General features: G+C 63.4%; 53 protein-coding genes and 1 pseudogene (1 of these 54 only partly in view). 33 read left to right on the top strand and 21 right to left on the bottom strand.

Annotation, left to right across the window (positions count from 1 at the left end; all coding sequences use genetic code 11):
* From NKH19_RS24115 to NKH19_RS24105, 3 genes are all read right to left on the bottom strand, one after another.
* Positions 1 to 128, bottom strand: partial view of a MarR family winged helix-turn-helix transcriptional regulator gene (locus tag NKH19_RS24115; RefSeq protein ID WP_352872063.1) — the 5' portion only. Its footprint begins 355 nt before the window's first position; only the first 128 of its 483 coding nucleotides appear in the window; the start codon lies at positions 126 to 128; its stop codon lies beyond the left edge, outside the window.
* Positions 128 to 1,699, bottom strand: coding sequence for a phytoene desaturase family protein (locus tag NKH19_RS24110; protein ID WP_352872062.1), 1,572 nt, complete (start codon positions 1,697 to 1,699; stop codon positions 128 to 130). The genes NKH19_RS24115 and NKH19_RS24110 overlap by 1 nt, the downstream gene beginning before the upstream one ends.
* 150 nt (positions 1,700 to 1,849) lie before the next feature.
* Positions 1,850 to 2,641: a cyclase family protein gene (locus tag NKH19_RS24105; RefSeq protein WP_352872061.1), complete on the bottom strand. Its 792-nt coding sequence runs from the start codon at positions 2,639 to 2,641 to the stop codon at positions 1,850 to 1,852.
* 120 nt (positions 2,642 to 2,761) lie between these two features.
* On the opposite strand from NKH19_RS24105, the gene NKH19_RS24100 reads away from it, so the two are divergent.
* The 13 genes and pseudogenes from NKH19_RS24100 (at position 2,762) to NKH19_RS24040 (ending at position 16,411) form a co-directional block, all read left to right on the top strand.
* Positions 2,762 to 4,336 carry a phytoene desaturase family protein gene (locus tag NKH19_RS24100; protein ID WP_352982910.1) on the top strand — a complete coding sequence of 525 codons (1,575 nt, stop codon included), beginning with the start codon at positions 2,762 to 2,764 and terminating at the stop codon, positions 4,334 to 4,336.
* A gap of 108 nt (positions 4,337 to 4,444) precedes the next feature.
* Entirely contained in the window at positions 4,445 to 5,974 is a 1,530-nt protein-coding gene (locus NKH19_RS24095) for an ABC transporter substrate-binding protein (RefSeq protein ID WP_352872060.1), read from the top strand.
* 183 nt (positions 5,975 to 6,157) lie between these two features.
* Entirely contained in the window at positions 6,158 to 7,165 is a 1,008-nt protein-coding gene (locus NKH19_RS24090) for an ABC transporter permease (RefSeq protein ID WP_352872059.1), read from the top strand.
* On the top strand, positions 7,158 to 8,006 hold the full coding sequence (locus tag NKH19_RS24085; RefSeq protein WP_352872058.1) for an ABC transporter permease: 849 nt from the start codon (positions 7,158 to 7,160) through the stop codon (positions 8,004 to 8,006). Before NKH19_RS24090 ends, NKH19_RS24085 begins: the two co-directional genes overlap by 8 nt.
* Positions 8,003 to 8,881 carry an ABC transporter ATP-binding protein gene (locus NKH19_RS24080; RefSeq protein ID WP_352872056.1) on the top strand — a complete coding sequence of 293 codons (879 nt, stop codon included), beginning with the start codon at positions 8,003 to 8,005 and terminating at the stop codon, positions 8,879 to 8,881. The genes NKH19_RS24085 and NKH19_RS24080 overlap by 4 nt, the downstream gene beginning before the upstream one ends.
* Positions 8,874 to 9,710 carry an ATP-binding cassette domain-containing protein gene (locus NKH19_RS24075; protein ID WP_352982907.1) on the top strand — a complete coding sequence of 279 codons (837 nt, stop codon included), beginning with the start codon at positions 8,874 to 8,876 and terminating at the stop codon, positions 9,708 to 9,710. Before NKH19_RS24080 ends, NKH19_RS24075 begins: the two co-directional genes overlap by 8 nt.
* 43 nt (positions 9,711 to 9,753) lie before the next feature.
* Positions 9,754 to 9,985: pseudogene (locus NKH19_RS24070) on the top strand (VOC family protein); the annotation flags it as partial.
* Between the two features lie 96 nt (positions 9,986 to 10,081).
* Positions 10,082 to 12,370: a bifunctional salicylyl-CoA 5-hydroxylase/oxidoreductase gene (locus NKH19_RS24065; protein ID WP_352872054.1), complete on the top strand. Its 2,289-nt coding sequence runs from the start codon at positions 10,082 to 10,084 to the stop codon at positions 12,368 to 12,370.
* Positions 12,371 to 12,563: 193 nt separating this feature from the next.
* The gene (locus NKH19_RS24060; RefSeq protein ID WP_352872052.1) at positions 12,564 to 13,322 is read left to right on the top strand and encodes an SDR family NAD(P)-dependent oxidoreductase; all 759 of its coding nucleotides are present in this window, start codon (positions 12,564 to 12,566) and stop codon (positions 13,320 to 13,322) included.
* Positions 13,316 to 13,786: a MarR family winged helix-turn-helix transcriptional regulator gene (locus tag NKH19_RS24055; protein WP_352661046.1), complete on the top strand. Its 471-nt coding sequence runs from the start codon at positions 13,316 to 13,318 to the stop codon at positions 13,784 to 13,786. The genes NKH19_RS24060 and NKH19_RS24055 overlap by 7 nt, the downstream gene beginning before the upstream one ends.
* Entirely contained in the window at positions 13,783 to 14,595 is an 813-nt protein-coding gene (locus tag NKH19_RS24050) for an enoyl-CoA hydratase family protein (protein ID WP_352872051.1), read from the top strand. Before NKH19_RS24055 ends, NKH19_RS24050 begins: the two co-directional genes overlap by 4 nt.
* A gap of 213 nt (positions 14,596 to 14,808) precedes the next feature.
* Positions 14,809 to 15,957: an acyl-CoA dehydrogenase family protein gene (locus NKH19_RS24045; protein ID WP_352872050.1), complete on the top strand. Its 1,149-nt coding sequence runs from the start codon at positions 14,809 to 14,811 to the stop codon at positions 15,955 to 15,957.
* Positions 15,958 to 16,015: 58 nt separating this feature from the next.
* On the top strand, positions 16,016 to 16,411 hold the full coding sequence (locus tag NKH19_RS24040) for a RidA family protein (RefSeq protein ID WP_352872049.1): 396 nt from the start codon (positions 16,016 to 16,018) through the stop codon (positions 16,409 to 16,411).
* Between the two features lie 163 nt (positions 16,412 to 16,574).
* Here NKH19_RS24040 and NKH19_RS24035 read toward each other — a convergent pair whose 3' ends face one another.
* Both NKH19_RS24035 and NKH19_RS24030 read right to left on the bottom strand, forming a co-directional pair.
* On the bottom strand, positions 16,575 to 17,666 hold the full coding sequence (locus tag NKH19_RS24035; protein ID WP_352872048.1) for an LLM class flavin-dependent oxidoreductase: 1,092 nt from the start codon (positions 17,664 to 17,666) through the stop codon (positions 16,575 to 16,577).
* A 49-nt stretch (positions 17,667 to 17,715) separates the two neighbouring features.
* Positions 17,716 to 17,997: a hypothetical protein gene (locus tag NKH19_RS24030; protein WP_352872047.1), complete on the bottom strand. Its 282-nt coding sequence runs from the start codon at positions 17,995 to 17,997 to the stop codon at positions 17,716 to 17,718.
* 23 nt (positions 17,998 to 18,020) lie between these two features.
* Between NKH19_RS24030 and NKH19_RS24025 the strand changes: the two genes are divergently transcribed.
* The 4 genes from NKH19_RS24025 to NKH19_RS24010 all read left to right on the top strand — a co-directional run bounded on the left by NKH19_RS24025 (position 18,021) and on the right by NKH19_RS24010 (position 21,215).
* The gene (locus tag NKH19_RS24025; RefSeq protein ID WP_352872046.1) at positions 18,021 to 18,200 is read left to right on the top strand and encodes a hypothetical protein; all 180 of its coding nucleotides are present in this window, start codon (positions 18,021 to 18,023) and stop codon (positions 18,198 to 18,200) included.
* A gap of 73 nt (positions 18,201 to 18,273) precedes the next feature.
* Positions 18,274 to 19,071 carry an ABC transporter substrate-binding protein gene (locus tag NKH19_RS24020; protein ID WP_352982905.1) on the top strand — a complete coding sequence of 266 codons (798 nt, stop codon included), beginning with the start codon at positions 18,274 to 18,276 and terminating at the stop codon, positions 19,069 to 19,071.
* 151 nt (positions 19,072 to 19,222) lie between these two features.
* Positions 19,223 to 19,897 carry an amino acid ABC transporter permease gene (locus tag NKH19_RS24015; RefSeq protein ID WP_126067529.1) on the top strand — a complete coding sequence of 225 codons (675 nt, stop codon included), beginning with the start codon at positions 19,223 to 19,225 and terminating at the stop codon, positions 19,895 to 19,897.
* Positions 19,898 to 19,940: 43 nt separating this feature from the next.
* Positions 19,941 to 21,215, top strand: coding sequence for a cysteine desulfurase-like protein (locus tag NKH19_RS24010; RefSeq protein WP_352872044.1), 1,275 nt, complete (start codon positions 19,941 to 19,943; stop codon positions 21,213 to 21,215).
* A gap of 70 nt (positions 21,216 to 21,285) precedes the next feature.
* Here NKH19_RS24010 and NKH19_RS24005 read toward each other — a convergent pair whose 3' ends face one another.
* From NKH19_RS24005 to NKH19_RS23985, 5 genes are all read right to left on the bottom strand, one after another.
* Positions 21,286 to 22,116, bottom strand: a complete 831-nt coding sequence (locus tag NKH19_RS24005; RefSeq protein WP_352872043.1) for a dipeptide ABC transporter ATP-binding protein — start codon at positions 22,114 to 22,116, stop codon at positions 21,286 to 21,288.
* Positions 22,113 to 22,970, bottom strand: coding sequence for an ABC transporter ATP-binding protein (locus NKH19_RS24000; RefSeq protein ID WP_352872075.1), 858 nt, complete (start codon positions 22,968 to 22,970; stop codon positions 22,113 to 22,115). Before NKH19_RS24000 ends, NKH19_RS24005 begins: the two co-directional genes overlap by 4 nt.
* Before the next feature lie 2 nt (positions 22,971 to 22,972).
* Entirely contained in the window at positions 22,973 to 23,827 is an 855-nt protein-coding gene (locus NKH19_RS23995; RefSeq protein WP_352629965.1) for an ABC transporter permease subunit, read from the bottom strand.
* Between the two features lie 70 nt (positions 23,828 to 23,897).
* Entirely contained in the window at positions 23,898 to 24,905 is a 1,008-nt protein-coding gene (locus tag NKH19_RS23990) for an ABC transporter permease subunit (protein ID WP_352872042.1), read from the bottom strand.
* Between the two features lie 50 nt (positions 24,906 to 24,955).
* Positions 24,956 to 26,548 carry an ABC transporter substrate-binding protein gene (locus NKH19_RS23985; RefSeq protein ID WP_352872041.1) on the bottom strand — a complete coding sequence of 531 codons (1,593 nt, stop codon included), beginning with the start codon at positions 26,546 to 26,548 and terminating at the stop codon, positions 24,956 to 24,958.
* Between the two features lie 467 nt (positions 26,549 to 27,015).
* Between NKH19_RS23985 and NKH19_RS23980 the strand changes: the two genes are divergently transcribed.
* Both NKH19_RS23980 and NKH19_RS23975 read left to right on the top strand, forming a co-directional pair.
* Positions 27,016 to 29,025, top strand: coding sequence for a long-chain fatty acid--CoA ligase (locus NKH19_RS23980; RefSeq protein ID WP_352872040.1), 2,010 nt, complete (start codon positions 27,016 to 27,018; stop codon positions 29,023 to 29,025).
* Positions 29,022 to 29,765, top strand: coding sequence for a class I SAM-dependent methyltransferase (locus NKH19_RS23975; RefSeq protein WP_352872038.1), 744 nt, complete (start codon positions 29,022 to 29,024; stop codon positions 29,763 to 29,765). The genes NKH19_RS23980 and NKH19_RS23975 overlap by 4 nt, the downstream gene beginning before the upstream one ends.
* Positions 29,766 to 30,155: 390 nt before the next feature.
* Here NKH19_RS23975 and NKH19_RS23970 read toward each other — a convergent pair whose 3' ends face one another.
* Together NKH19_RS23970 and NKH19_RS23965 are read right to left on the bottom strand one after the other, a co-directional pair.
* Positions 30,156 to 31,049, bottom strand: a complete 894-nt coding sequence (locus tag NKH19_RS23970; protein ID WP_352872037.1) for an NAD(P)/FAD-dependent oxidoreductase — start codon at positions 31,047 to 31,049, stop codon at positions 30,156 to 30,158.
* Positions 31,042 to 31,305: a hypothetical protein gene (locus NKH19_RS23965; protein ID WP_352872036.1), complete on the bottom strand. Its 264-nt coding sequence runs from the start codon at positions 31,303 to 31,305 to the stop codon at positions 31,042 to 31,044. Before NKH19_RS23965 ends, NKH19_RS23970 begins: the two co-directional genes overlap by 8 nt.
* A gap of 32 nt (positions 31,306 to 31,337) precedes the next feature.
* Between NKH19_RS23965 and NKH19_RS23960 the strand changes: the two genes are divergently transcribed.
* Positions 31,338 to 31,985 carry a TetR/AcrR family transcriptional regulator gene (locus tag NKH19_RS23960; protein WP_352872035.1) on the top strand — a complete coding sequence of 216 codons (648 nt, stop codon included), beginning with the start codon at positions 31,338 to 31,340 and terminating at the stop codon, positions 31,983 to 31,985.
* 141 nt (positions 31,986 to 32,126) lie between these two features.
* On the opposite strand, the gene NKH19_RS23955 is transcribed toward NKH19_RS23960, so the two are convergent.
* Positions 32,127 to 32,849, bottom strand: a complete 723-nt coding sequence (locus NKH19_RS23955) for an HAD family hydrolase (RefSeq protein ID WP_352872034.1) — start codon at positions 32,847 to 32,849, stop codon at positions 32,127 to 32,129.
* 5 nt (positions 32,850 to 32,854) lie between these two features.
* Complete coding sequence (gene pgi / locus NKH19_RS23950; protein ID WP_352872073.1) at positions 32,855 to 34,525, bottom strand: glucose-6-phosphate isomerase; 1,671 nt, start codon at positions 34,523 to 34,525, stop codon at positions 32,855 to 32,857.
* 275 nt (positions 34,526 to 34,800) lie between these two features.
* Here pgi and pdxR point away from each other — a divergent pair, with 275 nt between their 5' ends.
* Together pdxR and NKH19_RS23940 are read left to right on the top strand one after the other, a co-directional pair.
* Positions 34,801 to 36,294, top strand: a complete 1,494-nt coding sequence (pdxR, locus tag NKH19_RS23945) for a MocR-like pyridoxine biosynthesis transcription factor PdxR (RefSeq protein ID WP_352872033.1) — start codon at positions 34,801 to 34,803, stop codon at positions 36,292 to 36,294.
* Between the two features lie 187 nt (positions 36,295 to 36,481).
* Positions 36,482 to 38,068: a trimethylamine methyltransferase family protein gene (locus NKH19_RS23940; protein WP_352872031.1), complete on the top strand. Its 1,587-nt coding sequence runs from the start codon at positions 36,482 to 36,484 to the stop codon at positions 38,066 to 38,068.
* Positions 38,069 to 38,087: 19 nt separating this feature from the next.
* Here NKH19_RS23940 and NKH19_RS23935 read toward each other — a convergent pair whose 3' ends face one another.
* From NKH19_RS23935 to NKH19_RS23920, 4 genes are all read right to left on the bottom strand, one after another.
* Positions 38,088 to 38,486, bottom strand: coding sequence for a hypothetical protein (locus NKH19_RS23935; RefSeq protein ID WP_352872030.1), 399 nt, complete (start codon positions 38,484 to 38,486; stop codon positions 38,088 to 38,090).
* Between the two features lie 62 nt (positions 38,487 to 38,548).
* Positions 38,549 to 39,940, bottom strand: a complete 1,392-nt coding sequence (gene chrA, locus NKH19_RS23930; RefSeq protein ID WP_352872028.1) for a chromate efflux transporter — start codon at positions 39,938 to 39,940, stop codon at positions 38,549 to 38,551.
* Positions 39,937 to 40,761, bottom strand: a complete 825-nt coding sequence (locus NKH19_RS23925; RefSeq protein WP_352872071.1) for a chromate resistance protein ChrB domain-containing protein — start codon at positions 40,759 to 40,761, stop codon at positions 39,937 to 39,939. The genes chrA and NKH19_RS23925 overlap by 4 nt, the downstream gene beginning before the upstream one ends.
* Positions 40,762 to 41,016: 255 nt before the next feature.
* On the bottom strand, positions 41,017 to 42,822 hold the full coding sequence (locus tag NKH19_RS23920; RefSeq protein WP_352872027.1) for an IlvD/Edd family dehydratase: 1,806 nt from the start codon (positions 42,820 to 42,822) through the stop codon (positions 41,017 to 41,019).
* A 147-nt stretch (positions 42,823 to 42,969) separates the two neighbouring features.
* Between NKH19_RS23920 and NKH19_RS23915 the strand changes: the two genes are divergently transcribed.
* Positions 42,970 to 43,422 (top strand): SRPBCC family protein, encoded by a 453-nt coding sequence (locus NKH19_RS23915; protein ID WP_352872025.1) that lies wholly within the window; start codon positions 42,970 to 42,972, stop codon positions 43,420 to 43,422.
* 61 nt (positions 43,423 to 43,483) lie between these two features.
* On the opposite strand, the gene NKH19_RS23910 is transcribed toward NKH19_RS23915, so the two are convergent.
* Positions 43,484 to 44,671: an Mrp/NBP35 family ATP-binding protein gene (locus NKH19_RS23910; RefSeq protein ID WP_352872024.1), complete on the bottom strand. Its 1,188-nt coding sequence runs from the start codon at positions 44,669 to 44,671 to the stop codon at positions 43,484 to 43,486.
* Between the two features lie 247 nt (positions 44,672 to 44,918).
* On the opposite strand from NKH19_RS23910, the gene NKH19_RS23905 reads away from it, so the two are divergent.
* The gene (locus NKH19_RS23905) at positions 44,919 to 45,296 is read left to right on the top strand and encodes a VOC family protein (RefSeq protein ID WP_352982899.1); all 378 of its coding nucleotides are present in this window, start codon (positions 44,919 to 44,921) and stop codon (positions 45,294 to 45,296) included.
* Between the two features lie 11 nt (positions 45,297 to 45,307).
* Here NKH19_RS23905 and NKH19_RS23900 read toward each other — a convergent pair whose 3' ends face one another.
* Together NKH19_RS23900 and NKH19_RS23895 are read right to left on the bottom strand one after the other, a co-directional pair.
* Positions 45,308 to 46,312 (bottom strand): inorganic phosphate transporter, encoded by a 1,005-nt coding sequence (locus tag NKH19_RS23900; protein WP_352872070.1) that lies wholly within the window; start codon positions 46,310 to 46,312, stop codon positions 45,308 to 45,310.
* 3 nt (positions 46,313 to 46,315) lie between these two features.
* The gene (locus tag NKH19_RS23895; protein WP_352872022.1) at positions 46,316 to 46,957 is read right to left on the bottom strand and encodes a DUF47 family protein; all 642 of its coding nucleotides are present in this window, start codon (positions 46,955 to 46,957) and stop codon (positions 46,316 to 46,318) included.
* Between the two features lie 152 nt (positions 46,958 to 47,109).
* Here NKH19_RS23895 and NKH19_RS23890 point away from each other — a divergent pair, with 152 nt between their 5' ends.
* The 9 genes from NKH19_RS23890 (at position 47,110) to NKH19_RS23850 (ending at position 56,217) form a co-directional block, all read left to right on the top strand.
* The gene (locus NKH19_RS23890; RefSeq protein WP_352872069.1) at positions 47,110 to 48,009 is read left to right on the top strand and encodes a LysR family transcriptional regulator; all 900 of its coding nucleotides are present in this window, start codon (positions 47,110 to 47,112) and stop codon (positions 48,007 to 48,009) included.
* Between the two features lie 141 nt (positions 48,010 to 48,150).
* Entirely contained in the window at positions 48,151 to 48,624 is a 474-nt protein-coding gene (locus NKH19_RS23885; RefSeq protein WP_502911017.1) for a formate dehydrogenase subunit gamma, read from the top strand.
* A complete protein-coding gene (locus NKH19_RS23880) occupies positions 48,621 to 50,177 on the top strand; it encodes a formate dehydrogenase beta subunit (protein WP_352872019.1) in 1,557 nt (518 codons plus the stop codon). The genes NKH19_RS23885 and NKH19_RS23880 overlap by 4 nt, the downstream gene beginning before the upstream one ends.
* Before the next feature lie 10 nt (positions 50,178 to 50,187).
* On the top strand, positions 50,188 to 53,100 hold the full coding sequence (gene fdhF / locus NKH19_RS23875; RefSeq protein WP_352872018.1) for a formate dehydrogenase subunit alpha: 2,913 nt from the start codon (positions 50,188 to 50,190) through the stop codon (positions 53,098 to 53,100).
* Positions 53,101 to 53,102: 2 nt separating this feature from the next.
* Positions 53,103 to 53,933, top strand: coding sequence for a formate dehydrogenase accessory sulfurtransferase FdhD (gene fdhD, locus NKH19_RS23870; RefSeq protein WP_352872017.1), 831 nt, complete (start codon positions 53,103 to 53,105; stop codon positions 53,931 to 53,933).
* Positions 53,923 to 54,234, top strand: coding sequence for a formate dehydrogenase subunit delta (locus tag NKH19_RS23865; protein ID WP_352872016.1), 312 nt, complete (start codon positions 53,923 to 53,925; stop codon positions 54,232 to 54,234). The genes fdhD and NKH19_RS23865 overlap by 11 nt, the downstream gene beginning before the upstream one ends.
* A 111-nt stretch (positions 54,235 to 54,345) precedes the next feature.
* Positions 54,346 to 55,320, top strand: coding sequence for an alpha/beta fold hydrolase (locus NKH19_RS23860; RefSeq protein WP_352872014.1), 975 nt, complete (start codon positions 54,346 to 54,348; stop codon positions 55,318 to 55,320).
* 83 nt (positions 55,321 to 55,403) lie between these two features.
* Positions 55,404 to 55,766 (top strand): nuclear transport factor 2 family protein, encoded by a 363-nt coding sequence (locus tag NKH19_RS23855; RefSeq protein WP_352872012.1) that lies wholly within the window; start codon positions 55,404 to 55,406, stop codon positions 55,764 to 55,766.
* A 136-nt stretch (positions 55,767 to 55,902) separates the two neighbouring features.
* Positions 55,903 to 56,217, top strand: coding sequence for a hypothetical protein (locus tag NKH19_RS23850; protein WP_352872010.1), 315 nt, complete (start codon positions 55,903 to 55,905; stop codon positions 56,215 to 56,217).
* Positions 56,218 to 56,406: the final 189 nt, after the last annotated feature.

Here is a 56,406-nt window from a genome sequence, read left to right as displayed (position 1 = left end):
AAATCGTCGCGCAAGGTGGCGTTGTAGCGGCCCATGATGCGGTTCATCAGATAGGGGGCGAATTGCTGCAGGCCGATCTGCCCCAAGGTTGAAATGCGCTGGCGCTTTTCGGCAACCTTCTCTTCCATCACAGCCTCCCCGCCAGGAGAAAGCCGGAGCCGCCGCCAAGGCCGGCGCCCGGATGGGTCGAGGCGCCGATATGGTAGAGACCCTTGATGCCGGTCTGATGATTGCGGCTGGTCTTGAACGGCCGCCACAGGAATGACTGGTCGATGATCGAGGAGCCGCCATAGGGATCGCCGCCGACCAGATTTATGTTCATCGCTTCGAGGTCGGACGGCGAATAGGCCCGGCGGGCGATGACGCTGTCCTTGAAACCTTCGATATGACTGGCGAGGATGGCTTCCGCGCGATCGGCATAGGCCTCGCGCAGCGCGTCGGTCCACTGCCCATCGGCGGGTGCCGGCAGCTTGCCGGCGGCGTCGCCCTTGATGTGGCGAGGGGCCTCGGGCAGTTGCAGCCACAGGATAGCCTTGCCCGGCGGACAGCGCGACGGATCGAGCGCATGCGGCTGGCCGACACAGATGGTCGGCTTTTCCGGCAGCATGCCGCGCGCCGCCTCGTTGCAGGCCTTCGACACGCCATCCAGTCCCGGCGTCAGGTGCAGCAACGCCACCTTGTCGAGGCCTTCGCCGCGCCATGCGGGCGGTTTGTCCAGGGCGTAGTGGATCTGGAAATTGCCTTTGCCGTAGCGATATTTCTGCGTCGCCTCGACATCGGCCTGGGGAGCATCCGCGCCGAGCAGCCGGCCATAGAGCTGCGTCGGCGTGACCGAGCATATGACGCTCTTCTTCGCATGGACCATTTCGCCCGAGGCCAGCCGCACGCCGGTGGCGCGGCCCCCGGTCAGGATGATGGAAGCAACGTCCGCTTCGGTGGAGATGACGCCGCCGCGCTCGGTGATGAATGCCTCGAAGGCTAAAAGCAGGTTCCGCGCTCCGCCCTTGACGATTGGCGCGCCCGCCGCCTCCAACGCGAAGGCGATCACCCTGGCGATCTGGCCAGAGAACGCATCTTCGGGACCAAGCCCGGCATGCAGCACCCAAGGTGCCCACAGAGCCCGGATGGTCTCGGACCGATAGGTGCTTTCCAGCCAGTTCCGCGCCGGCACAAGTGCCTCGCCGAGAAAGGCGGCAAGGCCGCGAGGGCCACGCCGCCAGGCATCACCGGCCAACAGCTTCGCCATGGGATAAGACCACAGGCTGCCGCCGAGCAGGCCGAACAACAGGCCGGCATTGCGCTCGATGCCGCCGACATCCTCCGCGTGCCGGTCGCCATCGCCCGCCGCGATCGCGTTGAACGCGGCGACATTGGCGGCACGGTCGGTGGTGAGCACCGCATGGCTGCCGTCCGGCCGCAGCACGCCGGTCGGCGTGCCGGTATGGCAGAATTCCAGCCCGTGCCGGGCAAGGTCGGCGCCGAGCGCCGCAAAGGCCGGCGAGGTGATGAACAGGACGAAGGTCGTCGCCATCACGTCATGGATGAAGCCGGGCGCGGTGATCTCCTCGCTACGCATGCAACCGCCAATGCGGTCATTGCGCTCCAGCACGAGCACCTTGGCACCCTTGCCGCCAAGCATCGCCGCGCAGACCAGCGCGTTGATGCCGCTGCCGACGATGATGTGATCGGGGGCCTTCATTAACGATTGCTCCCCGTGGGCGGGAAGCGAGGTTTAAACGCGCAGCGTTGCATTCCTTCGCGCCGTGGAGCGCCACCACTGCACGGTTGCCACATCATCAACCCGGTTTCGCCTTTGCGCATGATCTTCTCCCGAAGACCCCACCTCGCCCTATTGCTTCGACACCAGCGCCAGCGCGCGGATCGGGCTGCCGGTGCCGTGTTCGATCCTGAGCGGCGCGGCGATCAGGATGGCGCCCTTCGGCGGCAGCTGGTCGAGATTGCAGAGGCTGGCGAGGCCGTAGCGGTTGGCCTTGTGCATCAGCGTGTGCGCCGGGAATGGCGGCTCCATGCCGCCGGCCTTGCCGGCATCCGTGCCGATCGTCTCGCTGCCCCAGCCCTTGATGTCCTTGCTGATCAGGAACTGGATGGCTTCGGCTGTCGGGCCGGGCGTATGCGGGCCGGTCTCGTCGGCGTTGAGGAACTCGGCTTCGGAACCGTTGCGCTTGTACCAATCGGTGCGCATCACCACCCATTCGCCGGCATTGATGGCGCCATGCCTGGCTTCCCACGCCTTGATGTGGTCGACGGTGAGCAGGAAATCAGGGTCGGCGGCGGCTTCCTTCGAACAGTCGATGACATTGACCGGGCCGACGAAATTCTGGGCCGGAATGGTGTCAGTGGCGCCGTCGGCATAATCCTTGCCACTGATCCAATGCTGCGGCGCATCGAAATGCGTGCCCGAATGCTCGCCAAGCTTCAGCCAGTTCCATGCCCACCACGGGCCGTTCTTGTCATAGCGGGAGATCGAGTGGATCTCGACCTTGGGCGTGTCGACGGCGAGTTCCGGCGGCAGTTTGATCAATGGCGTATCCGGTCCGAGCGGCGCCGTCAGGTCGACCACCTTGATGGCGCCTGAAAGAAGCTGGCCGGCGACTTCGCCGAGGAGTTTTTGGGTGTCCATCGTTCTCTGTTCCCTCTTTCATCTGATGATCAAGGCTCGTCTCGGCCCTTAATATCCTACTAGACGAAAACATATGCATCTGCAATTATCTTTAAGCATAAAGGAAAATGGGACCGGGGCGTGAGCGAATTCGACGCCATCTTTGTCGGGGCGGGCCACAACAGTCTGGCATGCGCCGCGCATCTGGCGCTCAAAGGCTGGAAAACCGGGATTTTCGAACGCAGTGCAACAATCGGCGGCGCCGTCCAGACGCGCGAATTCACCCTTCCCGGCTTCCGCCACGATTTCGGCGCGATGAATCTAAGCCTGTTCGCCGGCTCGGCCTTCCACCGGAAATATGCAAATGAATTGAAAGCGCAGGGGCTGGAGTTCGCGCCGGTCGCCGATTGTTTCGCCAGCGCCTTTCCGGACGGACGCTGGTTCGGCGTCAGCAACGATCTGGAAAAGACCACGGCGCGCATGGCCGCCTTCTCCGCTGCCGATGCCGCGACATGGCGCGGACTGGTTGCCGCCTTTCCGGCGGAAGCCGAGCATCTGTTCAGGTTGCTCGGTTCGCCGATGAGCGCCCGCGCGCTGGCCGGCACGGCATGGAACCTGTGGCGCAAGAAGGGCATGTCGGGGGCGCTCGATACGGGACGGCTGCTGTTGTCTTCGCCACGCGCGTGGCTGGAGGAGACTTTCGAGTCGCCCCATATCAGGGCGACGCTCGCCACCTGGGGCATGCATCTCGACTTCGCCCCCGACATCGCCGGGGGTGCCGTCTTCCCCTATCTGGAATCGATGGCCAACCAGAGCTTTGGCATGGTGCTGGGCAAGGGCGGCGCCGACACCATCATCCGCGCATTGTCGGGCATGGTGACGTCCGCCGGCGGCAAGATCGTCACTGGCGCCGAGGTGGCCGAGATCACTATTTCCGCCCGCAAGGCAACCGGTGTGAGGCTTGCTTCCGGTGAGACGCATACCGCCACCAGGGCGGTCATCGCCGGCGTCGCGCCCAAGGCACTGACCGGCAAGCTGCTGCCCGACGGTTCGGGTGACGCCGGCTTCGACACGGCGATGCGGAAATTCCGCCATGCGCCGGGCACGATGATGATCCACCTGGCGCTCGACGATCTGCCCGACTGGCGCGCCGGAGCCGAGTTGCGGCAGTTCGCCTATGTGCATCTGTCGCCGTCGCTCGACGCCATGTCGCGCACCTACCAGCAGGCGATGGCGGGGATGCTGCCGGACGAGCCGGTTCTGGTCGTCGGCCAGCCGACCGCGATCGACCCGTCGCGGGCGCCTGAAGGCAAGCATGCGCTGTGGGTGCAGGTGCGCATGCTGCCCGCCGAAATCACAGGCGATGCCGTCGGCAAGATCGCGCCCGCGCATTGGGACAAGGTCAAGGAGGTCTACGCCGACCGTGTCCTCGACATCATCGAGGCCTACGCGCCCGGCTTGCGAAACAAGATCCTCGGCCGCGCCGTCTTCTCCCCCATCGATCTCGAGCGCGAGAACCCGGACCTCGTCGGCGGCGACCAGGTCTGCGGCAGCCATCATCTGGCACAGAATTTTTTGTTTCGCCCGGCGCGCGGCTACGCCGGCTGGAACACGCCGATCGGCAATCTCCATCTCACCGGCGCCGCGACATGGCCAGGTGCCGGCACCGGCGCGGCTTCCGGATACATGCTCGCGCAACAGCTTGGCGGGAGGTAGAGCCGAAGATTCACACAGGCGAAAAAGGGCAAGGCGCTGCTGCCCAAGAGCCTGAACAATGAACTGACGATGCCGCGCAAGGACAATAAACCAACAAGGGGAACGACCATGACAATCAACAGACGTGAATTGCTGGGATACAGTGCCGCGGCACTCGGGGTAGCCGCTGTCGGTCTGCCGCGGATCGCCAAGGCGGCCGCAGGCGAACTGACCATCGCCTACAACGTCAACCTGCCGTCCTGGGATCCGACCACCGGACCTTCGGCGGTCAACCCGACGATCCAGGGACTCTACCAGTCGGTGTTCGACCAGTTCATCCCGCAAAAGCCCGACCTGTCCTTCGCGCCGGGCCTGCTCACCGAATGGGGCTGGAACGAAGACCGCACAAAGATCATGATGACGGTGCGCGAAGGCGTGACATGGCACGACGGCTCGCCTTTCACGGCGGAAGACGTGGTCTGGTCGTTGCAGCGGGCGGGTGACGAGAAGACCGGCAACCCGATCCAGTTCGTCTGGAAGAACGTCAACAACTTCAAGATCGACGGCAACAAGATCACCGGCGACGTCGTGCAGTTCGACCCGGTGTATTTCAAATGGATGTCGTTTTTGACCGGCTACATCATGCCGAAGGCCTATTACGAGAAGGTGGGCGCCGAAGGCTTCGAGAAGGCGCCGATCGGCACTGGCCCCTACATGGTCGAAAAATTCGAGCGCAACGCCTTCCTGCGGCTGAAGGCCAACCCGAACTATTGGGGCGGCAAGCCCGCCTTCGCGAACGTGACGATCAAGTTCGTCACTGACGCGGCGAGCCGCGTCGCCGAGATCGAGTCCGGCTCCTCGCAGGTGACGCTCGAAATTCCCTATGAGGAATATGACCGGCTGATCGCCAAGGACGGGCTTGCCGGCTCGTGCAAGAACGTGTCCGATATCGGCATGATCTTCTTCAACGACATCGAGGCGATGCTGGACAAGAACGTCCGCCAGGCAGCCGTCATGTCGATCGACAAGAAGCTGCTGGTCGACCGCCTGCTGCGCGGCTATGGCCAGCCGATCGACACGCTGGAGACGCCGGAATACGCGGCCTACGATGCGTCGATCAAGGTCGAGCACAATCCCGAGAAGGCCAAGGAACTGCTCGCTGCCTCCGGCTATTCGCCGGAAAAGCCGGTCAAGTTCACCATCCAGACGACCAAGGGCTTCAAGCCCAAGGACTATGAGATGATCCAGGCGATCGTCGGCATGTGGCGCAAGGTCGGCATCGAGGCGACGATCGAGGTCTACGAGATCGCCAAGCACTACGAGCTGCGCGCCGCCGACAAGCTGGCTCCGGCCGCCTTCTACAACTGGGGCAACGCCATCGGCGATCCGACCACCTCGACCGGCTTTGCCATGTACGGCCCAAGCCCGCATTCGGTGTGGGACAGCCAGGACCTGATCGACATGATCAACCCGCTGTGGGGCGAAAAGGACGAGGCCAAGCGCATCGCCGGCTGGAAGGCTGTCGACAAATACATCGCCGAGCAGGCCTATGTGCTGCCGCTTATCCAGTACGCGCAGCCGATCGTGCATGCCAAGGGCGTCAATGTTGTGCAGCATGTGTCCGGAGCGCTGCTGCCGGCCCTGATGACCCCGGCCTGAGACAGGCAAATGGCACGCTGTCACGAGACGGCGTGCCTTCGCCCAACTTGCGCAGGCCCCCTCATCCGGCCCTTCGGGCCACCTTCTCCCCGCTGGGGAGAAGAGACTTACTCAGCCGTCGACGGCCGGATGAGGGGACTGTTCGTTCCATCAGTCGCTGAAACGCATTGGGCCTATGCCAGAATGCTTTTGCAAAGATTCCTGATCCGTCTTCTGACGATGCTGATCACGCTGTTCGGCGTGGCCGTCGTCGTCTTTGTCGTGATCCGCGTCGCTCCCGGCGATCCGATCGCCATGATGCTGCCGCCCGGCGCCACGGATGCCGACATTGCCCGGCTGCGTGCGCTTTACGGGCTCGACAAGACCATCGTGCAGCAGTTCTTCATCTGGCTGTCCGGCGTCGTCAGGGGCGATTTCGGCACCTCGATCTCGCTGCGGCAAGACGTACTCGGCCTTGTCTTCAACCGGCTGCCGGCGACGCTGGAGCTCGCCATCGTCGCGCTTGTGATGGCGGTGGCACTCGGCGGCACGACGGCGATCATCGGCGCCCGCGAACGCGGCACGGCGGTCGAGGCAGGCATCGACATCGCCAGCGGCGCGGCACTCTCCATTCCCGATTTCCTGTGGGGCCTGGTGCTGATCCTGCTGTTCGGCGTGCTGGTGCCGATCTTCGACATTTCCGGCCGGGTATCGCCGCAACTCGACCTGCCGTTCGTCACCCAGTTCTATCTGTTCGAGAGCCTATTGCGCCTGCGCCTCGACCTCACCTGGGATCTCTTGAAGCACATGCTGATGCCGGCCGTGGCTTTGGCGCTACCGCTGGCGGCGATCATCTCGCAACTGCTGAAACAGTCGCTGAAGGAAGTGCTCGACCTCGATTATGTCGTGCTGGCGCGGGTGAAGGGGTTTTCGGAAACGCAGGTCATCCTGCGCGAGGCGCTGAAGAACGCCGCCTTGCCAACGCTGACGCTGGTCGGCGTGCAGTTCACTTTCCTCATCGGCGGCACGGTCATCGTCGAACGGCTGTTTTCGTATGAAGGCCTCGGCAATATGGCGATCGACGCCGTCATCAACCGCGACCTGCCGCTGATCCAGGGCATCGTGCTGGTCTTCGCGCTGCTGTTCGTGCTGATCAACCTCGCCGTCGACATGATGTATGCCCTGCTCAATCCGAGGCTGCGCCATGGATGAGGGCCGTGCTCGAAGGCGTAGCGTGTCGCCGCGCTTGTGGCTTGCCGGCGGCTGGCTGCTGCTGGCGCTGCTGGCCGCGATCTTCGCGCCGCTGGTGGCGCCGCAGGATCCGCTGGCGCAGGATCTGATGCTGGAGCGGTTGCCGCCGTTCTGGATTGATGGCGCCGAGCCCGGCTATTGGCTCGGCACCGACAGCCTCGGCCGCGACCTGTTCTCCCGCCTGATCTTCGGCGGCCGCATCGCCTTCATCGTCGCTTTTGCCGCCGCCATCGCGGCGTGCCTGGTCGGCTCGACGCTTGGGCTGATCGCGGGTTATTTCGGCGGCTGGGCAGACCGCATCATCTCGCGCATCGTCGATGTCTGGATGGCGTTTCCGCCGGTGCTGTTCGCCATCCTTCTGGTGGCCGTGCTCGGCACCGGCCTGAGCTCGGTCATCCTCGCCATCGCCATCATCGACTGGACGCGTTTCTGCCGGGTGATCCGTGCCGAAACCATGGGCCAGTCGCGCATGGACTATGTCGAGAATGCCCGCATCGCCGGCTATGGCCGCATCGGCATCATGCTGCGCGAAGTGCTGCCCAATGTGGTGCCGTCGATCGTCGCGCTGCTGTCGCTGGAAATGGGCATCGCCGTCATCGTCGAGGCGATCCTGTCCTTCGTCAATCTGTCGATCTCGACCGACGACCCGACCTGGGGCGGCATCATCGCCGAGGGCCGGCTGTCGATCCATCAGGCGTGGTGGGTGCTGGTGTTCCCGCTGGTCACGCTGATCCTGACGGTGCTGTCTTTCAGCCAGTTCGGCGAGGCGCTGAAGACGCGCTTCGACCCGGTGCTGCGATGAGCGCCTGTCTCGAGATCAGGGATCTGAGCGCCGTGCTGCCGAACGGCCAGCGCGTGCTGCGCTCGGTGTCGCTTTCCGTCCAGCCCGGCGAGGTCCGTGCGCTGGTCGGCGAGAGCGGCGCCGGCAAGACGATGATCGGCAAGGCGGTGCTCGGCGTGCTGCCGTCGAGCGTGCGCATTGTCGAAGGCGACATGCTGCTCGAGGGCGAAGATCTCGGCAAGCTCCAGCCCAAGGCGCGGCGCACGCTGATCGGTGCGCGCACGGCGCTGATCCCGCAGGACCCGCTGACCGCGCTCAATCCGTCGCGGCGTATCGGCTCGCAGATGACCGACCGGTTGGTGCGCATTCTCGGCTGGAGTGGCGAGAGGGCCGATACCCGCATTCGCCAACTGCTGGACGAGGTGCAGATCCGCGACCCCGACCGCGTGCTGAAAAGCTATCCGCACGAGCTTTCCGGCGGCATGCGCCAGCGCGTGCTGATCGCCGCCGCCTTCGCCGCCGAGCCGCGGCTCATCGTTGCCGACGAGCCGACCACGGCGCTCGACGTCACCGTGCAGAAACAGATCCTGCGCCTGATAGCGCAGTTGCAGCGCGAGCACGGCACGGCGATCCTGTTCGTCACCCATGATCTCGGCGTCGTCGCCAAGATCAGCCAGAGAGTGTCGGTGCTCTATGCCGGCAAGGTGGTCGAGGAGGCCGAAACGGCTGCCCTCTTCGCCGCCCCGCAGCACCCCTATACGCGAGCGCTGATGGCCGCCACGCCGCGCTACACCGACCCGTTCGCTTCGCTGAAGCCAGTGGACGAGGCGGTACTGGCCGGACTGGCCGCGGAGATCACGGCCGCCGACCAGGCCTGGCGGCGGCCGCATGGTTGAGCCGCTGTTTTCCGTGCGCGGGCTGAAGGTCGCCCTGCCCGACATGACGCGTAAGCCACTGATCGGCCGCGCGCCCTTGGCCGAGATCCTAAAAGGCCTCGATTTCGATCTGCCCCGGGGATCGGTGACCGGCATCGTCGGCGAATCCGGATCGGGAAAATCGACACTCGGCCGCGCGCTGGTGCGCCTGCTGGAGCCCAGCGCCGGCAGCATCAGCTTCGACGGCCGCGATATCACCCATCTGCCTGAGGCGGAGCTCAGGCCGCTGCGCCGCGATATGCAGATGATCTTCCAGGATCCGATGTCGTCGCTCAACCCGCGCCGCACCATTGCCAGCATCATCGCCGCGCCTTTGAAGCTGAATGGGCTTGGCGATAATCTGAAGAGCCGCGTTGCCGAGGCCCTGCAGCGCGTCGGCCTGCCGCAGAGCTTCGCCACCCGCTACCGCCACGAACTGTCGGGCGGACAGCGCCAGCGCGTCGGCATTGCGCGTGCGTTGGCGCTGTCACCGAAATTCGTACTGGCCGACGAGATCGTCTCCGGCCTCGACGTGTCGACGCAGGCGCAAATCCTGACCCTGCTGGAGAAGCTTGCCGCCGAGATGGGCCTGACCGTCGCCTTCATCAGCCACGATCTGTCGGTCATTCGGCGGCTGTGCCAGCAAGTGATCGTCATGCGCGAAGGCGTGATCGTCGAAGCCAGCGCCACCGACGCCTTGTTCGACGATCCACGGCAGGCCTACACGCGCGATCTCATCGCAGCCATTCCGCTGCCAGAGATCGATCCGGGTTGGCTGGACATCCCTGCCGTCGCAAAGGTCTCGACATGAATGCAACCGCACGCCGAAAGCGGGCTTTGGACGTGCGACCGCAATGACTTGGTCCCGCCAATGGAGAGGACTGAGATGAAGACGATACTTCGAAACACAACACTCGCGGCCTTTGTCCTCGGCAGCGCCGGCATGGCCGCCGCCAGCTCGATCCCGGCATGCGCGGGCATGATCACACCGGCATCACGGTTCCTGACATGAAGCAGGCGGTCGACTTCTTCACCGGGGTGGTCGGCTGCAAGAAGGCGATGTCGTTCGGCCCGTTCGCCGACGACTGCAACGTTGAATCATTTCGATATGAAACTTTAAGCTTGAAATAATTTGCCGCCAGCGCGATACTGAAGCCAGGAAGCGAAGAGGAGATCGCAGACATGAAGGTTGCGGTTCTCGGCGGTGGACCAGCCGGCCTCTACTTTGCCATTTCGATGAAACTCAGGGACGCCGCGCACGAGGTGACGGTGTTCGAGCGCAACCGCGCCGACGACACGTTCGGCTGGGGCGTCGTGCTGTCGGCCGAGACGCTCGACAATTTGTCGAAGAACGATCCGGTCAGCGCCGTCTGGATCAAGAAGCATTTCGCCTATTGGGATGACATCGCCGTCATCCATGACGGCGTGCGTACGGTTTCGACCGGGCACGGTTTCTGCGGCATCGGCCGCAAGCGGCTGCTCATCCTGTTGCAGCGCCGAGCGCGAGAACTCGGCGTCAAGCTCATGTTCGAGACCGACATTGCCGATCCCCGACCTTACATGGAAACGCATGATCTGGTGGTCGCCGCCGACGGGTTGAATTCCAGGGCGCGCAACAGCTTCGTCGACATCTTCAAGCCCGACATCGACACCCGCAAATGCAAGTTCGTCTGGCTGGGCACGCAACAGAAATTCGACGACGCCTTCACCTTCATCTTCGAAAAGACCGAGCATGGCTGGGTGTGGGCGCACGCCTACCAATTCGACAGCGACACCGCGACGTTCATCGTCGAGTGCAGCGAACAGACCTGGGCTGCCTTCGGCTTCGGTGCGATGTCGCAGCAGGAATCGATCGGCACCTGCGAGCGTATCTTTGCGAAGCATCTCGGCGGCCACGCGCTGATGACCAACGCCAACCATATCAGGGGCTCGGCCTGGATCAATTTCCCACGCGTGCTGTGCGAGCGCTGGTCCTACAAGAATCTCGCACTGATGGGCGATGCGGCGGCGTCAGCGCACTTCTCGATCGGCTCCGGCACCAAGCTGGCGCTGGAGAGCGCCGTGGCGCTGGCCGAATATGTCGAAACCGAACCCGACCTCGACGCCGCCTTCCGCAAATACGAGGATGCCCGCCGCACCGAGGTGCTGAAGCTGCAATCGGCGGCGCGCAATTCGCTGGAATGGTTCGAGGAGGTTGAACGTTATCTCGGCCTCGATCCGGTGCAGTTCAACTATTCGCTTTTGACCCGCTCGCAGCGCATCAGCCACGAGAATTTGCGGCTGCGCGATGCCGAATGGCTGGGCGGCGCGGAAGAATGGTTCCAGCGCCAGGCGGGGGCCGGCGGCATGCGCCGCGCGCCGATGTTCGCGCCTTTCAAGCTACGCGATCTGAAGCTGCAAAACCGCGTCGTCGTCTCGCCAATGGCGCAGTACAAGGCCGTCGACGGCTGCCCGACCGACTGGCATTTCGCCCACTACGCCGAGCGGGCCAAGGGCGGTGCTGGCCTCATCTATATCGAGATGACCTGCGTCAGCCCGGAAGGGCGCATCACGCCCGGCTGTCCCGGCTTCTATGCGCCCGAACATGAGGTGGCGTGGAAGCGGCTGGTCGATTTCGTCCACATCGAGACCGAAGCCAAGATCTGCGCCCAGATCGGCCATTCCGGCGCCAAGGGTTCGACTCGGCTCGGCTGGGAGGGCACCGACGTGCCGTTGACCTCCGGAAACTGGCCGGTGATCGCGGCATCGGCCGTGGCGTGGTCGCCGCAGAATCAGGTGCCGAAGGCGATGGACCGCGCCGACATGGACCGCGTGCGCGACGAATTCGTGGCTTCGGCCGAGATGGCCAATCGCTGCGGCTTCGATATGCTCGAAATCCACGCCGCGCACGGCTATCTCCTGTCGTCCTTCATCACGCCGGTCACCAATCGGCGCGCGGATAAATACGGTGGTTCGCTGGAAAACCGCATGCGCTATCCCCTGGAAATCTTCCGTGCGGTACGCGCCGCCTGGCCGGCGGAAAAACCGATCTCGATGCGCATCTCCGCCAATGACTGGCTTGGCATCGAAGGCGTGACGCCCGCCGACGCGGTCGAGATCGCGCGGCTGCTGCATGAGGCCGGCGTCGACATCTGCGACGTCTCGGCCGGCCAGACTTCGGCACTGGCGAAGCCGGTCTATGGCCGCATGTTCCAGACGCCGTTTTCCGACCGTATCCGCAACGAGGTCGGCATGGCGACGATGGCGGTCGGCAACATCTACGAGCCGGACCACGTCAACTCGATCCTGATGGCCGGCCGCGCCGATCTGGTGGCGCTGGCACGGCCGCATCTCGCCGACCCCTACTGGACGCTGCATGCCGCGGTCACGCTCGGCGACCGTGGCGTCAAATGGCCGGATCCCTATCTGCCCGGACGCGACCAGCTCTACCGGCTGGCCGAGCGTGATGCTGCCGCGGGGCTAAAAGTATGAGTGCTTTTCGCTTGCTACGTCGACGCTGTACCCCCACCCCTGGCCCCTCCCCACAAGGGGAAGGGGGACTATGTTGCGTTCGACCCAGCGGAAACCGCATAAGTTTGCGATCGATAGGTGCTGCCTTCTCCCTCCCCCTTGTGGGGAGGGTTAGGGGTGGGGGTACTTGGCGCCAAGTTTCGAGGATTGGCACATGATCGCGGGCAAGCATGCGCTGGTCACTGGCGGCGGCTCCGGTGTCGGCCGGGCCATCGCGCTAGCGCTGGCGAGTGCCGGCATCGACGTGACCATCTGTGGCCGGCGCGAGGCGGAACTCGCCAAGGTGGCCGGCGAAAGCGACCGCATTTTCGGCACTGCCGCCGATGTCACCGATGAGGCGGCAATGGCGTCGCTTTACGAGACAGCGCAAGCCGCACGAGGGCCCTTCGACATCGTCGTCGCCAATGCCGGCATGGCCGGCAGCACGCCGGCGCACAAGACAACGCTTGCCGACTGGCAGCGGACGCTCGACGTCAATCTGACCGGCGCCTTCCTGACGGTGAAGCCGGCGCTGGCCGGGATGGCCGCGCGCAAGGCGGGCCGCATCGTTTTCATCGCCTCGACGGCCGGACTCAAGGGCTATCCGTATGTCGCGGCTTACGTCGCGGCCAAGCATGGCGTCGTCGGCCTGATGCGGGCGCTGGCGGCGGAGACTGCGAAATCCGGCGTCACCGTCAATGCCGTGTGCCCGGGTTTTGTGGAAACCGAGATGCTGGAGGAGTCCATCCAACGCATCATCGAAAAGACCGGCCGCTCGGCCGAGCAGGCGCGGTCGAGCCTCGCCTCGACCAACCCCCAGGGCCGCTTCATCCAGCCGCGAGAGGTCGCCGCCGCCGTGCTGTGGCTGTGTGGCGACGCCGCCCAATCGATCACCGGACAGGCAATTTCCATCTCAGGAGGCGAAACATGGTAGCCGGCCCCCTGCCCGCGCCGTCGGGACCCGGCAAGGACCGCTTGCGTCTGTGGATCAGGCTGCTGCGTGCCTCGCGCACGATCGAGGCCGAGCTGCGCGAGCGCCTGAAGAAGGAATTCAACACGACGCTGCCGCGCTTCGATGTGATGGCGGCCCTTTATCGGGTGCCGGAAGGCATGCTGATGAGCGACCTGTCGCGCTTCCTGCTGGTCTCCAACGGCAACGTCACGGGCATTGTCGACCGGCTGGTTTCGGAAGGGCTGGTGGCACGCGCGAGGCGCAATGGCGACCGCCGCACGTCGATGGTGCGGCTGACCGAGGAAGGCACGCAGGCCTTTGCCACCATCGCCGCGGCGCATGAAGGCTGGATCGGCGAATTGCTGGGCAAGGTCAGCGAGGACGACGCGCGCCGGCTGACCGGTATGCTGACCTCGTTCCGCAGCAATTGGGAGGGACGCGAATGACCGAAATGGCCGGGCGCAAGCCGAAGCATTTCATCTGGGAGGTCGAGGGCAGGATCGCAAAGGTCCGGCTCGACCGGCCTGAACGCAAGAACCCGCTGACCTTCGACAGCTATGCGGAGTTGCGCGACACGTTCCGCGACCTCGTCTATGCCGACGACGTCGACGCAGTGGTGTTCCTCTCCAATGGCGGCAATTTCTGCTCCGGCGGCGATGTCCATGACATCATCGGCCCGCTGGTCAAGATGGACATGAAGCAGCTTCTTGCCTTCACCCGCATGACCGGCGATTTCGTCAAGGCGATGCTGAATTGCGGCAAGCCGATCATTGCGGCGGTCGATGGCGTCGCGGTTGGCGCCGGCGCCATCATTGCAATGAGTTCCGATATCCGCATCGCCACGCCGGAAGCCAAGACCGCGTTCCTGTTCACCCGCGTCGGCCTTGCCGGCTGCGACATGGGCGCCTGCGCGATCCTGCCGCGCATCATCGGCCAGGGCCGCGCCGCCGAACTGCTCTACACCGGCCGCACCATGACGGCGGCGGAAGGCGAACGTTGGGGCTTCTACAACAGGCTGGTCGATGCCGCGGCGCTCGAGGCCGACGCGCTCGACATGGCGGCGCGCATCGTCTCCGGCCCGACCTTCGCCCATGGCATCACCAAGACGCAGCTCAACCAGGAATGGTCGATGGGCCTCGACCAGGCGATCGAGGCGGAAGCACAGGCGCAAGCGATCTGCATGCAGACCCGCGATTTCGAGCGCGCCTACAAGGCGTTCGTGGCCAAGGAAAAGCCGGTGTTCGAGGGGGATTGATGACGGTAGGTTTGCGCCCAGGCACCCCCCTCTGTCCTGCCGGACATCTCCCCCACAAGGGGGGAGATCGGTTGCACGTTTTGTTTTCGCCAATCTCCAACATTGTTAGGTCGAAGCCGTCGACGAGGCTGCCAATCTCCCCCCTTGCGGGGGAGATGCCCGGCAGGGCAGAGGGGGGTGCGACGGAGCGCGACGAAAACCGAGGGCGCGCCAATGCCTGACCGTTCCTTCCTCTCCTGGCCATTCTTCGAGGACCGCCATCGCGAACTGGCCGAACGTCTCGAGACATGGTGCTCAAAAAACCTGCCGGTCGATCACCATGATGTAGATGCCGCCTGCCGCGAGCTGGTCACTAAGCTTGGCCAGGACGGCTGGCTGAGGCCTACGGCTCTCGACACCGACAATCCGGGACCACTCGACGTCCGCACTTTGTGCGTCACCCGCGAGACGCTCGCCCGCCATGACGGGCTGGCCGATTTCGCCTTTGCCATGCAAGGGCTCGGCACCGGCGCGCTCAGCCTGTTCGGCACGCCGCAGCAGCAGCAGTGGCTGGCAAAGACGCGCGCCGGCAAGGCGATCTCAGCCTTTGCCCTGTCGGAGCCGCGCTCTGGGTCGGACGTCGCCAATACGGAAATGACGGCGACCCGTGACGGCGAAAGCTATGTTCTCTCCGGCGAAAAGACCTGGATCTCCAATGGCGGCATCGCCGATCTCTATGTCGTCTTTGCCCGCACCGGCGAGGCGCCGGGCGCCAAGGGGCTCTCCGCCTTCCTCGTGCCGGGCGACGTCAAGGGTCTTGGCATTGCCGAGCGGCTGGAAGTGATCGCGCCGCATCCGCTGGCGCGGCTGTCTTTCGACCAGGTTCGCCTGCCCGCCTCGGCGCTGATCGGCAGACCAGGCGACGGCTTCCGCATCGCCATGTCGGTGCTCGACGTGTTCCGCTCGACCGTCGGTGCGGCGGCACTCGGCTTTGCCCGACGTGCGCTGGATGAAAGCATCAAGCGCGTGGGCGAACGCAAACTGTTCGGCGCCCCGATGGCCGAACTGCAGATGGTGCAGGGCCATATCGCCGACATGGCGCTCGACGTCGATGCGGCAGCCCTTTTGGTCTATCGCGCCGCCTGGACCAAGGACATGGGGGCCGCGCGGGTGACGCGCGAGGCGGCCATGGCGAAACTATACGCGACGGACCACGCCCAAAGCGTCATCGACAGGGCAGTGCAGCTGCATGGCGGCGACGGTGTCCGCAAAGGCCATATCGTCGAAAGCCTGTATCGCGAGATCCGCGCGCTGCGCATCTATGAGGGTGCCTCCGACGTGCAGAAAGTGGTGATTGCGCGGCAGGTGATGGGCGCGGCCTGACGGTAGGAAATTGACGAGCGATTTCGAGACTTGGTTTTTGGGTACCGGGAGGTTTTGAATGCACACGATTCTGCAGCCGGAAGGCTGGGCAAAACCCGTCGGCTACGCCAATGGCGTCGCGGCGCGCGGGCGGCTCGTCTTCGTTGGCGGACAGGTCGGCTGGAACGGCCAATGCCAGTTCGAGACCGACGACTTTGTCGGCCAGGTGAAGCAGACGCTTCAGAACATCGTGGCGGTGCTGGCGGAAGCCGGCGCGGTGCCGCGGCACATCACCTCAATGACCTGGTATTTCACCGACAAGGCCGAATACCTCGCCAATCTCAGGGGGATCGGCGAGGCCTATCGCGAGGTGATCGGCCGGCACTTTCCGGCGATGGCCGCCATGCAGGTAATGGCACTGGTCGAGGACCGCGCCAAGGTGGAGATTCAGGCGACCGCCGTTATCCCGGAGTAAACGCTCATCACTTCGTCATCCACGGGCGGCGCAGGAGCGAAGCTCCGTCCCTGGGATGACGACGTTGGGAAGGCTTCGGCTAAATCCGAATGTTCGCGATAATCATCGAAGCTGACGATGAAATCCTGGCTGCCACAGGGTAGCTGATCCCTGAGCACCACCACTATTCGCGCAGGCCCGCCTGTCTCAATATCGGCAGCACGTTATCGCACAAATAGGGCAGCTCCTGCGTGTAATTGACGAAGGACAGCGCGATGCCTTGATAGCCGTGCCCGGCAATGGCGGCCATGTCGGCGGCGATCGTCTCGGGGGTTCCAATCAGCGGGTAGGTGCCGGCGCCGCCGGCGAAACGCTGCCGGTAACGGTCATAGGCATGCGGGTCGTGCGATTGCGAGAATTCCTTCTTGCTCGCCATATGGGCATCGACCGCAGCATGGTCGGCCATCTCAACCGCGTAGCGCGTATAGTAGGCCTGCGCCTCTTCCATCGTCGGGCGGCAGACGACATGCGCCACGGTGTAGACGCCGACATCCCGGCCCGCCTTGTCGGCCCGCTCGCTGATATCGGCGACATGCTTGCCGGCATCGCTCATCTCGGAAAAGGTCGTGAAGAGATAGTCGCATCGGGCGGCGGCGAAATCCCGGCCCGGTCCGCCGAAAGCGGCGTTCATCGTCACCGGGCGCGGAACCTGCAGACTGGCCGGCCGGCTGACGGCTTCCTTGAGGCGATAATAGGTGCCTTCATAGTCGAGCGGCTCGGCCGAGGCATAAAGCTTTTCGAGGATCTCGATCCATTCGGCCGCTTGGTCGTAGCCCTTCTCGACCAGGGGCGTACCGAACATGCCGAATTCCTTCGGGTTCCAGCCGCAGACGATGTTCAAGCCGGCGCGGCCCTGGCTGATATGGTCGACCGTCGCCAGCGCCTTGGCGGCATAGAGCGGATGCACCAGCGGCACGTGCACGGTCATAAACAGGCCGATCCGATCGGTGGCCATGGCAAGGGCCGCCGCCCAGGTGAAGGTCTCGAACGACCATTCGCGCACCTTGTTGCGGCCGCCGAAGCCGCGCCAGCGCGCGATCGGCAGCATGAACTCCAGCCCGGCACGGTCGGCAATCCGCGCCGCCGCCAGATTGTCCTGCCAACTCGCCGTCCAGCGTTCCGGCACATCGGTGATGGCAAGGCCGCCGTCGGCATTGGTCGAAAAAACGCCGAGCTTCAGTCTGTTCGGGCCGTGCAAGGGATGTGGTTTGTTCATGTCGCGACCTCCCGGCGAAGATCGCACGCTACGGCCCCGCAAAAATATTTCAAGCATGAAATAGCTTCGCCTTGCGATGGTTTGCGGATATGGATTTGGGCAGGACGAAAAAGGGAGATGGGTTCTCGAGGCTGGTGCGGCCGAAGGTTCTTTCTACGACGCGTAGCCGAACTTGCGCGACACAAGCACGGCCAAGGGCGTATCGGCCGGGCAACAATCCGGTCAAACTTTTTAAGCTTAAAACTTTCGCCTTGAAAACCGCGGCACTTTGGATAAGCATTCCAAAATCGATGGCGATTGCCGTGCCGGAGGGGCTTGCTTGCCAGTCCATCGTGGTGGGAGGGGTTTCAGTCCTTGTCGTTCATAGTGCCCCAGTCATCGTCTAGCGCGCGCTATGCCTTCGATGGTGCGCGCGCCCAGATCCGCGACCTGCACACCGAGAACATCGCCACGGCCTTCCTCCGGATGTGCGTCTGCCGTGAACGTGACCAGATAGCGACCGCGCTCGACCGCATGGTCGCTGCCATGAATTGACGCCCTGCCTGAAGCGGGGCGGCAAAAAACCGTGCGGGAGCAACCCGCCCGATCAACAACAGAGGGAACACAGATGAGCTTCACTCGCCGCAAATTGCTTCTTCTCGCCGCCGCAATCGGCATCGCCGCCGGCCCCGCCACCGCCTATGCCGCCGATGTGCTGAATGTCGGCGCCTACCCGACCAATCCGCCGTTCGAATACAAGAACGAGAGCGGCACCTTCGAGGGCTTTGAAGTCGACATCGTCAACGAAGCGGCCAAGCGCGTCGGCATGACCACCGACATCGCCGATCTCGGCTTCCAGGCGCTGTTCGCCGCCACCACGTCGAAGCGCATCGATGTCGCCATCTCGTCGATCACCATCACGGCGGAGCGGCTGAAGTCGCAGTCGTTCACCCAGCCATACTATGATTCCGACATGGGCATCGCCACCAAGACCGACAGCGCGATCAAGGCCGAAGCCGACCTCAAGGGCAAGATCGTCGGCGTGCTGTCCGGCTCGACCGGCGAGACCTGGGTCAAGGCGCATCAGGAAGCCGACGGCTTCAGCGACGTGAAGGGTTATGACACGCAGCAGAACCTGCTGCTCGACCTCAGCGCCGGACGCGTCGACGCCGCCGTCAGCGACATTCCGGGCATGGAATATTCCTTCACCAAGATGAAGGACCTGATCGTCAAGGAACGCATCAAGACCGGCGAACAATACGGCCTGATGCTGACCAAGGACCACCCGCTGCTCGACAAGCTGAACGACGCGCTGACCGCGATGAAGAAGGACGGCACGCTGGCCGCGATCCACAAGAAGTGGTTCGGCAGCGACGCGCCCGCCGACTCTTCGACCATGAAGGAAATGCCGCTGCCGAAGGCCTGAGCGGCAATGCATTGACATCGTGCCGGCTTTCCAGGCCGGCACGATTCATTTCACGCCCTGGCGCCGGCTTCCGCCGCAGACACCCCGCCGTCGGTGAGGTCAATTGATTTTAACGCGAGCATTCTTTGCTCTGGGGTTCGGGAACGCTCCTATGTCGCTGCTCGACACCTTCTTCAACCCCGATGTCATCATGTCCAGCCTGCCGGCGCTGCTGCGCGGCTTCCTGAACACGCTGCTGCTCGGCATTCTGAGCATCGGCATCGGCATCCCCATCGGCCTGGTGATCAGCCTGGTGCGACTCTATGCGCCGAAGCCGCTGCGCTGGCTCGCGGTCGGCTACACCGACATCTTCCGCGCCCTGCCGGTGCTGGTCGTGCTGATCCTGATCTACTACGCGCTGCCCTTCCTCGGCATCCGCCTGTCGTCCTGGGCATCGGCGGTGACTGCCTTCGCCTTCATCATGTCGGCCTATTCGGCGGAAGTGTTCCGTTCCGGCATCGAAAGCATTCCGCGTGGCCAGTTCGAGGCGTCGCAGGCGCTTGGCCTGCCGTTCCTGCTGACCTTGCGCAAGGTGGTGCTGCCGCAGGCGATCCGCGTCGTCATCCCGCCGATGACCAGCAACTGCGTCTCGATGTTCAAGGACACCTCGCTCGCCTCCACCGTGGCGCTGCCGGAACTGCTCAAGGAAGCGACCAACGCGCAGTCGCTCTATGCCAACCCCTCGCCGCTGATCGGCGCGGCGCTTGTCTATCTCATCTTCCTCTGGCCGATGGTCCGCCTCGTCAGCCTGCTTGAAGAGCGCTTCAAGACCGAAAAGAAGCGCTGACCTCGCCAACCGATCCCTCCAAGTCCTTCGCAGGAGCCTACCCGTGAACAAGCACCAGACCGACAATGCGAGCGCAACCGCGTTTCCCGTCCACACCATCCGCGCCATGTTCCCCGCCTTGCAACGGGCCGGCGATTTCATCTTCTTGGATAATGCCGCAGGCGCCCAGATCCCGCAGAGCGTACTCGACGCGGTGACCAACCATCTGGTTTCGCACAATGTGCAGCGCGGCGGCCGCTATGGCCGCAGCGTCACCGTCGACCAGTCGGTCGCAGATGCCCGGACAAGCGTCGCGCTGCTGATCAACGCTTACAGCCCAGCGGAAATCTGCTTCGGCATGAACGCCACTTCGTTCATCCGCCTGGTCAGCCTCGGCATCGGCCAGATGCTTCAAGAGCGCGACGAGATCGTCATCACCGACATGGACCACGACGCCAACATCGCGACATGGCTGGCGCTGGAGTCCGCTGGCGCGAAATTCAAATGGTGGCGGATGCGCGAGGACGGCAATCTGCATGTCGACGATCTGCGCCCGCTCGTTTCCGACCGCACCCGTCTGGTCGCGTGCACGGTGACCGCGCACTCGATCGGCTCGATCGTCGATGTCGCCGAGGTGGCCAGGATCGCGCACGCGGCCGGTGCCGAGGTGTTCCTCGACTGCGTGCATTACGGGCCGCACGGGCTGATCGACGTGCAGGCCTGGGACTGCGACTATCTCGTCTGCTCCGGCTACAAGAATTTCTCGCCGCATATGGGCTTCCTGTGGGGCCGTTTCGAAACGCTGAAGCGGCTGCCGACCTTCCGCGAGGATTTCATCCCCGACGAGCCGCCCTACAAGGTCGAGGCGGGCACGTTCATCTACGAGAACGTCTCCGGCATGGATGCGGCCGTGCAGTATCTGGAACTGATCGGCCGCAATCTTGCGCCCTCCAACAACCGCTCGCGGCGCGACAACATCGTTGCCGGCATGAGCGCCATCCGCGACTACGAGCTGGTGCTGGCGCGCGAGATGCTTGCTGTGCTGAAAGGTTGCGGCGCGACCATCTATGGCGTTGCCGACGAGGCCCGCATTGTGGAACGGGTGCCGACCTTCTGCTTCAACATCGGCAAACTGTCGCCGCAGCGGATCGTCGAGGAAATGGCCGAGATGCAGATCGGCATCCGCGACGGCCACATGTACGCGCCGCGACTGATGAAGCGCCTCAATCTCTCGATGGACAGCGGCGCCATCCGCGCCTCGCTGGTCCACTACAACACGGTCGATGAGATCCACCGCTTCGGCGAAGCGCTGCGCACCATCATCGCCAAGCTGTCGTGAGGCGGCCACTCCAGCGTCGTCATCCTGAAGCGAAGCGACGCGGCGAAGGCCCTGGGACGACGAAGAGACGTCAAGCCGCCTTCTTCTTCGCCAACCTCGCCTTGATCGATGCGACGTCGGCGCGCGGCGTGGCCGCGAATAGCGTCCGGGTATAGCTGTGCTTGGGGTCGGCGAAGACCTCGTCGCGCGATCCGTATTCGACCGCTTCGCCGAAATACATCACCATCACATCGTCGGCGATGTAACGCACCACGGACAGGTCGTGGCTGATGAAGACATAGGTCAGCTGGAATTCGTCCTGAAGGTCGGCGAGCAGATTGAGCACCTGCGCCTGCACCGAAAGGTCGAGCGCGGAGACCGGCTCGTCCAGCACCAGCAGGCTCGGGTTGAGCATCAGCGCGCGGGCAATGGCGATGCGCTGGCGCTGGCCGCCGGAGAACATGTGCGGATAACGATTGTAGTGCTCGTGTCCGAGGCCGACCTTCTTCAGCATCTTCATCGCCAGGTCGCGACGCTCGGCGGCCGGCTTGTCGGTGTTGATCAGCAGCGGCTCGCCCAGCACGTCACCGATCTTCTGGCGCGGATTGAGCGATCCGTACGGATTCTGGAAGACGATCTGCACCTTGCGGCGCATCTCCTTCGTCAATGCGTTCCTGGCGATGTCGACCTTGTTGCCGTCGATGAACAGTTCGCCCGCCGTCGCCGGATCGATCAGCGTGATGATGCGGGCAAGCGTTGACTTGCCGCAGCCGCTTTCGCCGACGATGGCCAGCGTCTTGCCCTTGTCCACCTTGAAGGAGACGCCCTTGACCGCATGGACCGTGCGCGGCCCGGTGAACAGGCCACCACCGATGTGGTAGTCGCGAACGATGTTCTTGCCTTCGAGAACGGTGATGCTCATGAGGCGGCTCCCGCAGCCGACGGCGCCGGCTCGAACATCATGTCGGACACGGTCGGCAACCGGTCGCCGACGGCGTTCTCCGGCAAGGCCGACAGCAAGGCCCGCGTGTAATTGCTCTTCGGCGACTCGAACAGCGACAGCACGTCGGCCTCTTCCATCTTGCGGCCCTTGTACTGGACGATAACGCGGTCGGCGGTCTCGGCGACCACGCCCATATTGTGGGTGATCATGATCAGGCCCATGCCGTATTTGGCCTGCAGCGAAACCAGCAGATCGAGGATCTGTTTCTGGATGGTCACGTCGAGCGCGGTGGTCGGCTCGTCGGCGATCAGGAGTTTCGGATTGCAGGCAATGGCGATGGCGATCATGACGCGCTGGCACTGGCCGCCCGACATCTGGTGCGGGAACGAGCTCAGTCGCTCCTCCGGGTCGGCGATGCCGACCAGCTTCATCAGTTCGATGGCACGCGCCCGGCGCTGGGCGCGATCCATGCCCATGTGGAAGCGCAGCACCTCCTCGATCTGGAAGCCGACCGTGAAGCATGGGTTGAGGCTGGCGATCGGCTCCTGGAAGATCATCGAAATGTCCTTGCCGACGATCTTGCGGCGTTCGGACGGGCTGAGCTCCAAAAGATCGACGCCGTCGAAGGCCATGCGGTCGGCCTTGACCGTTGCCGTGTCGGGCAACAGGCCCATTACCGCCAGCATCGCCACCGACTTGCCGGAGCCGGACTCGCCGACGATCGCCAGCACTTCGCGCGGCTCGATCGCGAGATCGATGCCTTGCACGGCCATGAACGGTCCGGCCGCCGTATCGAAGGAAACAGTAAGGTTCTTGATCTCGAGCAGAGGCACGCTCACGACCTCTTCAGCTTGGGGTCGAGCGCGTCGCGCAGGCCGTCGCCGATAAGGTTGATGGCGAAGACGGTGATCAGGATGGCGAGGCCCGGGAAGGTCACCACCCACCAGGCGCGCAGGATGAACTCGCGGGCTTCGGCCAGCATGGTGCCCCATTCCGGCGTCGGAGGCTGCGCGCCCATGCCGAGGAAGCCAAGGGCGGCCGCCTCAAGAATGGCGTTGGAGAAGGACAGCGTCGCCTGCACGATCAGCGGCGCGATGCAGTTGGGCAGGATGGTGACCAGCATCAGCCTCAGATGACTGGCGCCGGCGACCTTGGCCGAGATGACGTATTCGCGAGTCTTCTCGGCCATCACGGCGGCGCGGGTGAGCCGGGCGAAATGCGGCTGCAGCACAAAGGCGATGGCGATCATGGCGTTGACAAGGCCGGGGCCGAGGACCGCGACCAGTACCAGGGCCAAGAGCAGCGACGGGAAGGCCAGGATAATGTCCATGATGCGCATGATCAACGTGTCGACCCAGCCGCGGCAGTAGCCGGCTAGCAGGCCGAGGATCACGCCCGAGATCAGCGCTGAAGTGACGACGACGAAGCCGATGGCGAGCGAGAAGCGCGAGCCGTAGATCAGCCGCGACAGCATATCGCGACCGACGGCGTCGGTGCCGAGCAGGAACTGTGCGTTGCCGCCCTCCTGCCAGGCCGGCGGCGTCAGGAAGAAGTCGCGGAACTGATCGTCGGGCGAATGCGGCGCCAGCAGCGGCGCGAAGATGGCGATCAGGATCAGCAGTGCAAAGACGAAGAGCCCGATCACCGCGCCCTTGTTGACGGAGAAGTAGTGCCAGAACTCGCCGAACATCTGCAGCCTTGCGTCCTGCTGCTTGACGACGGTCACGGCTTCAATGGTGGCTGGGCCTTCGTTGCTCATGTCAGTTGGCCCGGATGCGTGGGTTGATGACGGCGTAGAGCACGTCGACGATGAGGTTCACCGACATGACGATCAACGCGATCAAAAGCAACCCGCCCTGCACGGTGAAATAGTCGCGCTTGGAAATGGCGTCGATCATCCATTTGCCGATGCCGGGCCAGGAGAAGATGCTCTCGGTCAGGATGGCGCCGGTCAAAAGCGTGCCGACCTGCAGGCCGATGGTGGTGACGACCGGAATCAGCGCGTTGCGGAAGGCATGCAGCCCGATGACGCGGCGCGGTGCCAGGCCCTTGGCGCGCGCGGTGCGTACATAGTCCTCGCCGAGCACTTCAAGCATCGCCGACCGCGTCTGCCTGGCGATGACGGCCAGCGGAATGGTGCCGAGCACGACGGTGGGAAGGATGAGGTGCGACAGCGCCGAACGGAAGGCGCCCTTCTGCCCCGAGATCAGCGAGTCGATGGTCATGAAGCCGGTCACCGGCTTGAAGAAATAGAGAAGATCGATGCGGCCGGAAACCGGCGTCCAGTGCAGCGTGCCGGAAAACACGATGATCAGCAGCAGACCCCACCAGAAGATCGGCATGGAATAGCCTGCCAGCGCGGTGCCCATGGTCAGCTGATCGAACCAGGATCCACGGCGGATGGCGGCGAAGATGCCGGCGGCGACCCCCAGGACTACGGCAAAGATCATCGCGAAAATGGCGAGCTCGACCGTTGCCGGGAAGCGCACCAGGAAATCCTTGAGCACCGGCGTCTTGGTGGAAAACGAGGTGCCGAAATCGCCGCTCAGGATGTTGGTCAAATAGGTCAGGTATTGTTGCCATATCGGCAGATCGAAGCCGAATTGGTGCATCAGCGCCGTGTGGCGTTCGGGCGACAGGCCGCGTTCGCCCGCAAGCACCAGCACCGGATCACCGGGCAGGATGCGCACGAAGCCAAAGGCGAGGATGGTTATCCCAATGAAGGTCGGGATGATGAGGGCGATCTTGCCGAGGATATAACGCAGCATGGCGGGCGAGTGGAGGCGCCACCAAGCGGTGACGCCCCCGTTTCGCAACCTTATTCGGCGATATCGACGCCGTCGAAGCGATGGATACCGAGCGGATCCATCGCGAAGCCGGTGACGGTCTTCTGCATCGGCATGAACACCTTGGAGTGAGCGAGCGTCGCCCAGGGTGCCTGTTCCTTGAAGATGACCTGTGCCTTTTCGTAGAGCTTGGTGCGCTCGGCCTGATCCGAAACGGTCTTGGCCTTGTTGATGAGCGCGTCGAAGTCCTTGTTGCACCATTCCGCGCGGTTGTTCGAACCGACGGAAGCGCAGCTCAGGAGCACGCCGAGGAAGTTGTCCGGATCGCCATTGTCGCCGGTCCAGCCGACGATGACGGCGCCGTCGTGATCGACCGCGGAAGCGCGCTTGAGGTATTCACCCCAATCGTAGCTGACGATGTTGACGGTGACGCCGACCTTGGCGAAGTCCGACTGGATCAATTCAGCGGTGCGGCGCGCGTTCGGCATGTAAGGGCGCGACACCGGCATGGCCCAGACGTTCATCTTGAGGTCCTTGACGCCGGCCTCTTCGAGCAGCTTCTTGGACGCTTCCGGATCGTACGGATCGTCCTTCACTTCCTTGTTGTACGACCACATGGTCGGCGGGATCGGATTGATCGCCACCTGGCCGGCACCCTGGAAGACGGCGTCGATGATGGCCTTCTTGTTGATGGCCATGTTGAGCGCCTTGCGGACGCGCACGTCGTCGAACGGCTTCTGCTGGGTGTTGTACATCAGCGCGCCAACATTGAGGCCTTCCTGCTCGTCGACCTTCAGGCTCGGTTCAGCCTGCAGGCCGGCGATGTCGGCCGGTGCCGGGTATGACATGATGTTGCATTCGCCGGCCTTCAGCTTCTGCGCGCGCACCGCCGGGTCGGTGGTGATGGCGAAGACAAGATCGTCGATCTTCTGCTTGCCGCCCCAATAGTCCGGGTTGGCCTTGTAGCGGATGGCCGCGTCGGTCTGGTAATCGACGAAGATGAACGGGCCGGTGCCGATCGGCTTCTGGTTGAACAGCTCGGGCGTCTTGTCCGCCTGCAGCTTGTCGGCATATTCCTTGGAGACGATCGAGGCGAAGTCCATGCCCAGCGTCGGAATGAAGGTGATTGCCGGTTCCTTGAGGGTGAACTTCACCGTCAGGTCATCGACCTTCTCGACCTTGGTGATGTTGTCGCCGAACTGGTCATTGTAATACTGATAGGCAATACCCGGGATGTACTGGAACCACGGGCCGTTCTTGTCGACCTGACGTTCGAAAGAGAACACCACGTCGTCGGCGTTGAAGTCGCGCGTTGGGGTGAAATAGTCGGTGGCGGCGAACTTGACGCCCTTGCGCAGCTTGAAGACATATTCCTTGCCATCGTCGGAGATCGTCCAGCTTTCAGCCAGGCCCGGCGAGGTCGTTGTCTTGCCGTGATCGAACTCGACAAGGCGGTTGAAGACGGTGCGCGACGACGCGTCGAAGGTCTGGCCGGCGGTATACGGCGCCGGGTCGAAACCCTCCGGCGAAGCTTCCGCGCAATAGACCAGAGTTTTCGCGTTGGCCACGCCGCCCAGGACGCTTGCAGCCAGCAACGCGGCTGCAAAAGTCAGTTTCTTCTTCATTGAGCACTCCCTGATGTTCTTCCAAGCCCCTCTATCAGGCTCGCGAAGCGCGCATATAAGCACCGTTTTTCCGGCTTTGGAACACCCCGTTTGCTTACCCCTTGGGAAGCAGGAAAAAAATCCGCGATTTTACTAAATGACAGAAAAAATTAGCAGTTTCTTCCATTCACGGGATTATTAACGATCGCATTTTTTTATTGATCACCGATCTGACGATAATCGATGCCGCGCGCGCCTCCGAGCGGCCGAGAGTGCGGCGGGACAGCGGTTGGGAGTGTCGGCGGCAGGAAAGATTTTCGACGGCAAATCTTTCCAGCCTTGCCGCAGGGGCAAGACTTGCACGGTCGCCAATGGAGGCAATACATAGAGGCAATACATAGGTGCATAGCGGCGGCAGCGGAGGACGTCTCTGTCAATTCAGGGGCGAGCGCGGCGCGGACGAACAAGAATTGTCGAGGGAGGAACGGGTGGCAAAAGCATCAAGGACACCGGCGCCGGCAAAAGCGGCAGCCAAGGCGGCTCCAAAAGCAGCCGGCGGCAGGGCCAAGCCGAAAACACCCGCTGCCAAAGCCGCCGCGGCCAAGCCGAAGGCAGCCACCGTGCCGGCGAAGGCAAGCACAAAGCCGGCAGCCAAAGCCTCGACCAAGAAGGCCTTGAACAAGACTGTTGCCGGAAAGACAGTGTCGGCGGCAACGCCGGCAGCTGCCAAGCCGGTGGCGAAGGCTGCTGCAGCCAAGGCCCCGCCGGCAGCGAAGCCTGCCGCCGCCAAGCGATTGCCGAATGCACTGACGGCGCTTGCCGCCGGCCTGCCGGAAAAGCCGTGGCTCAAGAGCTATCCGAAAAACGTCCCGGCCGAAATCGGCGCCCTGCCATACAACTCGATCGGCGATTTCCTCGTCGCTGCCTGCAAGCAGTTTTCGGCCCAGCCCGCCTTCACCTGCATGGACAAGTCCATCAGCTACACCGATGTCGAGCGGCTGTCGGCGGACTTCGGCGCCTATCTGCAATCGAAAGGCCTTCAGAAGGGCGCGCGCGTCGCGCTGATGATGCCGAACGTGCTGCAATATCCGGTGGCGATGATGGCCGTCTTGCGCGCCGGTTATGTCGTGGTGAACATCAATCCGCTCTATACGCCGCGCGAGCTAGAACATCAGCTCAAGGACTCCGGTGCGCAAGCCATCGTCATCCTGGAGAACTTCGCCAACACCTTGCAGGCGGTGATCGCCAGGACGGCGGTCAAGCATGTCGTGGTCGCTTCGATGGGCGACTTGCTCGGCGGCCTGAAAGGCACCATCGTCAATTTCGTCGTTCGCCGCGTGAAGAAGATGGTCCCGGCATGGTCGCTGCCCGGCCATGTCAAGTTCAATGCCGCAATGAAGGCCGGCGCCGGTATGGGTTTTAAGCCGGCCAGGGTGGCAGCCGACGATGTCGCGTTCCTGCAATATACGGGCGGCACGACGGGCGTCTCGAAGGGAGCCACGCTGCTGCACAGCAATGTGCTCGCCAACGTCGCGCAGAACGCGCAATGGATGGAGGACGCCTATACGATCAAGCCGAAACCCGCGCACCCCAACTTCATCTGCGCGCTGCCGCTCTACCATATCTTCGCACTGACGGTGAACGCGCTGATGGGCATGCAGCAAGGCGCCCGCAATGTGCTCATTCCCAACCCGCGCGACATTCCCGGCTTCGTCAAGGAGTTGCAGAAGTACCCCGTGCACATCTTTCCGGGCCTCAACACGCTGTTCAACGCACTACTCAACAATGAGGATTTCCGCAAGCTCGACTTCAAGCCGCTGATCCTGACGCTGGGCGGCGGCATGGCGGTGCAGAAGGGCGTCGCGGAACGCTGGAGAACGCTGACCGGTTGTTCGGTCACCGAAGGCTACGGCCTTTCGGAAACCTCGCCGGTGGCCACGGCCAACAAGTTCACCTCCGGCGACTTCACCGGCACGATCGGCCTGCCGTTGCCCTCGACCGAGATCGCCATCCGCGACGATGACGGCAACAACTTGCCGCTCGGCGAGGTCGGCGAAATCTGCATCCGCGGGCCGCAGGTGATGGCGGGCTACTGGAACCGGCCCGATGAGACCGCCAAGGTGATGACCAAGGACGGCTACTTCAAATCCGGCGACATGGGCTTCATGGACGAGCGCGGCTACACCAAGATCGTCGACCGCAAGAAGGACATGATCCTGGTCTCGGGCTTCAACGTCTATCCGAACGAGCTCGAGGAAGTCGTGGCGATGCATCCGGGCGTGCTCGAAGTGGCCGCGATCGGCGTGCCGGACGAGCATTCGGGCGAGGTGCCGAAACTGTTTGTGGTCAAGAAGGACCCGGCGCTGACCGCCGAGGCAATCACCGCCTATTGCCGCGAGAACCTGACCGGCTACAAGCGGCCCAAATATATCGAGTTCAGGACCGAGCTGCCGAAGACACCGGTCGGCAAGATCCTGCGGCGAGCGTTGCGCGAATGACGATAGCCGACGGCCCTGAGGCCGTGGATGCACCCTGCAGTCCAGACCCGGCAGAGTTCATCAGGGCGAACATGCGCCTCGCCCCGGTGCCATCGCTCCCCGAGATCCGGCTCTATACGCCGCATCCGGCCAGCGGCCTGAGGCGGCTTACCGATCCGCACCAAAGCTCCGACGCCGATGACGACACGATCGAGGCGGACGACGATGGACCCGAGCCGCGGCCGCCCTACTGGGCCTATGCCTGGGCCGGCGGCGCGGTGCTTGCGCGCCACATATTGGACCACCCGCAAATGGTGGCCGGTCGCCGCGTGCTCGACCTCGGCGCGGGTTCCGGCCTTGTCGGCATTGCCGCCGCCAAGGCTGGCGCGCGCGAAGTTATCGCCGCGGAGATCGACCGCAACGGTGTTGCTGCGCTCGCCCTCAACGCGGCGGCCAACGGCGTCGCCATCACCGTGATCGGAGACGATGTCACCAGGGGTTCGCCACCCATGGTCGACCTCGTGCTTGCCGGCGATGTCTTCTATGGACAGGACGTCGCCGATCGAGTCATGCCTTTTCTCGAACGCTGCCTGAATGCCGGCATCGAGGTCCTAGTCGGCGACCCCGGCCGCGCCTATTTGCCACGATCACGGCTGCACCTGCTCGCCGAATACAAGGTGCCGGATTTCGGCCAGACGAAAGACAGCGCGCTGAAGCCGAGCGGTGTGTTTTCCTTTGAAGCGGATGACCGCTGTCGCTGAGATCAAAACCCAGTCACTCGGAATGACCGAGTTCGACCTCAACGCAGACGATCATCCAATCAAAGGCACGTTCAGAAAGCGGTCGTGACGGCGCTAACTTCTAAGCTCAGCGTCCCCGAATTCGCCACTGTACTTTTCGCCATACAGATGTATCCGCTCAAGTCGCTCGAAGCAGCTCTCCGCGAGCAGAGCGCGCCGTCGCCCGCTCAATAACGTCGCCTACGTCACGGTCGTCCTCACGCGCCATGCCAAGTCTAACAGATGCGGTTGCGCCGACGATCTTCTTGCCACGGGCCTCTATCGCACCACCGCTGATCTGCTGGCGTAGGCGCCCCCCAAAAGGAGGTTTTCCGTGATGGCCCGCGGTAACCGGAGTAGGAATCTATGCTCTCAAACCAGCATCGACTGCTGAGCGGAGATACCCGCCGTCGCGCCGTGCGATGTTGCCGTAGTGACCGAGGCCATGAGGGGGTTTGCGAGGTCGCCGGCGGCGTAGATGCCGGGCATGCTGGTTTCGCGGCGCTCATCGACCTTGAGGGCGATGCCGAGGGGTGTATTGACCGTGGCGAGGCCCAGTGATTCATGCAGGCTTGCGGACGGCTTGTTGCGCGGATGCGCGAACAAGATGTCAACCGAGACATTGGGGCCGGTATCGAGCTTGACGGTGGCATTATGGCCCCCGCGATGGGCGATCTCGGTGATCCGGCCATCGACGACAGGTATGTTGCGGCGCGCCAAATCGGCCCGGATATCGGGTGAAATGTCGTGACCATCGGCGAAGAGGGTCAACCTGTCGGTCCAATCGTGGAACAGCCTGACCTGATTGTGCGACTGCGGGCCGGACCAGATGAGGCCCCAATGCTGGCCGGCGACTTCAAAGCCGTCGCAATAGGGGCAGGGCACGATGGACGTGCCCCAACCTTCGGCAAAGCCCGGAACATCAGGCATCTGGTCGGCGACGCCATAGCTAAGGATCAGGCGGCGCGCCGCAAGGCGGTCGCCATCGCCAGCGAGGACGGAGAAATCGTCGATGGCGCCGGAGACGCTTTCGGCCCGGGCATTGACCAGCTTGACCGTGGGATAACGCGCCAGCTGCTGCCGCGCCTCGGCCAGGATGTCCAGCGGCGGCTTGTGATCGTGGCCGAGCAGGCCATGCGAGTGGCCAGCGAAGCGGTTGCGCGGCAGGCCGGTATCGAGAACGGTGACCTTGCGGCGGGCACGGCCGAGTTGCAGGGCGGCGGCGAGACCGGCAAAGCTGCCGCCGATGATGATGACGTCATCCATGGTGATGGGCTCCGTGTTGTGGTTGGAGGGGGGTGGGCTGGGCCTGGCGCGAAATAGCGTCCAGCGATACGCGCTCGAGACGGGCAGCGAGCAAGGCTTCGGCATCGACGAGAAAGTCGCCGATCACCGTGTTGACCGGCCGGACGATGCCGCATTCGATATCGCCGGGCGGCCCAGGGAAGCTTGATTTGGAGGACAGGGTAAAATCCACTCTTTGGCTTGCATATTTATGAAACTGCATGGTATCGTAATTCAAGAATTAGGATACTGTCAAGGACTGGAATTATCGTGACCGAAAACAGCCAGGCCCGGCGCGGCCGGCCCGCCAACGAGGCGCTTGGCCAAACGATAGTCGACGCCGCGTGCGAACTCTTTGTGGAATTGGGTTTTCAAGCGACGACATTGGACAAGGTCGCCCAACGGGCGAAGATATCCAAGCTCAGCATCTATCGGCACTTCGAGAACAAGGAGGCGCTGTTCAGCGCGGCCATCGCGGCCCACTGCCATCAGTTTGCACCACTGGCTCTTTCTGAAGGCGTCGACGGTTCGGCCGAAGATCAGCTCATGGCGATGGGATCATCCCTGCTTCGCACGCTGTTGAGCCCGGACGCCCGCAGTGTCGAAGCCATGATCATGGCCGACAAGACGAATCAAAAGTCGTTAAGCAAGCTCCATTACGAAGCCGGCCCCGCCCATGTCATCGCCCAAATCGAGGCCCTGTTGCGTCAGTTACACGCGAAGGCGGTTCTGAACGTGCCCGATCCTCTCCGGTCCGCCCGCTTGTTTGCCGCGCTTATCAAAGGATCCGATCTCCTGATTATCGCACGCTTCGATGAGGCGAGAGCAGAGGACGACAACGAAATCGAATCCTATTGCCGGTCGGCCGTCGCCATGTTCATCGCCGCGCACGGTGGCAACGACCACGCAGGATACTAATCCCGCACATCTTATGTCGCGGGGTGAAGTGAAAAACGGCAGCTAACCGTCGGTTTCGACTAACTGCAGACGTTCGGCTCACCACCCCATCTCAGCCGCTGGCGGGAAAGCCCAAGTTGATTTTGCCCCGGCCGCTGCCCGTCAGGTCGTTTCCTTGACCCGTGCCGACAGGAAGTCGGGCAAATCGGCAACCGAATCCAGGATCGCGTCGGCGATGCCGGCCAGCGATTCGCGGGTGCCGGTGCCGGAGAGCACGCCGACCGCTAGTCCGCAGCCACCGGCCCGCGCCATTTCGAGGTCGTGCCTGTTATCGCCGACCATGGCGATTTCCGCCGGCTTCAGCCCGGTGAGATCGCTGAAGGCCAGGATCGTGTCGGGTGCTGGCTTCGGGTTGGCGACCGCGTCGTAGCCATAGGCGGCGTCGAACAGCTGGGCGACGCCGAGAGTGACCAGGGTCTTTTCCGCACCGCTGGTCGAATCATTGGTAGCGACGCCAAGCCGATAGGATTTCCTGTGCAATGCCGTCAGCGTGTCGACGATGCCCGGCAACGCCACCGCCATTGCGGAGCCCTGCACCGAGGTGATCTCGTTGAAGCGGGCAACCGCAAGCATCTGGTCCTCGTTGGACAGGCGCGGGAACCACAATTCGACGACGTCGAGATTGGTGCCCGACGCAAAGATGGAATCAGGCTTGAAGCGCTTGTTGGCGAAATCGAAGCCGGCGGCGGCCAGCAGCCTGTCGGCTTTCCAGCGATCGCCTTCCGACGCATCCATGGCCATGAAATCGGCGACGCCGAGCCAGGTCGCGTTGAAGTCGACAAGCGTTCCATCCTTGTCGAACAATATACCCTTGATGTCTGCCAAGCTTTTCACTCCGATCCACGCAAATGGTGGATGAATCCCACAAGACCAGCGGTCGATGCGTCCCGGTTAGCGGCGCTTTCCTTGCCCTCCACGACAGGCAAAAGGCCGGTGGCCAATTCCTTGCCGAGCTCGACGCCCCATTGGTCGAAGGAGTTGATGTTGAACAGCGTACCCTCGACGAAGACGCGGTGCTCGTAGAGCGCGATCAGCCGGCCGAAGGTGCGCGGGTCGAGTTTGCGGTAGAGAATGGTCACCGAGGGTCGGTTGCCGGAGAAGACACGATGCGGGGCGATCTTGTCGACCTCGGCCGGCTTCATGCCCTTGGCCAGCATCTGGGCGCGGGCCTCGTCCAGCGTGCGGCCCTTCATCAGCGCTTCCGACTGGGCCAGGCAGTTGGCGAGCAGCAGATCGTGCTGATGCTTGAGATCGGGCTCGTGACCGACCGCCGCCGCGAGGAACTCGACCGGGATGAAATCGGTGCCCTGGTGTAGGAGCTGGAAGAAGGCATGCTGGCCGTTGGTGCCGGGCTCGCCCCAGACCAGCGGCCCGGTCGGCGTCGCCGCCGCCGTGCCCTCGAGGGTGACGCTCTTGCCGTTCGATTCCATATCGAGCTGCTGCAGATAGGCCGGCAGCCTGGATAGGCGCTGATCATAAGGGATGACGGCGCGCGCCGGATATCCGCAGATCACCCGATGCCACCAGCCGACCAGCCCCAAAAGGGTCGGCAGGTTCTCCTGCACGGGCGCGGTGCGGAAATGCTCATCCATCTCGTGCGCGCCATCGAGGAAGGCGCGAAAATTCCGCGGGCCAACAGCGATCATCACCGGCAGGCCGATCGCGCCCCAGAGCGAATAGCGGCCACCGACCCAGTCCCAGAAGCCGAAGACACGATCCGGCGCGATGCCGAACTTGGCCACCAAGTCGAGCGAGGTCGAGACAGCGGCGAAATGCTTGCCGACCGCTTCCTTGCCGAGCGCCTCTTGGACCCATTTGCGCGCCGTCTGCGCATTGGTCATCGTCTCGACGGTGGTGAAGGTCTTGGAGGCGATGATGAACAGCGTGGTTTCGGCGGACAGGCCCTTCAGCGTGTCGTGGATATGGGCGCCGTCGATGTTGGAGACGTAATGCGCGCGCGGCCCGTCATGATAAGGCGCCAGCGCCAGCGTCGCCATGGCCGGGCCGAGATCGGAACCACCGATGCCGATGTTGACGATGTCGGTGATCTTCTTGCCGGTGGCGCCGGCCGCCTTGCCCGAGCGTACGGCATCGGCAAAGGCGCTCATGGCGTCAAGCACGGCCATGACGTCCGCCTTGACGTCCTGGCCATCGACGGTGACGCCCTTGCCGGTCAGGTTGCGCAGTGCCGTGTGCAGCACGGCGCGGTCCTCGGTGAGGTTGATCTTCTTGCCGGCGAACATGGCGTCGCGACGGCCTTCGAGATCGGCCGCCTTGGCGAGCTTTTCCAGCAAGTCCATGGTGAGCGCGTCGACCGCGCATTTCGACCAGTCGAGCAGAAGGTCGCCGTCGGTGGCGGAGAATGTAACGAAGCGCTTGGGATCGGCGGCGAAGGCCTGGCGCATGCTGGCGGGCGCCGCCGCGCGATGGTCGCGCAACGCGGCGAGCTGTTTTTGAAAGGACGATTGATCCACTGCCGAACTCCGAGACCTAAGAGCCATCATTACGAACCGGATGTTTCCGGCGCGTGTCGTCGCGACAATCTATCGAGCCTAATTCCAGCCATTTCAATGCGCAGCGATGACGCACGAAGTCATCGCCGGGATGAGGCGCCGCGTCACCCCGCGATGGTGCAGCGCAGCATCAAAATGGCGTGAAGGATCACTGGCATAAATCCCAACGATCAGAAAAATTGATTGGCGCAACCCCTTGTGCCACGGTTACGTTCGGCTGGTCCAGCCAAGCGAAAAAGGCTGGCCATCGAGGAACATCTCCCATGCCACAGCGTAACGACACGGCCATATGGTCCGGCCTGTTCCGGATTTCGGCGGAATCGGGCCAGACCCTGCAGGCACAGATCCGCCAAGCCATCGTGGCCGCCATTCTCGACCGCCAGATCGCCGCTTCGATGCCGCTTCCTTCGTGCCGTATCCTGGCCGAAAAACTCGGCGTGGCGCGCGGAACCGTGGTGCTGGCGTTCCAGCAGCTGGTCGACCAGGGCTTCCTGGTGGCGCGCGAGCGGCGTGGTCATTTCGTCAATCCCGATGTGCTGGCAACGCCTGCCAAGCCACACCAGAAGGCGCCCGATCAGGCCAATGAGATCGACTGGAAGGCACGCCGCAAGATCGCCGCCAGCGACATGCCGCCGCCGGCCAAGCACGAGAACTGGATCAAGTCGTCCTACCCCTTCGTCTACGGCCAGTTCGACCCGGCGCTGTTCCCGACCGCCGAGTGGCGCGAGTGCAACCGCATGGCGCTGGCCGTGCTCGAAATCCGCAACTGGGCGTCCGACATGGTCGACCGCGACGATCCGCTGCTGATCGAGCAGATCCAGGCGCGGCTGCTGCCGCGGCGCGGCATCTTCGCCAATCCCGACGAGATCATCGTCACGCTGGGCGCCCAGAACGCACTCTACATGCTGGCGACGCTGCTGATGTCCAAGGGCTCCAAGGTGGCGATGGAGGATCCCGGCTACCCCGACGCACGCTCGATCTTCCGCCTTGCGGGCGCCGAGATAGAGCCGGTGCCGGTCGACCAGTCCGGCATCGTAACCGCTTCTATTCCCAATGATTCCGGGTTCGTCTTCGTCACGCCCAGCCATCATTGCCCGACCATGGTGCCGCTGTCGGCGGAACGGCGGCAGGATCTTCTGGCGCGGGCCAACCGCTACAACCAGATCATCATCGAGGACGGCTATGACAGCCAGCTTCTCGACGAAGCACCGCAGCAGGCTCTGAAGAGCCTCGATCGCTCAGGCCGTGTCGTCTATGTCGGCTCGATGTCGAAGACGCTGGCTCCGGGCCTGCGGCTCGGCTACATCGTTGCTTCGGCTGGCCTGATCTCCGAACTCAGGGCGCTACGCCGCTTCATGCTGCGCCATCCGCCGGCCAACAACCAGCGCGCCGTAGCGCTCTTCCTGTCGCTCGGCCATCACGAGGCGCTTGTGCGGCGGCTGTCGTCGGCCTTCGACGAGCGCCGCAAGCGTCTGGTCCATGCGATTTCCGCCTTCCTGCCGGAATGGCGCTCGACCGATTCGGCCGGCGGCACATCGCTGTGGCTCGAAGGGCCGCGTGGCACCGATGCGCGCGGACTGGCCGAGGCAGCAGCCTCGCGCAGCGTCATCATAGAACCGGGCGACCGGTTCTTCGATCGCACTGACAAGCCTTCGCGTTTCATGCGGCTGGGCATCTCATCGATCGCGCTGCAGCACATCGAGCCGGGCATCCGCGAACTGGCCACCGCCGCCGGACGCAGGCCCGCGGCCGCCTGATCCATCGCCATCCCCCTGGGGCCGCGCAGGCGCGGCTCCGACTCCATTAGCTCTGGCATATGCAACCGGACCGACTGGCCCATAGTCTGGGCCAATGCCGGCGGCATAGTCGGAGACATAAGGGGAAGAAGCAGCCGATGGTGGACCAACCGCCGCGCCCTGCTTCTCGGAAAGTTGGAGTGTCTCCATGTCAGTTCTTGAAAAGCAGGAAGCGGCGGCGGATCAACGTTCGCGTCGCTCCGGCGGGCGCGAAGCGCGCCGCGCCATGCGGGCAGCGCCCTTGGCCGACGACATCAAGCCGGTGCGCGCCGGCCTCGAAGGCGGCAGCTACGGACCGCTGACCCAGAACGACCAGGAACGCATCCACGAAGCGGTGCTGACGCTCCTGGAAACGGTCGGTTTCGCCAATGCCATTCCCTCCTGCATCGAAGCCTTGACCGAGGCCGGCGCCACCTATGGCGACGATGGGCGCATCCGCTTCCCGCGCGGGCTCGTGCTCGAGACGATCAAGAAGGCGGCACGGCATTTCACCCTGCACGGGCAGGACCCCAAGCACGATATGCTGATCAAGGGCAAGCGCGTGCATTACGGCACGGCGGGAGCCGCCGTGCATCTGGTTGATGTCGAGAAGCGCGAATATCGAGAGTCGCTGCTGCAGGACATCTATGACGCCGCCCGCCTCGTCGAAGGGCTCGACAACATCCATTTCTTCCAGCGCCCGATGGTGCCGCGCGACATTCCCGATCCGCTCGAAATGGACTTCAACACGCTCTATGCCTGCGTGATGGGCACGTCGAAGCATGTCGGCACCTCGTTTACGGTGCGCGAGAATGTGCAGCCGGCGCTGGAGATGCTTTATGCTATTGCCGGCGGCGAGGAAAACTTCCGCGCCCGGCCTTTCGTGTCGAACTCCAACTGCTTCGTCGTGCCGCCGATGAAATTCGCCGAGGACGCCTGCGGCGTGCTCGAGGCCTGTGTCGAGGGCGGCATCCCGATTCTGCTGCTCTCGGCCGGTCAGGCAGGCGCCACGGCGCCGGCGGCGATTGCGGGTGCCGTGGTGCAGGCGGTAGCCGAAGTGCTGGCTGGTCTCGTCTATGTCAACGCCATCAAGCCAGGGCATCCGGCGATCTTCGGCACATGGCCGTTCGTGTCGGATCTGCGCACCGGCGCCATGTCCGGCGGTTCGGCCGAGCAGGCGGTGCTGACGGCGGCCTGCGCGCAGATGGCGCAATACTACGATTTGCCGGGCGGCTCGGCCGCCGGCATGACGGATTCGAAATTGCCCGATATCCAGTCCGGCTACGAAAAGGGCATCACCGACGTGATGGCCGGTCTCGCCGGGCTCAATCTCGTCTATGAATCGGCTGGTATGCACGCCTCGCTGCTCGGCTTTTGCCTCGAAAGCCTGATCATCGACAACGACATGCTCGGCCACTGCCTGCGCTGTGTGCGCGGCATCGAGGTGACCGACGAAGCGCTGTCGATCGACACCATCGCCGATGTCTGCCTGAAGGGTCCGGGCCACTATCTCGGCAACGAACAGACGCTGCGGCTGATGCAGACGGAGTATTTTTATCCCGCCGTCGGCGATCGCTTTTCTCCCAAGGAATGGAACGAGAAGGGCCGGCCCGACATCTTGCAGCGGGCGATCATCGAGAAGAAGCGCGTGCTTGCCGAGCGCTTTCCGCGCCATGTGCCTAAGCAGATCGACGACCGGCTGCGCGCCCGCTTTGGCGAAATGATCAAACTGCCGCGCGGCAGCATGGGCGGGTAAGGAACGCTCGCCGGAACAGTTATTCGGCGCTCAGCCCGTAGCGCTCGACGACCTCGGCATCGATCAGCTTGGCGTGCAGCGCCATCAATACGATTTGCGCATCGAAGCTGTCGCCGGCCTGCACCGCGGCCTCGACCCGGCGCTCCACGTCCTGCCGCTGCTGCAAGCCGTGGGAGCTTTCGAAGATTTCGGGCCCGGCAACGCAATAGCTGAACAGTTGCGCCACTTCCGCATAGGCCTGGCCGGGCGGCTCGTCGGGCCAGCGATCCTTCATCAGATTGACGATGGTCAGTTTCACGCCCTCCGGCACAAGGGCAGGATGCAGGTCGGCGCCACGCAATGCGGCGTCGAGCTGCCTCAAGTCGCTCGAGCGGCCGAACATTCCGAGGAAGCCGAGAGAAGAGCGTCGTCCCGCCATGGGTTCCAATCCGTTTCCAACCAATTAGGTGGTTCGCAAGCGGATTACAAAAGGGGATGGCATTATCCCCCCGCCGCCAGCAACAAGACACCGGCAAGAGCAGACGCGGCAAGCGTTGGCAGCATTCCGAGTTTCAGTTTCAGGATGGCGATCATAGCGGCAACGGAAAGCAGTGCCGCGCGCCAGTCGATCGACGAAAGCACCGGCACATTCATGCCAAGGCCGATGTTGCGGACTTCGTGGAAGATGACATGCAAGGCAAACCATAGAGCGAGATTCATGATGACGCCGACAACAGCGGCGGTGATCGCGCCCAGTGCGGCCGACAATGCCTTGTTGCCGCGCAGGGCCTCGATATAGGGCGCGCCGAGGAATATCCAGAAGAAGCAGGGCGTGAACGTTACCCACAGGGTAAGCAACGCCCCCAGCGATCCGGCAAGCAACGGGTCCAGCGACCCGGCGTGGCGGAACGCGGCGATGAAGCCGACAAACTGCAACACCAGGATGAGCGGACCTGGCGTCGTTTCGGCAAGCCCAAGACCATCGACCATTTCACCGGGGGCGAGCCAGCCGAAGGACTGGACGGCTGCCTGTGCGACATAGGCGAGGACCGCATAGGCGCCACCGAAGGTGACGACAGCCATCAGGCTGAAGAACCCCCCTATCTCGGTCCAGACGCTTGCAGAGCCGGTGAACCACCAGATCACAAGAACGGGCCCAAGCCACAGCGGCAGCCAGATCGCGACGGTGCGCGGTGCATGCCATCTGGTCGGCTCGACATGGGCCAGTTCGCCGCGTTCGAACATCAGGTCGACCGCTCCCTTGAAGTCGCCAACATCGCCCTTGCCATGGGCGGAGCCGGAAAACAGGCCGGGAGCAACGCGGTCTCCCAGCCATCCAGTCAGGCCGGCGAGCAGGACGATGAGCGGGAAAGGCACATTCAACGCATAGATGGCGATGAACGCCGCGACCGCGATCGACACCGTGACGCGGTTCTTCAGGGCACGCCGCCCGATCCGGATCACTGCCTCGATGACAATGGCGAGCACCGCCGCCTTCACCCCGAAAAACAGCGCTTCGACGAGCGGCATGTCGCCGTAGAGCACGTAAAGGCTGCTCAAGACGAGCATGACCAGCGCGCCCGGCACGACGAACAGGATGCCGGCGACAAGGCCACCGGCCGTCCTGTGCAGCAGCCAGCCGATGTAGATGGCGAGTTGCTGGGCTTCCGGCCCAGGCAGCAGCATGCAGTAATTCAGCGCATGCAAGAAACGCTGCTCGCCGATCCAGCGCCGCTCCTCGACCAGTTCCTTGTGCATCAGCGCGATCTGCCCGGCCGGTCCGCCGAAGCTGAGCAGTCCGATCTTCGCCCAGACCTTCGTGGCTTCGGTGAAGGTCGGCGCAGCCGGAACCGGCACGTCTCCCGCCGCATCCGCCGGTACAAGAGCGCTCATGTCGGTTTACCCGTCCCGGCGGCCGGCCAGTTGTGCGTTTCTTCAGTGGCGTCGCGACACCAGCGGAAGAATGCGTCGTAGAGCAGCATGCCTGCTTCCAGTTGCTCCAGGTCGTCGCGGAACATACGCGACAGGCCAAGCGAGGCAGCCAGAAAGCCGGCGGCCTGGGGCACCAGATCGAGCCTTGCGGTGTCCGCCGCGCGCACGATTACGGCAAGGCGATCGAGCGCCTCGGACTCCAGTCCGAACTCCTCGATCATCGTGTCGAAGGTGCAGCGTTCGCCGCGATGGCTCCAGAACACATTGTCGATGTCGAAAGGCACGGCCTGAAAGCGGTCGGCCACATCAGGCACTTCGGCCGCCTCGACAAACAGGAAGATCGCGTGAGGATCGACGAAACGCCGGATCAGCCAGGGGCAAGCGATGCGGTCGACCTTCGGGCGTGTCCGCGTCACCCATATAGTGCGACCCTTTTCGTCGCGCGGCGGCAATCTGTCGGTGCGGACCAGAAGCCCCCCGGCATCGCGCCAGGCTTCAAAGCCGCCTTCAAGGGATTCGGCGGTGATTCCCTCATGGCGCAGCCAGGCGGCTACCCCTTGCGAGAGTTTCCGCCCTTTCTGGCAAACGATGGCCACCGGCTTGCCGGCGAACGCGGGCGCCCAGGTCGAAACGGTTTTGAAATCGCGCCGGCACGAAGCGGGCAACAGGCGCGGATCGGCGTCGAAATCTTCGTCTATGCGAACATCGATGATCACCGGCGCACCCGGCAGCCCGATCAGACGGGATAATTGCGGTACAGTGATAGCGGTTGTTGACGGCATGGCGTCCACCTCCTGGAAGAGAAGCCTGGACGCGAACGTTGGGCTGACGCCTCACGGGGTCGTCGCGATGCACCCCTTGTCATGATGGTGGATACATCGCGCGGACTTGTCAAGGATGGTGACCGTTCTCGACCTTCTGGTCGGAACTGGCGGCCTGATTGATCAGGCCGCCAGTCGTCGATGCAGCGCCTGTGATTGTCGGCAGGAATAATTGATGATTATCCCTTGGAACAATCGGTGATTATCCCGGAATAATCAGTGATTATCCCTCGGAACGCCGCTGGTGTGCGCGACGTCCTGGTATTTCACCGCCGGCTCCAGCACCATTCCCTCCGAGAACTGCGCGACCATGCCACGCTGGATCTCCTGCCAGGGCGTCTGGTGCTTGGGATAGTGATACCCGCCATTGTTCTGCAGTTCGGCGCGGCGGCGGGTGATCTCGTCATCCGTGACGAGGATATCGGCCGTGCCCTTGCGCAGGTCGACGCGGACACGGTCGCCCGTCTTCAGCAGCGCCAGCCCGCCGCCGATCGCCGCTTCCGGCGAGGCGTTGAGGATCGACGGCGAACCAGACGTGCCCGACTGGCGACCGTCACCGATGCAGGCAAGCGCGTGGATGCCCTTCTTGATGAGGTATGCCGGCGGCTGCATGTTGACGACCTCGGCACCGCCGGGATAGCCGACCGGGCCAGCGCCGCGCATGAACAGGATGGTGTGTTCGTCGATGCCTTGCGCCGGATCGTCGATGCGGGCGTGGTAGTCTTCCGGCCCGTCGAAAACCATGGCGTTGCCTTCGAAAGCCTCGGGATCCCTGGGGTTGGACAAATAGCGCTCGCGGAACTCCGGCGAGATGCCGCTGGTCTTCATGATCGCCGAATCGAACAGATTGCCCCTCAGGTTGATGAAGCCGGCATTGGCTTTCAACGGCTCGGCCACGGTGCGGATAACTTCGATGTTCTCGTTGACCACCCCTTCGCAGTTGTCGCCGATCGATTTGCCGTTAACGGTGATGGCTTCGGGGAAAGGCAGCAATCCGCCCTTCATCAATTCGGCCACAACGGCCGGCACGCCGCCCGCGTGGTGATAATCCTCGCCGAGATATTCGCCGGTCGGCTGCAGATTGACGATGAGCGGGATCTTGAGCCCGACCTTCTGCCAGTCGTCATTGTCGAGCGGCACGCCGAGATGGCGGGCAATCGCATTGAGATGGATCGGTGCATTGGTCGAGCCGCCAATGGCCGAGTTGACGACGATGGCGTTCTCGAAGGCCTGGCGCGTCATGATGTCGGACGGCTTCAGATCCTCGTGCACCATCTCGACAATGCGCTTTCCCGTCTCATAGGAAATCTGGCCGCGCTCGCGGTACGGTGCGGGAATGGCGGCCGAGCCAGGCAATTGCATGCCAAGCGCCTCGGCCAGAGAGTTCATCGTCGTGGCGGTGCCCATGGTGTTGCAATAGCCGGTGGACGGCGCCGACGAGGCGACGATATCCATGAACTCGTCATAGCCGATCTCGCCGGCCGATAGCCGCTGGCGCGATTCCCAGACGATGGTGCCGGAGCCGGTGCGCTTGCCCTTGTGCCAGCCATTGAGCATCGGGCCGACCGACAGCGCGATCGCCGGGATGTTAACGGTGGCGGCCGCCATCAGCAGGGCCGGCGTCGTCTTGTCGCAACCGATGGTGAGCACGACGCCATCGAGCGGATAGCCGTAAAGCACTTCGACCAGGCCGAGATAGGCAAGGTTACGGTCAAGAGCGGCGGTCGGGCGCTTGCCGGTCTCCTGGATCGGATGGCAGGGAAATTCGAAAGGAATGCCGCCCATCGAGACGATGCCTTCGCGCACGCGCTTGGCAAGTTCGATATGATGCCGGTTGCAGGGCGAAAGATCGGAGCCGGTCTGGGCGATGCCGATCAGCGGCTTGCCGGACATCAGTTCGGCGCGTGTCAGTCCGTAATTCAGGTAGCGCTCGAGATAGAGCGCCGTCATGCCCGGATTGTCGGGATTGTCGAACCACTCCTGCGAGCGAAATTTTTTCTTAGTGGTGGGGGCGCCTGCCATTGGTGGTCTCCGTATTTGTAAGACAAATCGATATGGCAACGCGCGAGAGCAGGCAAGAGGGCGTGCGGTCGCAACCGGACTTTGGTGTGATAGACACGCACCCAGCCGTGCGTTAGGGCTTCATTCAGTCTTGTCCGGGAGGTTTTCATGGCTTTGGTGATCGAAGGCGAGGAGCGCATTGCCGCTCCCCTGCAAAAAGTGTGGGAAGCGCTGAACGATCCCGAGGTCTTGAAGGCGACCATTCCCGGCTGCCAGAGCCTGGAGATGAAATCGCCGACCGAAATGGCGGCGACCGTGGTGGTGAAGATCGGACCGATCAAGGCGACGTTCAACGGCGAAGTGACGCTGAAGAACCTGAAGCCGCCGCACTCCTACACCATCCAGGGCGAGGGCAAGGGCGGCATTGCCGGCTTCGCCAAGGGCGGCGCCGACGTGACGCTGACATCAGATGGACCGGATACCACGGTGCTGAAATACGCCGCCAAGGCCGACGTCGGCGGCAAGATCGCCCAGCTCGGCAGCCGGCTGATCGAATCGACCTCGAAGAAACTCGCCGGACAGTTTTTTTCCAGCTTCGGCGAGAAGGTCGGCGCGGCTTAGGCTGAGGCCTGCCTGAACAATGCTTGGGCTTGTTTAGGGTTGGCGTCGACCGAGCGGAAACCTACTCGAACACAATACTCGGCACGGCGGCAGCAGCCGCACCACGCTCTTCGTTGACCCGGTCCCAAACCTTCGAAGCAATGTCGCGGTAGATTTTCGCTTCGGCGCCGTCGGGCTTCGAGATGACCACCGGCGTACCGGCATCCGAGCTTTCGCGTATGCCCATCTCGAGCGGCACTTCGCCGAGGAAGGTGACGCCGAGGCGCTCGGCCTCGCGGCGGGCGCCGCCATGGCCGAAAATGTCATAGCGCTTGCCGGTGTCGGGAGCGATGAAATAGCTCATGTTCTCGACGATGCCGAGCAACGGCACATCGACCTTCTTGAACATGTTGAGGCCTTTTCGCGCGTCGATGAGAGCAAGGTCCTGCGGCGTCGAGACGATGACGGCGCCGGCCAGCGGCACCTGCTGGGCCATGGTCAGCTGCGCGTCGCCGGTGCCGGGCGGCATGTCGACGACGAGCACGTCGAGCCGGCCCCACTCGACCTCGCGCAGCATCTGCGTCAGTGCCGACATCACCATCGGGCCGCGCCAGATCATCGGCGTTTCCTCATCGACGAGGAAGCCCATCGACATCACCTTCAGGCCGTAATTCTCCATCGGTTTCAGGATCTTGCCGTCGACGGTCTGCGGCCTGCCATGGATGTTGAGCAGCCGCGGCATGGATGGGCCGTAGATGTCGGCATCGAGCACGCCGACGCGCAGGCCGTTGGCGGCGAGGCCAAGCGCGATGTTGACGGCGGTGGTCGACTTGCCGACGCCGCCCTTGCCGGAGGCAACCGCGATGATTGCCTCGATACCGGGCACGCCGCGCTTTCCCGAACTGTGCGAGGCAGGCGCGTGCGGCGCAGCACGCGGCGTGGCAGCAGCGGGCGGAGCCGGCCTGGGTGCGGGGCGCGACGGAACCGGCGCCTCCATGCCGCCGCCCTTCTTTTCGGCCGTCAGCGCGACGACGGCGCTGGCGACACCGGGGATCGCCTTGACGACACGTTCCGCCGCGGCACGCAGCGGCTCCATTTCCTGGGCGCGGGCGGCGGGAACGGTAATCGAGAAGAAGACCTTCCCGTCGGCGATGAAAATCTCCGAAACCATGCCGAGGTCGACGATGTTGCCGGTGAAATCCGGCCCGTTGACCGTCTTCAGGCGCTCGATGACGATTTCCTTGGTGACGTTCTGCTGGACGGCGGACATGATTTTTTCCTTGGACGGTTCAGGGCTTCAGATAATGCAGTTTCCGGACAGAACCAAGGCGTGGAGCAACAGGTGCCTCGGCGTGCCCGGAAAAACGATGAAGCCTGTCTGATCGCCGACCGAACGCATCCGCGGAAAACGGCGGCCAAAGTGGCCGATCATTCCATAAAGTCGACGGTCGCCAATCTGCCGGTGCGACCTATCTGCATGACCATGGTGAGCACGACAACCAGGGAAGGAGATCATCATGCTCGCAAACTTCAACGCAACGGCCAACCTCGCGGTGAAGGATCTCGCGAAAGCCAAGGCTTTCTATGAGGGAACGCTTGGCCTGGAGCAGGTGCACGATGAGGGCGGTGAACTGATCGTGTATAAAAGCGGCGACACAGCCATCAACGTCTATCATTCCCAATATGCCGGAACCAACAAGGCAACAGCGGTGACGTGGACCGTTGGCGACGAGATCGGCAATGTCGTCAAGGCGCTGAAGTCGAAGGGCGTCAGCTTCGAGCACTATGAGATGCCGGGCTTGACACTGGAGGGCGATATCCATGTCGGCTCCGGAATGAAAGTCGCCTGGTTCAAGGATCCAGACGGCAACATCCTGAACCTTGTGGACAGGTAGATGTCTTCACGTCACCTCGCCAGCCCAACCGCCAGATAGGTGAGCGCCGAAATCACAGCGGTCGCCGGCAAGGTGACGATCCAGGCAATGACGATGTTGCTGGCAATGCCCCAGCGCACCGCCGAGACGCGGCGGGCGGCGCCGACGCCGATGATGGCACCGGTGATGGTGTGCGTGGTCGAAACGGGAACCCCGAGCCAGGTGGCGGCAAACAGCGTGATCGCGCCACCGGTCTCGGCGCAAAATCCCTGCATCGGGTTCAGCCGGGTGATCTTGGAGCCCATGGTGTGGACGATGCGCCAGCCGCCGAACAGGGTGCCGAGCGCCAGCGCCGACTGACAAGTGAGGACGACCCATAGCGGCACATAGAACGTCGCGCCGAGCATGCCTTGCGAATAGAGCAGCACGGCGATGATGCCCATGGTCTTCTGGGCGTCATTGCCGCCGTGCCCGAGCGAATAGAGCGAGGCGGAAAAGAACTGCAGGACGCGGAAGGAGCTGTCGACGGCGAATGGCGTCTGGCGCACGAAGAGCCAGGAAACGGCGAGGATCAGGACAAGCGCCAGGATAAAGCCGGTCGCCGGCGAAACGACGATCGCGGCGACAGTCTTGCCGAGTCCCGTCCAGACGATGGCACCGACGCCTGCCTTTGCCACACCGGCGCCGACCAGACCGCCGATCAACGCATGCGAGCTGCTCGACGGGATGCCGGCGATCCAGGTGACGATGTTCCAGACGATGGCGCCGACAAGGGCTGCAAAGATCACAGCCGGGGTGACGATGCTGACGTCGACGATGCCCTTTCCCACTGTCTCGGCGACGTGGAGGCCGAAGAACATGAAGGCGATGAAATTGAAGAAGGCCGCCCACAACACCGCATATTGCGGCCTCAGCACGCGGGTGGAGACGATGGTGGCGATGGAGTTGGCCGCGTCGTGCAGGCCGTTGAGAAAATCGAAGAACAGCGCGACGGCGACGAGGCCGACCAGCACGGGAAAGGCGATGGTGGCTTCCATCACCTAGACATTCTCAATGACGATGCCGCTGATCTCGTTGGCGACGTCCTCGAAGCGGTCGACCACCTTTTCCAGCTCGCCATAGATCTCGCTGCCGATCATGTAGGCCATCGGGTCGCTGCGGCCGTGCTTCCTGAAGAGATCCTTCAGCCCTTGCTCGTGCAGATCGTCGGCCCGGCTTTCGACGCGCATGACCTCTTCGGCGATGGCATTGAGGCGCACCGTGTGCGCCCCGACCTTGCTGAGCAGCGGGATCGCCTCGGCCACCAGCTTGGCGGCGGCGACGATGATGCCGCCCATTTCCTGCATCAGCGGGTCGAATTCCCTTTTTTCGAACAGCTTCACCGTCTTGACGGTCTTGTGCATCATGTCGATGGCATCATCCATCGACTGGATCAGGTCCTTTATGTCGCCGCGATCGAAAGGCGTGATGAAGGAGCGCCGCACCGCCAGCAGGACTTCCGCGGTGATATGGTCGGCCTCGTCCTCGAGATCGATGATTTTCTGGCCCCAGCGGTCGATGTCCTTGCCCTGGAGAAGCTGCTCCAGTGCCTCGGCGCCACCGACCACGGTGCGGGAATGTCGTTCGAACAGTTCGAAGAAGCGATCTTCGCGCGGCAAAAGCTTGCGGAACCAGCCCAGCATGGTCGATCTCCCAGGTTTCATTCACATAGCGCCGCATTCAGCCGGGGGGAACAGGTAGCCGGCTTAAAGATGTGGATGCAGGCCAATTGCGCATGGCGCTTGCGATGAAACGCAATTTCCCCGACCTTGCGCCGAACGACCGGAAAGATCGCATGATCGACAAGCTGGAATTCTTCATCGCGCTGGCCAGGGAGGAGCATTTTGGCCGGGCGGCGGAATTGTGCGGCGTGACCCAGCCGACGCTGTCGGCCGGCATCAAGCAGCTGGAGGGCCAGCTCGGTGTGATGCTGGTTTTGCGCGGCTCGCGCTTCCAGGGACTGACGCCGGAGGGCAAGCAGGTGTTGGCCTGGGCGCGCCGCATCGTCGGCGACACCCGCACCATGCGCGAGGAGATGCGCGCCGCGCGCTACGGTCTGTCGGGCCGCATCCGCATCGCCGCCATCCCGACGGCGTTGGCCATGGTGGCGCGGCTGACGACGCCGTTCCGGGCAAAGCATCCGGGCGTCACCTTCTCGGTGCTGTCGCGGACCTCGATCGAGGTGCTGTCGCTGCTCGGCAATTTCGACATCGATGCCGGCATCACCTATCTCGACAATGAGCCGCTGGGGCGGGTCACCAGCGTGCCGCTCTACGACGAGCGCTATCAACTGATCACCGCGATGGGAAATCCCTATTCCGATCGCGACAAAGTGACATGGGCGGAGCTCTCAAGCCTGCCTCTGTGCCTGTTGACGCCTGATATGCAGAATCGCCGCATCATCGACCAGCATCTGGCCGAAGCCGGCGTGCAGGTGCGGCCGACGCTGGAATCCAACTCGATGATCGTGCTGTTTTCGCATATCCGCACCGGCAAATGGTCGTCGATCATGCCGCTCAACCTTGCGGAAACATTCGGCTTTTCCGAGCCGATCCGCGCCATCCCGATTGTCGAACCGGACGCCAGCCACACGGTCGGCCTGGTGGCGGCGCCTCGCGAACCTCACACGCCGCTGGTCTCGGCGCTGTTGGACGAGGCAATGGCGCTGGCGGACGATTTCCACGCCCACCGCTAGGCTAAACAATGCTGGATGACCGAGCTCGATAGAAATTTTCTATCGAGTAACGAAACAGCTTTATTGATTGAGCGGGTTTCCTCTGATTTTGTAACGACTTAGCGATAAAAAGCTATCGACCAGGGAGGGCGCTGCGTGACGATGCAGCCTGCAAGTACCGAGATCACATCGCGCACGGCCGCGATCATCCAGGAGCTGAAGGGCCTCGAAGGCCCGCTGCTGCCGATCCTTCACGGCATCCAGGAGGAGTTCGGCCATGTGCCCAAGGATGCGCTGCCGGTCATCGCCGAGGCGCTGAATATCTCCAGGGCCGAGGTGCACGGCGTCGTCACCTTCTACCATGATTATCGCAGCCATCCGGCCGGCCGGCATGTGCTGAAGCTCTGCCGGGCGGAATCCTGCCAGTCGATGGGTTCGGACGCCATCGCCGCCAAACTGAAGCAGTTGCTTGGCATCGGCTTCCATGAGACGACCGGCGATGGTTCGGTGACGCTGGAGCCGGTCTATTGTCTGGGCCTGTGCGCCTGTTCGCCCGCCGCAATGCTCGATGGCCAGGTGATCGGGCGGCTCGATGACGAAAAGCTCGACGAGATCGTTGCCGAGGTGCGCTCATGATCCCGCGTATCTACATTCCCGGCGATTCCGGCGCGCTGGCGCTGGGTGCCGAAAAAGTCGCCAAGGCGATTGCAAGTGAGCTTGCCGAACGCGGCATCGAAGCCAAGATCGTGCGCAACGGCTCGCGCGGGGCTTATTTCCTCGAACCGATGGTCGAAGTGGCGACCTCCAACGGCCGCGTCGCCTATGGACCGGTCAAGCCGTCCGACGTCAAAAGCCTGTTCGACGGCGGCTTCCTCACCGGCGGCCATCACAAGCGCTGGCTGGGCGCGCCTGACAAAATCCCCTTCCTGGCCAAGCAGACGCGGCTGACCTTCGCACGTTGCGGCGTCACGGATCCGCTTTCGCTCGAATCCTACAAGAAACATGGCGGGTTGAATGGACTGACGAATGCGTTGGGACTGACGCCTGCCGCCATTGTCGCCCAAGTGACCGAATCCGGACTGCGCGGGCGCGGTGGCGCCGGCTTCCCGACCGGCATCAAGTGGAAGACGGTGCTCGATACATCAGGCGACCGCAAATACATTGTCTGCAACGCCGACGAAGGCGACTCGGGCACCTTCGCCGACCGCATGATCATGGAGGGGGATCCCTTCGTGCTGATCGAAGGCATGACGATCGCCGGAATTGCCACGGGCGCGACCAAGGGTTTCGTCTATGTCCGCTCGGAATATCCGCATGCGGTGGCGGTGATGAACAAGGCCGTCGAGATCGCCCGCAAGGCCGGTGTTCTTGGCGCCAGCGTGCTGGGTTCGGCCTATGCTTTCGACATGGAGATCCGGGTTGGCGCAGGCGCCTATGTCTGCGGCGAGGAGACGGCGCTGCTGGACTCGCTCGAAGGCAAGCGCGGCATGGTTCGGGCAAAACCACCGCTGCCGGCTCACAAGGGGCTGTTCGGCAAGCCGACGGTGATCAACAACGTCATCTCGCTGGCCTCGGTGCCTGTCATCATGGACAAGGGTGCGACCTTCTACAAGGATTTCGGCATGGGCCGCTCGCGCGGCACGATTCCGATCCAGATCGCGGGCAATGTCAAATATGCCGGCCTGTTCGAAGCCGCTTTCGGCATGACGCTGGGCGAGATCGTCGACGAGATCGGCGGCGGCACGGCCACCGGGCGCCCGGTCAAGGCGGTGCAGGTCGGCGGACCTCTCGGCGCCTATTTCCCGCGCGCGCTGTTCGACACGCCATTCGATTATGAGGCCTTCGCGGCCAAGGACGGGCTGATCGGCCATGCCGGCATCGTGGTGTTCGACGACACCGCCGACATGCTGAAACAAGCGCGCTTCGCCATGGAGTTCTGCGCCATCGAAAGTTGCGGCAAGTGCACGCCGTGCCGCATCGGCTCGACGCGCGGCGTCGAGACCATCGACAGAATTGCCGCGGGCATCGAACCGGAGAAGAACCTCGCTCTGGTCACCGACCTCTGCAACACGATGAAGTTTGGTTCGCTCTGCGCACTGGGCGGCTTCACGCCCTACCCTGTCATGAGCTCGATCACCCATTTCCCCGACGACTTCAAGCCTGCGCCCGTGCGCGTGGCTGCTGAATAGGAGCTGGCAGATGAACATCAAGGCCGACTTCCCATCCCTCGTCGAAGAGATCGACTATGGAACCCCGGAATCGAAGGCGCAGAAGCGGGTCACGCTGAATGTCGACGGCCGCAGCATCACCGTCCCGGAAGGCACCTCGATCATGCGTGCCGCGATGGAAGGCGGGGTCGAGATCCCGAAGCTTTGCGCCACCGACATGCTGGACTCCTTCGGTTCGTGCCGTGTCTGCCTCGTCGAGATCGAAGGGCGCGGCGGCACGCCGGCATCCTGCACGACACCCGTCGGCGAGGGCATGGTGGTGCGTACGCAGACAGAGCGGCTCGACGCCATTCGCCGCGGCGTCATGGAACTCTACGTCTCCGACCATCCGACCGGCTGGAACGAAAAGGCCGGAACCGGCGCCAGCGAATTCGATGCGGTGGCGAAGTCGATCGGGCTGACCGAGAACCGCTACGGCATCGAGGGTCGCAACCACGTCAAGCCGGAAGACGGCGTGGCGCCCGGCCATGGCTCGCTGGCGGTCGATTATATCGCGCGCGACGAATCCAATCCCTATTTCACCTATGACGCCTCGCAATGCATCGTCTGCTCGCGCTGCGTGCGGGCCTGCGAGGAGGTCCAGGGTACCTTCGCGCTGACCATCGAGGGCCGTGGTTTCGAATCCAGGGTCTCGGCGGGCATGCATGAGGCATTCATCGATTCGGAATGCGTGTCCTGCGGTGCCTGCGTGCAGGCTTGTCCGACCGATGCGCTGCGCGAGAAGACGGTGCTTGCCAAGGGCCTGCCGGAACGCTCGGCTGTCACCACCTGCGCCTATTGCGGCGTCGGCTGTTCGTTCAAGGCCGAAGTGAAGGGCGACGAGGTTATTCGCATGATGCCCTACAAGGAGGGCAAGGCGAACCACGGCCATTCCTGCGTGAAGGGCCGTTTCGCCTATGGCTACGCCACCCACAAGGACCGCATCCTGTCGCCGATGATCCGCGAAAAGATCACAGATCCGTGGCGCGAAGTGAGCTGGGAAGAGGCGATCGCCCATACGGCAAAGGAATTCCGCCGCATCCAGTATCAGTACGGACGCACCGCGATCGGCGGCATCACCTCGTCGCGCTGCACCAACGAGGAAACCTACCTCGTCCAGAAGATGGTGCGGCAGGGCTTCCGCAACAACAATGTCGACACCTGCGCGCGCGTCTGCCATTCGCCAACGGGCTACGGGCTCGGCCAGACATATGGCACCTCGGCCGGCACGCAGGATTTCGACTCCGTCGATTACACCGACGTCGCCGTCGTCATCGGTGCCAATCCCGCCTCGGCCCACCCGGTATTCGCCTCGCGACTGAAGAAGCGGCTGCGCCAGGGCGCCAAGCTGATCGTGCTCGATCCGCGCCGCACCGAGATGGTCAAGTCGGCACATATCGAAGCGGATTATCACCTGCCGCTGAAGCCCGGCACCAATGTGGCCGTGCTGACGGCCCTGGCGCATGTCATCGTCACCGAAGGCCTGTTCGACGAAGCCTTCATCCGCGAACGCTGCGACTGGACGGAATTCCAGGATTGGGCATCCTTCGTCGCCTTGCCGGAAAACAGCCCCGAAACCGTCGGCAAGCTGTCCGGCGTCGATCCCGAACTTATCCGTGGTGCTGCGCGTCTCTACGCTACCGGCGGCAACGGCGCGATCTATTACGGCCTGGGCGTGACGGAACACAGTCAGGGCTCAACCACGGTGATGGCGATCGCCAACCTCGCCATGGCCACCGGCAATATCGGCCGGCCAGGCGTCGGCGTGAACCCGCTGCGCGGCCAGAACAATGTCCAGGGCTCCTGCGACATGGGCTCCTTCCCGCACGAACTGCCCGGCTATCGCCATATCTCCGGCGAAGCCGTGCGCGACATCTATGAGACCCTGTGGGGGGTGAAGCTGGACGACGAACCCGGCCTGCGCATTCCCAACATGCTGGATGCCGCCGTCGACGGCAGCTTCAAGGGTATCTACATCCAGGGAGAGGACATTCTTCAGTCCGACCCCGACACCAAGCATGTCGCAGCCGGCCTCGCCGCGATGGAATGCGTCGTCGTGCACGACCTCTTCCTCAACGAGACGGCGAACTACGCGCATGTCTTCCTGCCGGGCTCGACCTTCCTGGAGAAGGACGGCACCTTCACCAACGCAGAGCGTCGCATCAACATGGTGCGCAAGGTTCTGGAGCCGAAGGCGCGCTACGCCGATTGGGAGGCGACGCAGGAGCTTGCCCGCGCGATCGGGCTGGACTGGAACTATCAGCATCCTTCCGAGATCATGGACGAGATCGCGATGACGACGCCGAGCTTCGCCGGCGTCTCCTTCGAATTGCTCGACCGTGTCGGATCCGTGCAATGGCCCTGCAACGAGAAGGCGCCGCTCGGCACCCCGATCATGCATATCGATGGGTTCGTGCGCGGCAAGGGCAAGTTCATCCGCACCGAATATGTGGCGACGGACGAGAGGACGGGGCCACGCTTCCCGCTGCTGCTCACCACCGGCCGCATTCTGTCGCAGTACAATGTCGGCGCGCAGACTAGGCGCACCGACAACATCATGTGGCACGGCGAGGACCGGCTGGAGATTCACCCGCACGATGCCGAGAATCGCGGACTGCGTGACGGCGACTGGGTCCGGCTGACCAGCCGCTCGGGCGAGACGACGCTGCGCGCGCTGATCACCGACAGGGTGTCGCCCGGCGTCGTCTACACGACGTTCCATCATCCGGACACGCAGGCCAACGTGATCACGACCGACTTCTCGGACTGGGCGACCAATTGTCCGGAATACAAGGTGACGGCGGTGCAGGTCGGCGCCTCCAACGGACCGTCGGAATGGCAGCGCGATTATGACGAGCAGGCACGCAACAGCCGTCGCATCGCGAAGCTGGAAGCGGCGGAATAGTCTTGAGCGCGCGTCGCAAAGCCACGACGCAGGTATCGCGGCTGGCGCGCCGCGCGGTCGGGACGACGGCTGCCGACCGCATGGTGCCGGAAGAGACGCCGGTGGCGTTCTCCTTTGCCGGCACGACCCATGCGGTGATGATGGCAAGCCCGGCCGATTTCGAGGATTTCGCGCTCGGCTTCTCGCTGACCGAAGGCATCATTGCTACGCCGGAGGAGATCGAGGCCATCGAGGTCGAGGATCATGGCGCCGGTATCGACATCCAGATCAGGCTGAAGGACACCGCCAACACGCGCTTCGAGGCGCGGCGCAGACGACTGGCCGGCCCGGTCGGCTGCGGGCTCTGCGGCATCGAATCGATCGAGGAAGCGATGCGCTCGGTCGACGAAGTCGGTGCGTCGAAACTTACACTTGATGCCGACGATATCGTTCGCTCGGTCAAGCTTCTGTCGAAAGTGCAGCCGCTTCACACCGAGACCGGAGCCGTGCACGCCGCCGGCTTCTATGTACCGGGCAAGGGCATCGTCATGGCGCGCGAGGATGTCGGCCGTCACAATGCGCTGGACAAGCTGGCCGGCGCGCTTGCCAGGGCCGGCATCGATGGCGCATCCGGTGCTGTCGTGGTGACGTCGCGGGTGTCGGTCGAAATGGTGCAGAAGACGGCGGCGATCGGCTCGGCCTTGATCATCGCCGTCTCGGCGCCGACCGCACTTGCCATCCGCACGGCGCAAGAGGCCGGCATGACGCTGGTGGCGCTGGTTCGCGGCGACGATTTTGATATTTTCACCCACCCCGGCCGGGTGGTTTGCGGAGTTGCCAAGCATGTCGCATGACGAAGAACACATCATGAGCACCCGCGAGAAGCTGGTGCGCATGGCAAACCAGATCGCCGATTTCTTCCACTCCAAGCCACGCGAGGAAGGCATTGCCGGCGTCGCAGAGCACATCAACAAGTTCTGGGAGCCGAGGATGCGGCTGCAACTGTTCCAAATGCTGGACGCCGGCACCGAGAACTTCAACGAGTTGGTGGTGGCCGCCTCCGTCAAGATCAAGCGGCCGATCACCCCGGCTGAAGCCGACCTCAAACTCGGGCTCAAGGCCTTCCCCGCCGACGTCGCCGCCTCGCAAAAGTAGCCGTCGAGTCTTGCCGGCCTATATTCGCTGTCGCTAAAGTTTAAACTGCCGCGATCGACGCTGTTCTGCTATGGTTGACGACCAGAAATCGTCAGGCCGGGCGGAAACCTCGTGAGGCCGATCGAGACCCGATACGCCCACAGCGGCGATGTGCGGATCGCCTATCAGGTGGTCGGCCAGGGGTCGTTCGATCTCGTCTTCGTGCCGGGCTTCATTTCCAACCTCGACCTGCACTGGGAAGACGAAGGTTATACCAGGCTCCTGAGGCGGCTTTCGGCGTTCTCGCGGCTGATCCTGTTCGACAAGCGCGGCACCGGTCTGTCCGATCGAGTCGACGCCCACCACCTGCCCAGTCTCGAAACTCGGATGGACGATGTGCGCGCGGTGATGGACGCCGCCGGCAGCGGCCGTGCAGCGTTGCTCGGCGCCTCCGAAGGCGCGCCGATGGCGATGCTGTTCGCCGCCACGTATCCGGAGCGGACGCGGGCGCTGGCGCTCTATGGCGGCTATGCGCATTTCCACAAATGGGTGATGTCGCCCGAACGCCTCGATGCTTTCATCGAGATGGCGGAGACAGCCTGGGGTACCGGCGCAACTTTACCCAATTTCGCGCCGAGCCGGGTCGACGACGCGCATTTCGCCCAATGGTGGGCACGCTTCGAACGATTGTCGGCGAGCCCGACGGCGGCGGCGGCGCTGGCGCGCATGAACGCCGGGATCGACGTGCGCGGCGTGCTGGCGGCGATCAGCGCGCCGACGCTGCTCATTCATCGCCGCAACGATGCGCGGGTCGATCCTGACGCCAGCCGCTACCTGGCCAAAAAGATCCCGAATGCGCGGCTGGTCGAGATTCCCGGGCGCGATCATCCGATCTGGACCGGCGATGTCGATCGGGTAGCCAACCTGATCGAGGAGTTCCTGACCGGTGGGCGAGCCGTGGCCGAGGTGGACCGCGTGGAGGCGGTGGCTATGGCGGCGATCGTGCGCCACTGGTCGACGATACTCAACGGCAGCCAGTTCGATCTGACGACCTTCAAGAAGCAGACCGGCGACGTGTTCGCGGCCGTCAAGGCCAAGTCGCAGTGAAGAAATCACTGCCCGGCGATGAGCGCCGGGCAGCACTTCGACCATCAACCGCCCGGTCGGAAGACGGGCCAATGGAGGATGAAATGCTGACCAAGACCCAAATGGTGAATGGCGCGGCGATCAAGAAGGCGATCGAAAGCCGTGACGGCAGGATGCTGTCGAGCTTCTACGCCGACGACGCGCTGGTGCGGGTGATCGACCGCAACAACCCGCCGAGCAAGCCGCGCGAGATTCGTGGACGCGCGGCGATCAGCACATTCTGGGACGACATCTGCAGCCGGGCGATGACCCACAAGGTCGACACCACCATCGCCGACGGCGACAGCCTGGCCTTCACCCAGGCCTGCGCCTATCCGGACGGCACCAAGGTGTTCTGCGCCGCGATGCTGGAGCTGAAGAATGGGCTGATTGCACGGCAGACCGTCGTGCAGGCCTGGGACGAGTAGGTCAACCGCAGAGCCTGTTCATTCATCCCGATTGAAGCGGGATAGCTCTGTTTCCGTGCTGGGGCATGATCTTTTCCGAAAACCGGTTTCCCTTTTTCGAGATCATGCTCTGGCCGCAACCCTGGAGGAGAAGACAATGTTCAGCGCCAGATGGCAGATCGACGCCAAGTTCGGACACAAGCAGACCGTGCTCGACCTGTTGAAGAAATGGGAACGCGAGATCGGGTCGCAGGTCGGCCTCGCCGAGCTGGAATTCCAGATCATGACCGGTTCGATCGGCGCCCGGGAAGCGACGGTCGAGTCGCACCACCAGGTAGAGAGCCTGGCCCAGTTGGAGGCGTTCTTCGCCAAGATCAGCAAGATCGACGCGCACGCCAAATGGGGCAAGGAGATCGAGCCCTACGTCGTGTCGGGCACCAGCCTGTGGAACATCTACCGAATCGTGGAGTAGCGGTCTTCGCCCCGTTTACGGGGAGAAGATGCCGGCAGGCAGATGAGGGGCAGAGCCAGCTTTGGAAGCGTCGCGCCGCCCCTCATCCGTCACTTCGTGCCACCTTCTCCCCGTAAACGGCAGGGCTGTCCGGGGAAATCTATTCATATATGAAGGCCATCTGATTGAGGGAGGATCGGTCTCTTGGTC

It is taken from the genome of Mesorhizobium sp. M1338 (assembly GCF_040318045.1).
In the GTDB taxonomy this organism is placed as follows: domain Bacteria; phylum Pseudomonadota; class Alphaproteobacteria; order Rhizobiales; family Rhizobiaceae; genus Mesorhizobium.
Note: the sequence above shows the minus strand (reverse complement) of the source record. Positions and strands in the feature narration are given on the sequence as shown.

Coding starts and splice junctions, on each gene's coding strand:
- NKH19_RS24110 (WP_352872062.1), bottom strand. CDS start 1,699: ATGAAGGCCCCCGATCACATCATCGTCGGCAGCGGCATCAACGCGCTG.
- NKH19_RS24105 (WP_352872061.1), bottom strand. CDS start 2,641: ATGGACACCCAAAAACTCCTCGGCGAAGTCGCCGGCCAGCTTCTTTCA.
- NKH19_RS24095 (WP_352872060.1), top strand. CDS start 4,445: ATGACAATCAACAGACGTGAATTGCTGGGATACAGTGCCGCGGCACTC.
- NKH19_RS24090 (WP_352872059.1), top strand. CDS start 6,158: ATGCTTTTGCAAAGATTCCTGATCCGTCTTCTGACGATGCTGATCACG.
- NKH19_RS24085 (WP_352872058.1), top strand. CDS start 7,158: ATGGATGAGGGCCGTGCTCGAAGGCGTAGCGTGTCGCCGCGCTTGTGG.
- NKH19_RS24080 (WP_352872056.1), top strand. CDS start 8,003: ATGAGCGCCTGTCTCGAGATCAGGGATCTGAGCGCCGTGCTGCCGAAC.
- NKH19_RS24075 (WP_352982907.1), top strand. CDS start 8,874: ATGGTTGAGCCGCTGTTTTCCGTGCGCGGGCTGAAGGTCGCCCTGCCC.
- NKH19_RS24065 (WP_352872054.1), top strand. CDS start 10,082: ATGAAGGTTGCGGTTCTCGGCGGTGGACCAGCCGGCCTCTACTTTGCC.
- NKH19_RS24060 (WP_352872052.1), top strand. CDS start 12,564: ATGATCGCGGGCAAGCATGCGCTGGTCACTGGCGGCGGCTCCGGTGTC.
- NKH19_RS24055 (WP_352661046.1), top strand. CDS start 13,316: ATGGTAGCCGGCCCCCTGCCCGCGCCGTCGGGACCCGGCAAGGACCGC.
- NKH19_RS24050 (WP_352872051.1), top strand. CDS start 13,783: ATGACCGAAATGGCCGGGCGCAAGCCGAAGCATTTCATCTGGGAGGTC.
- NKH19_RS24045 (WP_352872050.1), top strand. CDS start 14,809: ATGCCTGACCGTTCCTTCCTCTCCTGGCCATTCTTCGAGGACCGCCAT.
- NKH19_RS24040 (WP_352872049.1), top strand. CDS start 16,016: ATGCACACGATTCTGCAGCCGGAAGGCTGGGCAAAACCCGTCGGCTAC.
- NKH19_RS24035 (WP_352872048.1), bottom strand. CDS start 17,666: ATGAACAAACCACATCCCTTGCACGGCCCGAACAGACTGAAGCTCGGC.
- NKH19_RS24030 (WP_352872047.1), bottom strand. CDS start 17,997: ATGGACTGGCAAGCAAGCCCCTCCGGCACGGCAATCGCCATCGATTTT.
- NKH19_RS24020 (WP_352982905.1), top strand. CDS start 18,274: ATGAGCTTCACTCGCCGCAAATTGCTTCTTCTCGCCGCCGCAATCGGC.
- NKH19_RS24015 (WP_126067529.1), top strand. CDS start 19,223: ATGTCGCTGCTCGACACCTTCTTCAACCCCGATGTCATCATGTCCAGC.
- NKH19_RS24005 (WP_352872043.1), bottom strand. CDS start 22,116: ATGAGCATCACCGTTCTCGAAGGCAAGAACATCGTTCGCGACTACCAC.
- NKH19_RS23995 (WP_352629965.1), bottom strand. CDS start 23,827: ATGTTCGGCGAGTTCTGGCACTACTTCTCCGTCAACAAGGGCGCGGTG.
- NKH19_RS23990 (WP_352872042.1), bottom strand. CDS start 24,905: ATGCTGCGTTATATCCTCGGCAAGATCGCCCTCATCATCCCGACCTTC.
- NKH19_RS23985 (WP_352872041.1), bottom strand. CDS start 26,548: ATGAAGAAGAAACTGACTTTTGCAGCCGCGTTGCTGGCTGCAAGCGTC.
- NKH19_RS23975 (WP_352872038.1), top strand. CDS start 29,022: ATGACGATAGCCGACGGCCCTGAGGCCGTGGATGCACCCTGCAGTCCA.
- NKH19_RS23970 (WP_352872037.1), bottom strand. CDS start 31,049: ATGGATGACGTCATCATCATCGGCGGCAGCTTTGCCGGTCTCGCCGCC.
- pgi (WP_352872073.1), bottom strand. CDS start 34,525: ATGGCTCTTAGGTCTCGGAGTTCGGCAGTGGATCAATCGTCCTTTCAA.
- pdxR (WP_352872033.1), top strand. CDS start 34,801: ATGCCACAGCGTAACGACACGGCCATATGGTCCGGCCTGTTCCGGATT.
- NKH19_RS23940 (WP_352872031.1), top strand. CDS start 36,482: ATGTCAGTTCTTGAAAAGCAGGAAGCGGCGGCGGATCAACGTTCGCGT.
- NKH19_RS23935 (WP_352872030.1), bottom strand. CDS start 38,486: ATGGCGGGACGACGCTCTTCTCTCGGCTTCCTCGGAATGTTCGGCCGC.
- chrA (WP_352872028.1), bottom strand. CDS start 39,940: ATGAGCGCTCTTGTACCGGCGGATGCGGCGGGAGACGTGCCGGTTCCG.
- NKH19_RS23925 (WP_352872071.1), bottom strand. CDS start 40,761: ATGCCGTCAACAACCGCTATCACTGTACCGCAATTATCCCGTCTGATC.
- NKH19_RS23920 (WP_352872027.1), bottom strand. CDS start 42,822: ATGGCAGGCGCCCCCACCACTAAGAAAAAATTTCGCTCGCAGGAGTGG.
- NKH19_RS23915 (WP_352872025.1), top strand. CDS start 42,970: ATGGCTTTGGTGATCGAAGGCGAGGAGCGCATTGCCGCTCCCCTGCAA.
- NKH19_RS23910 (WP_352872024.1), bottom strand. CDS start 44,671: ATGTCCGCCGTCCAGCAGAACGTCACCAAGGAAATCGTCATCGAGCGC.
- NKH19_RS23905 (WP_352982899.1), top strand. CDS start 44,919: ATGCTCGCAAACTTCAACGCAACGGCCAACCTCGCGGTGAAGGATCTC.
- NKH19_RS23900 (WP_352872070.1), bottom strand. CDS start 46,312: ATGGAAGCCACCATCGCCTTTCCCGTGCTGGTCGGCCTCGTCGCCGTC.
- NKH19_RS23895 (WP_352872022.1), bottom strand. CDS start 46,957: ATGCTGGGCTGGTTCCGCAAGCTTTTGCCGCGCGAAGATCGCTTCTTC.
- NKH19_RS23890 (WP_352872069.1), top strand. CDS start 47,110: ATGATCGACAAGCTGGAATTCTTCATCGCGCTGGCCAGGGAGGAGCAT.
- NKH19_RS23885 (WP_502911017.1), top strand. CDS start 48,151: ATGCAGCCTGCAAGTACCGAGATCACATCGCGCACGGCCGCGATCATC.
- NKH19_RS23880 (WP_352872019.1), top strand. CDS start 48,621: ATGATCCCGCGTATCTACATTCCCGGCGATTCCGGCGCGCTGGCGCTG.
- fdhF (WP_352872018.1), top strand. CDS start 50,188: ATGAACATCAAGGCCGACTTCCCATCCCTCGTCGAAGAGATCGACTAT.
- NKH19_RS23865 (WP_352872016.1), top strand. CDS start 53,923: ATGTCGCATGACGAAGAACACATCATGAGCACCCGCGAGAAGCTGGTG.
- NKH19_RS23855 (WP_352872012.1), top strand. CDS start 55,404: ATGCTGACCAAGACCCAAATGGTGAATGGCGCGGCGATCAAGAAGGCG.
- NKH19_RS23850 (WP_352872010.1), top strand. CDS start 55,903: ATGTTCAGCGCCAGATGGCAGATCGACGCCAAGTTCGGACACAAGCAG.